This window comes from Pseudidiomarina sediminum DSM 21906, from assembly GCF_000423165.1.
Classification (GTDB): domain Bacteria; phylum Pseudomonadota; class Gammaproteobacteria; order Enterobacterales; family Alteromonadaceae; genus Pseudidiomarina; species Pseudidiomarina sediminum.
Genome location: NZ_AUHL01000006.1, coordinates 1 through 56,996 on the forward strand (window position 1 = coordinate 1; position 56,996 = coordinate 56,996).

General features: G+C 51.2%; 55 protein-coding genes, 1 rRNA gene and 1 riboswitch (1 of these 57 running past the window's edge). Of the genes, 23 read left to right on the top strand and 33 right to left on the bottom strand.

Annotated features, from left to right (window positions below):
- The first annotated feature begins 8 nt into the window (after nt 1-8).
- From rrf to G535_RS0101720, 3 genes are all read left to right on the top strand, one after another.
- Nucleotides 9-123, top strand: a 5S ribosomal RNA gene (gene rrf / locus G535_RS0101705).
- 392 nt (nt 124-515) lie between these two features.
- On the top strand, nt 516-1,082 hold the full coding sequence (locus G535_RS0101715) for a cytochrome b (RefSeq protein ID WP_026860483.1): 567 nt from the start codon (nt 516-518) through the stop codon (nt 1,080-1,082).
- Nucleotides 1,079-1,657, top strand: a complete 579-nt coding sequence (locus G535_RS0101720) for a YceI family protein (protein WP_026860484.1) — start codon at nt 1,079-1,081, stop codon at nt 1,655-1,657. Before G535_RS0101715 ends, G535_RS0101720 begins: the two co-directional genes overlap by 4 nt.
- Nucleotides 1,658-1,666: 9 nt before the next feature.
- Here G535_RS0101720 and G535_RS0101725 read toward each other — a convergent pair whose 3' ends face one another.
- The 5 genes from G535_RS0101725 to cyaY are packed head-to-tail and all read right to left on the bottom strand — an operon-like array spanning nt 1,667 to nt 5,998.
- Nucleotides 1,667-2,818 (bottom strand): heme biosynthesis HemY N-terminal domain-containing protein, encoded by a 1,152-nt coding sequence (locus tag G535_RS0101725; RefSeq protein ID WP_026860485.1) that lies wholly within the window; start codon nt 2,816-2,818, stop codon nt 1,667-1,669.
- Nucleotides 2,815-3,954, bottom strand: a complete 1,140-nt coding sequence (locus tag G535_RS0101730; protein WP_026860486.1) for a uroporphyrinogen-III C-methyltransferase — start codon at nt 3,952-3,954, stop codon at nt 2,815-2,817. The genes G535_RS0101725 and G535_RS0101730 overlap by 4 nt, the downstream gene beginning before the upstream one ends.
- A gap of 3 nt (nt 3,955-3,957) precedes the next feature.
- On the bottom strand, nt 3,958-4,737 hold the full coding sequence (locus G535_RS12640; RefSeq protein ID WP_051206893.1) for a uroporphyrinogen-III synthase: 780 nt from the start codon (nt 4,735-4,737) through the stop codon (nt 3,958-3,960).
- The gene (hemC, locus tag G535_RS0101740) at nt 4,734-5,675 is read right to left on the bottom strand and encodes a hydroxymethylbilane synthase (RefSeq protein WP_026860487.1); all 942 of its coding nucleotides are present in this window, start codon (nt 5,673-5,675) and stop codon (nt 4,734-4,736) included. The genes G535_RS12640 and hemC overlap by 4 nt, the downstream gene beginning before the upstream one ends.
- Before the next feature lie 2 nt (nt 5,676-5,677).
- Nucleotides 5,678-5,998 carry an iron donor protein CyaY gene (cyaY, locus tag G535_RS0101745; protein ID WP_026860488.1) on the bottom strand — a complete coding sequence of 107 codons (321 nt, stop codon included), beginning with the start codon at nt 5,996-5,998 and terminating at the stop codon, nt 5,678-5,680.
- A gap of 86 nt (nt 5,999-6,084) precedes the next feature.
- Here cyaY and lptM point away from each other — a divergent pair, with 86 nt between their 5' ends.
- The 7 genes from lptM to uvrD all read left to right on the top strand — a co-directional run bounded on the left by lptM (nt 6,085) and on the right by uvrD (nt 12,908).
- Nucleotides 6,085-6,249 carry an LPS translocon maturation chaperone LptM gene (lptM, locus tag G535_RS14000; protein WP_084616751.1) on the top strand — a complete coding sequence of 55 codons (165 nt, stop codon included), beginning with the start codon at nt 6,085-6,087 and terminating at the stop codon, nt 6,247-6,249.
- Nucleotides 6,246-7,499 (top strand): diaminopimelate decarboxylase, encoded by a 1,254-nt coding sequence (gene lysA, locus G535_RS0101755; RefSeq protein ID WP_026860489.1) that lies wholly within the window; start codon nt 6,246-6,248, stop codon nt 7,497-7,499. Before lptM ends, lysA begins: the two co-directional genes overlap by 4 nt.
- A complete protein-coding gene (dapF, locus tag G535_RS0101760) occupies nt 7,463-8,317 on the top strand; it encodes a diaminopimelate epimerase (protein ID WP_034727333.1) in 855 nt (284 codons plus the stop codon). The genes lysA and dapF overlap by 37 nt, the downstream gene beginning before the upstream one ends.
- Entirely contained in the window at nt 8,314-9,012 is a 699-nt protein-coding gene (locus G535_RS0101765; RefSeq protein WP_026860491.1) for a DUF484 family protein, read from the top strand. The genes dapF and G535_RS0101765 overlap by 4 nt, the downstream gene beginning before the upstream one ends.
- Nucleotides 8,999-9,898, top strand: a complete 900-nt coding sequence (locus G535_RS0101770) for a tyrosine recombinase XerC (RefSeq protein ID WP_026860492.1) — start codon at nt 8,999-9,001, stop codon at nt 9,896-9,898. The genes G535_RS0101765 and G535_RS0101770 overlap by 14 nt, the downstream gene beginning before the upstream one ends.
- 18 nt (nt 9,899-9,916) lie before the next feature.
- Nucleotides 9,917-10,633 carry an HAD-IA family hydrolase gene (locus G535_RS0101775; protein ID WP_026860493.1) on the top strand — a complete coding sequence of 239 codons (717 nt, stop codon included), beginning with the start codon at nt 9,917-9,919 and terminating at the stop codon, nt 10,631-10,633.
- 82 nt (nt 10,634-10,715) lie between these two features.
- On the top strand, nt 10,716-12,908 hold the full coding sequence (uvrD, locus tag G535_RS0101780; protein WP_026860494.1) for a DNA helicase II: 2,193 nt from the start codon (nt 10,716-10,718) through the stop codon (nt 12,906-12,908).
- Here uvrD and rarD read toward each other — a convergent pair.
- On the bottom strand, nt 12,884-13,783 hold the full coding sequence (gene rarD / locus G535_RS0101785; RefSeq protein ID WP_026860495.1) for an EamA family transporter RarD: 900 nt from the start codon (nt 13,781-13,783) through the stop codon (nt 12,884-12,886). The genes uvrD and rarD overlap by 25 nt on opposite strands.
- Nucleotides 13,784-13,940: 157 nt before the next feature.
- On the opposite strand from rarD, the gene recQ reads away from it, so the two are divergent.
- Nucleotides 13,941-15,758, top strand: coding sequence for a DNA helicase RecQ (gene recQ, locus G535_RS0101790; protein ID WP_026860496.1), 1,818 nt, complete (start codon nt 13,941-13,943; stop codon nt 15,756-15,758).
- Here recQ and G535_RS0101795 read toward each other — a convergent pair.
- The gene (locus G535_RS0101795; protein ID WP_026860497.1) at nt 15,755-16,378 is read right to left on the bottom strand and encodes a LysE family translocator; all 624 of its coding nucleotides are present in this window, start codon (nt 16,376-16,378) and stop codon (nt 15,755-15,757) included. The genes recQ and G535_RS0101795 overlap by 4 nt on opposite strands.
- A 77-nt stretch (nt 16,379-16,455) precedes the next feature.
- Between G535_RS0101795 and G535_RS0101800 the strand changes: the two genes are divergently transcribed.
- Nucleotides 16,456-17,553, top strand: coding sequence for a transporter substrate-binding domain-containing protein (locus G535_RS0101800; RefSeq protein ID WP_026860498.1), 1,098 nt, complete (start codon nt 16,456-16,458; stop codon nt 17,551-17,553).
- A 6-nt stretch (nt 17,554-17,559) separates the two neighbouring features.
- Here G535_RS0101800 and G535_RS0101805 read toward each other — a convergent pair whose 3' ends face one another.
- The gene (locus tag G535_RS0101805) at nt 17,560-17,937 is read right to left on the bottom strand and encodes a diacylglycerol kinase (RefSeq protein WP_026860499.1); all 378 of its coding nucleotides are present in this window, start codon (nt 17,935-17,937) and stop codon (nt 17,560-17,562) included.
- 72 nt (nt 17,938-18,009) lie between these two features.
- Here G535_RS0101805 and G535_RS0101810 point away from each other — a divergent pair, with 72 nt between their 5' ends.
- Nucleotides 18,010-18,993, top strand: a complete 984-nt coding sequence (locus G535_RS0101810; RefSeq protein ID WP_026860500.1) for a hypothetical protein — start codon at nt 18,010-18,012, stop codon at nt 18,991-18,993.
- A 10-nt stretch (nt 18,994-19,003) separates the two neighbouring features.
- Nucleotides 19,004-19,822 carry a mechanosensitive ion channel family protein gene (locus tag G535_RS0101815; protein WP_026860501.1) on the top strand — a complete coding sequence of 273 codons (819 nt, stop codon included), beginning with the start codon at nt 19,004-19,006 and terminating at the stop codon, nt 19,820-19,822.
- Here the strand turns inward: G535_RS0101815 and G535_RS0101820 are convergent.
- The 3 genes from G535_RS0101820 to G535_RS0101830 are packed head-to-tail and all read right to left on the bottom strand — an operon-like array spanning nt 19,770 to nt 24,242.
- Nucleotides 19,770-20,828 carry a malonyl CoA-ACP transacylase gene (locus G535_RS0101820; RefSeq protein WP_026860502.1) on the bottom strand — a complete coding sequence of 353 codons (1,059 nt, stop codon included), beginning with the start codon at nt 20,826-20,828 and terminating at the stop codon, nt 19,770-19,772. The genes G535_RS0101815 and G535_RS0101820 overlap by 53 nt on opposite strands.
- Nucleotides 20,825-23,026, bottom strand: a complete 2,202-nt coding sequence (locus G535_RS0101825; RefSeq protein ID WP_026860503.1) for a thiamine pyrophosphate-dependent enzyme — start codon at nt 23,024-23,026, stop codon at nt 20,825-20,827. The genes G535_RS0101820 and G535_RS0101825 overlap by 4 nt, the downstream gene beginning before the upstream one ends.
- Before the next feature lie 37 nt (nt 23,027-23,063).
- Nucleotides 23,064-24,242: an acyl-CoA dehydrogenase gene (locus G535_RS0101830; RefSeq protein ID WP_026860504.1), complete on the bottom strand. Its 1,179-nt coding sequence runs from the start codon at nt 24,240-24,242 to the stop codon at nt 23,064-23,066.
- A 106-nt stretch (nt 24,243-24,348) separates the two neighbouring features.
- Here G535_RS0101830 and G535_RS0101835 point away from each other — a divergent pair, with 106 nt between their 5' ends.
- A complete protein-coding gene (locus G535_RS0101835; protein WP_026860505.1) occupies nt 24,349-25,200 on the top strand; it encodes a LysR family transcriptional regulator in 852 nt (283 codons plus the stop codon).
- Here G535_RS0101835 and G535_RS0101840 read toward each other — a convergent pair.
- Both G535_RS0101840 and trhP read right to left on the bottom strand, forming a co-directional pair.
- A complete protein-coding gene (locus tag G535_RS0101840) occupies nt 25,197-25,391 on the bottom strand; it encodes a YfhL family 4Fe-4S dicluster ferredoxin (protein WP_026860506.1) in 195 nt (64 codons plus the stop codon). The two genes, G535_RS0101835 and G535_RS0101840, sit on opposite strands and share 4 nt — an antisense overlap.
- Entirely contained in the window at nt 25,375-26,721 is a 1,347-nt protein-coding gene (gene trhP / locus G535_RS0101845; RefSeq protein ID WP_026860507.1) for a prephenate-dependent tRNA uridine(34) hydroxylase TrhP, read from the bottom strand. Before trhP ends, G535_RS0101840 begins: the two co-directional genes overlap by 17 nt.
- 118 nt (nt 26,722-26,839) lie before the next feature.
- Between trhP and G535_RS12645 the strand changes: the two genes are divergently transcribed.
- A complete protein-coding gene (locus tag G535_RS12645) occupies nt 26,840-27,481 on the top strand; it encodes a thiopurine S-methyltransferase (protein ID WP_034727336.1) in 642 nt (213 codons plus the stop codon).
- On the opposite strand, the gene hemN is transcribed toward G535_RS12645, so the two are convergent.
- On the bottom strand, nt 27,478-28,848 hold the full coding sequence (gene hemN / locus G535_RS0101855) for an oxygen-independent coproporphyrinogen III oxidase (protein ID WP_026860508.1): 1,371 nt from the start codon (nt 28,846-28,848) through the stop codon (nt 27,478-27,480). The genes G535_RS12645 and hemN overlap by 4 nt on opposite strands.
- Nucleotides 28,849-29,054: 206 nt before the next feature.
- On the opposite strand from hemN, the gene G535_RS0101860 reads away from it, so the two are divergent.
- Nucleotides 29,055-30,260, top strand: a complete 1,206-nt coding sequence (locus tag G535_RS0101860) for an NnrS family protein (RefSeq protein WP_198678995.1) — start codon at nt 29,055-29,057, stop codon at nt 30,258-30,260.
- Here the strand turns inward: G535_RS0101860 and G535_RS0101865 are convergent.
- On the bottom strand, nt 30,220-30,627 hold the full coding sequence (locus G535_RS0101865) for a YbaN family protein (RefSeq protein ID WP_026860510.1): 408 nt from the start codon (nt 30,625-30,627) through the stop codon (nt 30,220-30,222). The two genes, G535_RS0101860 and G535_RS0101865, sit on opposite strands and share 41 nt — an antisense overlap.
- 6 nt (nt 30,628-30,633) lie before the next feature.
- Nucleotides 30,634-31,329, bottom strand: coding sequence for a fumarate/nitrate reduction transcriptional regulator Fnr (fnr, locus tag G535_RS0101870; protein ID WP_051206894.1), 696 nt, complete (start codon nt 31,327-31,329; stop codon nt 30,634-30,636).
- Between the two features lie 118 nt (nt 31,330-31,447).
- Nucleotides 31,448-31,636: riboswitch (yybP-ykoY riboswitch) on the top strand.
- Nucleotides 31,637-31,641: 5 nt separating this feature from the next.
- Here fnr and G535_RS0101875 point away from each other — a divergent pair.
- On the top strand, nt 31,642-32,202 hold the full coding sequence (locus G535_RS0101875; protein ID WP_026860512.1) for a TMEM165/GDT1 family protein: 561 nt from the start codon (nt 31,642-31,644) through the stop codon (nt 32,200-32,202).
- Nucleotides 32,203-32,208: 6 nt separating this feature from the next.
- Nucleotides 32,209-32,904, top strand: a complete 696-nt coding sequence (gene yjjG, locus G535_RS0101880; protein ID WP_026860513.1) for a pyrimidine 5'-nucleotidase — start codon at nt 32,209-32,211, stop codon at nt 32,902-32,904.
- Here the strand turns inward: yjjG and G535_RS0101885 are convergent.
- Nucleotides 32,887-33,570, bottom strand: a complete 684-nt coding sequence (locus tag G535_RS0101885) for a gamma-glutamyl-gamma-aminobutyrate hydrolase family protein (protein WP_026860514.1) — start codon at nt 33,568-33,570, stop codon at nt 32,887-32,889. The two genes, yjjG and G535_RS0101885, sit on opposite strands and share 18 nt — an antisense overlap.
- Nucleotides 33,546-34,517: an amidoligase family protein gene (locus G535_RS0101890; protein WP_026860515.1), complete on the bottom strand. Its 972-nt coding sequence runs from the start codon at nt 34,515-34,517 to the stop codon at nt 33,546-33,548. Before G535_RS0101890 ends, G535_RS0101885 begins: the two co-directional genes overlap by 25 nt.
- Nucleotides 34,518-34,661: 144 nt before the next feature.
- On the opposite strand from G535_RS0101890, the gene G535_RS13765 reads away from it, so the two are divergent.
- Together G535_RS13765 and G535_RS0101900 are read left to right on the top strand one after the other, a co-directional pair.
- Nucleotides 34,662-35,162, top strand: a complete 501-nt coding sequence (locus G535_RS13765; RefSeq protein WP_051206895.1) for a hypothetical protein — start codon at nt 34,662-34,664, stop codon at nt 35,160-35,162.
- Between the two features lie 57 nt (nt 35,163-35,219).
- The gene (locus G535_RS0101900) at nt 35,220-36,110 is read left to right on the top strand and encodes a prenyltransferase (protein WP_051206896.1); all 891 of its coding nucleotides are present in this window, start codon (nt 35,220-35,222) and stop codon (nt 36,108-36,110) included.
- Nucleotides 36,111-36,148: 38 nt separating this feature from the next.
- Here the strand turns inward: G535_RS0101900 and G535_RS0101905 are convergent, their stop codons facing one another.
- From G535_RS0101905 to pilM, 13 genes are all read right to left on the bottom strand, one after another.
- Nucleotides 36,149-37,552: a CehA/McbA family metallohydrolase gene (locus tag G535_RS0101905; protein ID WP_026860517.1), complete on the bottom strand. Its 1,404-nt coding sequence runs from the start codon at nt 37,550-37,552 to the stop codon at nt 36,149-36,151.
- A 37-nt stretch (nt 37,553-37,589) separates the two neighbouring features.
- Nucleotides 37,590-40,073 carry a TonB-dependent receptor gene (locus tag G535_RS0101910; RefSeq protein ID WP_026860518.1) on the bottom strand — a complete coding sequence of 828 codons (2,484 nt, stop codon included), beginning with the start codon at nt 40,071-40,073 and terminating at the stop codon, nt 37,590-37,592.
- Nucleotides 40,074-41,435: 1,362 nt separating this feature from the next.
- Complete coding sequence (locus G535_RS0101925) at nt 41,436-42,626, bottom strand: BaiN/RdsA family NAD(P)/FAD-dependent oxidoreductase (protein ID WP_026860521.1); 1,191 nt, start codon at nt 42,624-42,626, stop codon at nt 41,436-41,438.
- Nucleotides 42,623-43,276 (bottom strand): class I SAM-dependent methyltransferase, encoded by a 654-nt coding sequence (locus G535_RS12655; RefSeq protein ID WP_034727340.1) that lies wholly within the window; start codon nt 43,274-43,276, stop codon nt 42,623-42,625. The genes G535_RS0101925 and G535_RS12655 overlap by 4 nt, the downstream gene beginning before the upstream one ends.
- Nucleotides 43,273-43,731 carry a GNAT family N-acetyltransferase gene (locus G535_RS0101935; protein WP_026860522.1) on the bottom strand — a complete coding sequence of 153 codons (459 nt, stop codon included), beginning with the start codon at nt 43,729-43,731 and terminating at the stop codon, nt 43,273-43,275. The genes G535_RS12655 and G535_RS0101935 overlap by 4 nt, the downstream gene beginning before the upstream one ends.
- Nucleotides 43,728-44,606 carry a Dam family site-specific DNA-(adenine-N6)-methyltransferase gene (locus tag G535_RS0101940; protein WP_026860523.1) on the bottom strand — a complete coding sequence of 293 codons (879 nt, stop codon included), beginning with the start codon at nt 44,604-44,606 and terminating at the stop codon, nt 43,728-43,730. The genes G535_RS0101935 and G535_RS0101940 overlap by 4 nt, the downstream gene beginning before the upstream one ends.
- A 13-nt stretch (nt 44,607-44,619) precedes the next feature.
- Nucleotides 44,620-45,726 carry a 3-dehydroquinate synthase gene (gene aroB, locus G535_RS0101945; RefSeq protein WP_026860524.1) on the bottom strand — a complete coding sequence of 369 codons (1,107 nt, stop codon included), beginning with the start codon at nt 45,724-45,726 and terminating at the stop codon, nt 44,620-44,622.
- 14 nt (nt 45,727-45,740) lie between these two features.
- On the bottom strand, nt 45,741-46,259 hold the full coding sequence (gene aroK / locus G535_RS0101950) for a shikimate kinase AroK (protein WP_026860525.1): 519 nt from the start codon (nt 46,257-46,259) through the stop codon (nt 45,741-45,743).
- 125 nt (nt 46,260-46,384) lie between these two features.
- Nucleotides 46,385-48,454 (bottom strand): type IV pilus secretin PilQ, encoded by a 2,070-nt coding sequence (locus G535_RS0101955; RefSeq protein ID WP_026860526.1) that lies wholly within the window; start codon nt 48,452-48,454, stop codon nt 46,385-46,387.
- Nucleotides 48,451-48,993, bottom strand: coding sequence for a pilus assembly protein PilP (locus G535_RS13770; RefSeq protein WP_051206897.1), 543 nt, complete (start codon nt 48,991-48,993; stop codon nt 48,451-48,453). Before G535_RS13770 ends, G535_RS0101955 begins: the two co-directional genes overlap by 4 nt.
- On the bottom strand, nt 48,990-49,583 hold the full coding sequence (locus G535_RS0101965) for a type IV pilus inner membrane component PilO (RefSeq protein ID WP_026860527.1): 594 nt from the start codon (nt 49,581-49,583) through the stop codon (nt 48,990-48,992). The genes G535_RS13770 and G535_RS0101965 overlap by 4 nt, the downstream gene beginning before the upstream one ends.
- Nucleotides 49,580-50,167, bottom strand: a complete 588-nt coding sequence (locus G535_RS12665) for a PilN domain-containing protein (protein ID WP_051206898.1) — start codon at nt 50,165-50,167, stop codon at nt 49,580-49,582. The genes G535_RS0101965 and G535_RS12665 overlap by 4 nt, the downstream gene beginning before the upstream one ends.
- Nucleotides 50,155-51,225 (bottom strand): type IV pilus biogenesis protein PilM, encoded by a 1,071-nt coding sequence (gene pilM / locus G535_RS0101975; protein ID WP_026860528.1) that lies wholly within the window; start codon nt 51,223-51,225, stop codon nt 50,155-50,157. The genes G535_RS12665 and pilM overlap by 13 nt, the downstream gene beginning before the upstream one ends.
- Nucleotides 51,226-51,453: 228 nt before the next feature.
- Here pilM and G535_RS0101980 point away from each other — a divergent pair, with 228 nt between their 5' ends.
- On the top strand, nt 51,454-53,913 hold the full coding sequence (locus G535_RS0101980; RefSeq protein WP_026860529.1) for a penicillin-binding protein 1A: 2,460 nt from the start codon (nt 51,454-51,456) through the stop codon (nt 53,911-53,913).
- A 3-nt stretch (nt 53,914-53,916) separates the two neighbouring features.
- Here the strand turns inward: G535_RS0101980 and metL are convergent, their stop codons facing one another.
- A complete protein-coding gene (gene metL, locus G535_RS0101985) occupies nt 53,917-56,370 on the bottom strand; it encodes a bifunctional aspartate kinase/homoserine dehydrogenase II (protein WP_051206899.1) in 2,454 nt (817 codons plus the stop codon).
- 188 nt (nt 56,371-56,558) lie between these two features.
- Here metL and metJ point away from each other — a divergent pair, with 188 nt between their 5' ends.
- On the top strand, nt 56,559-56,879 hold the full coding sequence (metJ, locus tag G535_RS0101990) for a met regulon transcriptional regulator MetJ (protein WP_026860531.1): 321 nt from the start codon (nt 56,559-56,561) through the stop codon (nt 56,877-56,879).
- On the opposite strand, the gene argH is transcribed toward metJ, so the two are convergent.
- Nucleotides 56,871-56,996, bottom strand: partial view of an argininosuccinate lyase gene (argH, locus tag G535_RS0101995; protein ID WP_026860532.1) — the final stretch only. 1,716 nt of this gene lie beyond the right edge of the window; only the last 126 of its 1,842 coding nucleotides appear in the window; its start codon lies beyond the right edge, outside the window; the stop codon is at nt 56,871-56,873. The two genes, metJ and argH, sit on opposite strands and share 9 nt — an antisense overlap.

A 56,996-nucleotide genomic window follows, 5' to 3' on the forward strand; every position in this document is an offset into this window, starting at 1 on the left:
AGTTTATGCCTGGCGGCAATAGCGAAGTGGAACCACCTGACCCATTCCGAACTCAGTAGTGAAACGCTTCAGCGCCGATGGTAGTGTGGGGCTTCCCCATGTGAGAGTAGGACACCGCCAGGCTTCAAATAAAAACATCCCTCGTACGAAAGTACGGGGGATTTTTTATTTTGGGTGTTGTGCTACACGAACATGGGCATGTGACAAAATTGCCGGGAGCAATTTTGACCGCTGCGTGCAGCGGCCCGAAGGGCGGAGGGCAGGAGGCCCGGAGTAATGTAGGACACCGCCAGGCTTCAAATAAGAAAAAGCCCTCAGCTAACGCTGGGGGCTTTTTTGTTTCTGGTTCTTCGCTGCTTGCTGCTTGATCAACGAATAACGACTAACGACTAACGACTAACGAATAACGAACAACGAATAACCATCCTATTAAATCGAACACTTCATGCTATTTTTCGCGCTATTCATCCTATAAATAAGAACTAAAATGGACCTCATTGAAACACGAGGTTCTTATGCTACGAAACACCACATCTAGCTATGGCTGGATCGCAATCCTTATTCATTGGCTCTCAGCATTTGCTGTTATTGGCTTGTTTGCGCTTGGCTACTGGATGTTGACCTTAACCTATTATGACCCTTGGTATCGGCTTGGTCCTTGGTGGCACAAGTCCATAGGCATGTTATTGCTGAGTCTAACGCTCGCCCGGCTGGTTTGGCGATTCGTACAGCCCCGACCACAGTTGTCAGGTCGTGCGATCGAACGCTTTGCTGCGCACGCCGGACATACCCTGCTCTATATCCTGCTGTTGGTGACGCTGATCAGTGGTTACTTGATCTCCACTGCTGAGGGGCGCGGTATCGCGGTGTTTGATTGGTTTGAGGTTCCTGCATTTATAACCTCAATACCGCAACAAGCGGATGTTGCCGGGGCGATCCATTGGTATGCAGCGTTAAGCCTCGTTCTACTTGCTACTGGCCATGCTCTTGCAGCTTTATGGCACCACTTTGCGCGTAAGCACAACACCTTGAAGCGAATGCTTGCGCCACAAGAAAACACTTCACTAGGAGATAAACGATGAAAACACTTATGTTAGCCGCTGTGATTGCAGCAACCTTAACCACAGGTATTAGCAACGCAAAAGCCGATGACTATGTGATTGACATTGAAGGCCAGCATGCCTTTATTCAATTCAAAATCAGCCACATGGGATATAGCTGGTTACTCGGCGAGTTCACCGACTTTGAAGGCTCATTTAGCTACGATGAAGCGAACCCAAGTGCTGCTAAGGTGTCGGTAACCATTGATACGAATAGTCTTGATAGTAACCACGCTGAGCGTGATAAGCACTTGCGTGGCGAAGATTTTCTCGATACTGCGAGCTATCCTGAGGCAACCTTTGTATCGACCAGTTATACCCCGAATGAAGATGGCACAGCGGCCTTGACTGGCGATCTTACCCTGCACGGCGTTACCAAGTCGATTACCATTGATGTGAGTGAAGTAGGTGCCGGGAATGATCCTTGGGGCGGCTTCCGTCGCGGTTTCGAGGGCTCAACCACGCTTACGCTAGCGGACTTTGGGATTGATTATGATCTTGGTCCTGCCGCACGGACCGTCGAAATGTACCTATCGATTGAAGGGGTGCGGCAGTAAGGAGCGAAATTAGCGCATGGCCTTTTCGTAGGCATTTAACGCAGCTTGCGAGTTTCCTTCCGCTGCGTAAACGTGCGCTAAATCGAGCCAGACACGTTGTGAAGGCACTAACTCAGAGGCGCGCCGTAGGGCGCGCTCTGCTAATGCCCACTCTTTGGCTTGCATCGCCATTTGTCCCATTGCTTGCAATAGCAGACCATCTTCCGGATGTTTTTTCAGTTGTGTTTGCAGATACTCTCGTAGCTCAACACCCGGCACCAGCAGTTGCTGATCCAGTAACTGTGCCAGTGTGATATCGCCCCGTTTAAGTCCCCGCGCTGCAACTTTGTCGGCAGCATCAAGTTGTTGAAACGTCTTCAGCGCACTGAGATAGGCGGCGCGTATTGGCGCATGACGGCGCTTTTCTCGAGCAAGGGAGCGCCAATGTTCTTCAAGTGCACTCGCGTTGCTACGACCAATGCTTAGGAAATGTTCCCGATAGGCCCGCGTCGTCAGCTGTTCAAGTTCAGTGGCCGTAAGTACCTCTAAGCGCTTGGCGTCCTCTAAACTTGCGATAAGGTCGTCCCAGCGATGTTGCTGCTCGTATACAGCTAGTGTTAAACGTAGCAGTTGTGGGTGCTGTGGATGCGCTTGGCGTAACTGCTTCAACTCGGCAAAGCGTTGCGCAGTGTGTTCAGGGTTTTGCTGAAAGCTAAATAAGACCTCTGCCAGCTGCAGTTGTTCTGGGTTTGGCGTATGGGTCAGCCAATCACGCGCTTGGGCGTAGTCCTGGTTTTGTGCAGCAGCATAGCCAGCAAATAGTGCGACAGTGCCGTCATGGCGTAACTGCCAGCTGCGATTAAAGGCACGCGAGGCATGCACTGAATCACCATTCACTAAAGCTGTAGCGCCTTCAGCAAAGGCTGCTTGCGCTTTGCTTGTGCGCCGTTGTCCGAACCATTTCATGCCCCAAGCCGTGCCTTGGATCAGGCGCATGATAAAGCGCCATAGCACGCGTAAAACGATCAAGGTCAGGGTTAACAGAATGACTGCGGCGACCAAGCTGGTTTGAATGGTGTAGTTGCCTACGGCAATGAGTACGTAACCGGTATTGCCGTCCCAAAGCGGACCAATGAAGAGTCCTGCTACCAAAAGGAGAATGATGATCCATGCATATCTCATGGGCGTGCTCCTGTGGTGACCGCTTGCGCGTGACGGTTCAGAATCGCCAAGCTACGTAGTTGTTCTGGCAGTTTGGGCTGTAACTGCTGATTGCGTAATCGGGTTAACTGTTCGGCTGTCCCGTCGAGCGGCAGTTCGGTTTGCCCGGCAAGCTCGCTAAGCAAGGCAAGCGCTTCAGTTAAGCTGGCTTGAAAGAGGCTGTCACTTTGGCTCAGTGCGGCTTGTTGGGCTAACTGCAGTTGCAGCAAGACACGTTGCTTACTGAGCTCGATAAAGGCTGCTGAAAGCTGCGGAGTAATGGGTTTGCTGCGATGTTGCACTTGGATCAATTGCTGAAATAGCTTGCCCATACTGGCTTTAAAGTGTTGGTACCAAGGCGCGTCTGCAGGGGTGGCAATCGCCTCGCTTACTAGGCTCGGTTGCACCATCTGCCAGTCTTGCTGCATTAAGTTGGCGCGTAAGCTGCTGAGGGTCATTGCGACCTGTAAATGTTGATCGACGGCGATGCTATTGAGTGCGACTTTGTCATCATTAATCGCTTGGCGTGCGGCTTGGTAGGCCGGATTATTGAGTGCCGCCAAATGGGTATCGGCCAGCGTTAGTAACTGTAGCGCTAACGGCGGTTTTTGGTCGATGTAGACTTTGTTGCTGGCCTGTTCAACCAATTGTCGAGCTTCGATCACACGCCATGCGGTCGCCTGTGACACATCTAGTCCTGCCAGCTCAGCTTGAACCGCTTGTACAGCGCGTTGCAAATCGCTTTGCTCTTGCGCTTGTTGACTGACGGCTCGGCGTAAGCCTTGTTCTGTGTGTTGTAGTTGTTGCTCGATCTGACTTGGTAATTGTTGTTGCTGACGCTTAAGCTGTGTGAGTTCATCGTTTAATGCACTCAACTGGGTCGCTTGGGATTGTGCCTGTTGTTGCAGTTGTTGATTGGTCGCGAGCAGATCTTGGTAAACATAGCGGTACCCGAGCCAGCCTGCGGCAACACTCGCAATGACGAACAAGCTAATAATGATCCAAGCGATAGGCAGGCCGCGCTTCTCACGCTGTGTAGCGTTGGTGCTGCTTTCTTGCGTGTCTTCAGCAACGGTCTCTTCTGCTGGCATTGTTAAGTCTTTGGATTCGTTCGACATGGATTAGACTTCCTTTGTTAATTGCAGGGTGCGCTGCCATGCTTCTACCATAGCAAAACTTGCCGCACTATCGGCAACACTTGCGTTGTGTTGCATCGCGGTGGGTAACAACTGCTTTAATCGTTCACTGGCGACAACCCATTGACAGCTCGTCAACCAAGGTAAAGCTTCACTAGGAACTTGCGCAAGGAAAGCACCAAGTTGTTCGGCACTACTGACCAAAATGGTATCCACGCGTTGTTGCCAGTGTTGTAATTGATCTGCTGGGAAGGTTTTCGTGATCCGCTGATACACCTCAAGGTATTCAATCTGAGCGCCGCGCGCGCGCATGGTATCGGCGAACAACTCTCGCCCACCATGGCCGCGAACGATCAGCCAGCGTTGATCTTTGACCTGTTGCAACTCGGGTAGTTTTAACAACGCGTCACTGTTGTGCTCACGCCATGGGCAGGTAACCGGTTGCTGCACAACGTTGGCAATCGCCGCCGCCGAAACTGGACCGACGGCATACCAACGACAGCGCGGAAGCGCGTAACCCGGTGCCCACGCTTGCGCTTGCTGCGCAAAGTATTGGGCGGCGTTGACACTCACCATTAATGCTCCGTCCCACGGCTGCGAGAGGATTTCGATCAAGCTATGCGCAGGATCGTCATAACCTTGGATCGCAAGCATACTGGCACTTTCGATAGTGACTGGTATGCGCCCTGCTGCGGCTTGTCGCTGCAACATCTGTTCCAGCTCATCGGCTTGCGCAGGGGGACGAAGGATTAACAGGTGTTTCATGAGTGCAGTTCATTCTCCGCATAAACTTCAGTGAGAATTTTGCCCGCCCCACGCGACAACAGATAATCAGCAAGCTCAATACCAAGCTGCTCAGCATCATCGCGATGACCGCGGATCTCACCTTCAATAATTTCACTGCCATCAGGTCGTCCAACGAGGCCGCGTAGATACACTTCGTCGCCTTCAAGTACGGCATAGGCGCCAATAGGTACCTGACAGCCACCTTGCAAGCGCCGGTTCATCGCACGTTCGGCTAACACACAGCTGCGGGTGGTTGGGCAAGTCAAAGGAGCCAACAAGGCTTTGGTTTGCGTATCGTCACTACGACACTCAATGCCGAGTACGCCCTGGCCATTTGCTGGTAAACAAATATCTTCGGGTAGACGTTGGCGAATACGTTCAGCTAAGTCCAAACGAATCAGTCCAGACGCGGCTAAAATAATGGCATCAAACTGACCATCGTCGAGTTTACCCAACCGAGTTTGTACATTACCGCGTAAGTCGTGTACCACTAAATGTGGGTACCGCGCCAAAATTTGACACTTGCGGCGCAAGCTACAGGTACCGACGATGGCGCCTTCAGGCAGCTCGTCTAACGAAAAATAGTGGTTCGAGACGAAAGCATCACGCGGATCTTCACGTTCGCAAATACCAAAAAGCTCAAGCCCTGGTGGAAACTCGACGGGCAGATCCTTCATTGAGTGCACCGCCAAATCGGCGCGCCCTTCAAGCATGGCGACTTCGAGCTCTTTTACGAATAAGCCCTTCCCACCGATTTTGGCTAATGGGGTATCCAGAATAATGTCGCCTTTGGTGCTCATCGGCAACAGCTCAACGGTTAACCCGTCATGCAGTGCTTCAAGGCGTGCTTTAATATGCTCTGCCTGCCACATAGCCAAGAGGCTTTTACGTGTGGCGATGCGTAATGTAGTGCTCATGCTTACTCCGCTGTTAGCGTGATCGACTGTTCTGCTTGCTTGCTGCCTGACTCGGTCAATAATTCCCACAGCTCGGCACCCGTGCGATTATCAATCCACTGGCCGTCACGGTATTCAAAGTGATGACCATTGAATTTGGTGGCAACCCACAGCTGTTGTAATGGTGGCTGTTTGTTAATTACCATCACGGTGCGGTTTGGGAAGGTAATTTCTAACAGGTCGCCGTCACACTCGCTATCGATATCGAGACCGGTGTTCTCAAAAGCCGCTTCAATGGCCCAAATAGTCGCTTCGGCGAGTTCATGATACTCGTTGTCGTGCATGTCAACTCCTGATAATGACATTTGTGCGCTTCAATGCGATGATAGACGCACAATAAAATTGCAATTTACAAGGGTACAGTTTACCGATGTTTAAGCTGAAAGTAATGCGTCCGATCATTGTAGCAGCTAGCTTGACCTTGGTCGCCTGTGGACAAAAAGGTCCATTGGAGATGCCGCCGCCGGCGGAGAAGAATCAGCCATCGACAGCTGCGGCCTCCCAACTACTACAGGATAGCGAAGTTACATCATGAGTTTTACCTATCAAGGCAACCAATTATTTGCTGAAGACTGCGCCATTGCCGACTTGGCCAAGCAGTACGGCACCCCTTTATTTGTTTACTCGAAAGCCGCAATTATCGAAAACTGGCAGCAGTTTGCGGCACATTGGCCAGCGCCTCATAAACTTTGCTACGCAGTCAAAGCAAATTCAAACATTGCCGTTTTGAATGTGCTGGCGCGATTAGGCGCAGGTTTTGACATTGTCTCAGGTGGTGAGCTTGCACGCGTTTTGGCGGCGGGTGGCAAGGCCAAAGATGTGGTGTTTTCTGGCGTCGGTAAAAGCCGTGAAGAAATTGCCTATGCGTTGGAGCAAGGTATCGGCTGCTTTAACGTCGAATCAGCAGCAGAGCTGGAGCGGATTCAAGCCGTGGCGGCCGAGCAAGGTTGTGTGGCACCTATTTCATTGCGGGTGAATCCTGATGTTGACGCGCAAACACATCCTTATATCGCGACGGGTTTAAAGGCCAACAAGTTTGGGATTGCGATGAGCGATGCCCGCGAGGTGTTCCGTCGCGGTGCCCAACTGCCAAACCTTGATATGCGAGGTGTGGATTGTCATATCGGCTCACAAATTCTTTCTGCACAGCCATTTATGGATGCTTCAGAGCGAATGTTCGCGTTGATCCGTGACTTGCGCGCCGAAGGTATTCAAATCACCCACCTCGATATGGGCGGTGGTTTTGGAATTCCATATCAGCATGAAGCCAAGCTAGATGTGAGTGGTTACTTACAATCATTACAAGAGCGCGCTAAAGAAATGGGTGATCTCACCCTGATGTTAGAGCCAGGCCGCTCGATTGTCGGCAATACCGGCGTGATGGTCACTAAGGTTGAGTACTATAAGCCGGGTAGCGAGAAAAACTTCCTCTTGGTTGATGCCGGGATGAACGATTTACTTCGGCCATCGCTCTATAACGCCTACCATGACATCGTTGCCGTGCAACGTCATGAGGGTCTTGATGAACCGCTCGTTGATGTGGTTGGCCCCGTATGTGAAACCGGCGATTTCTTCGGTCATGCCCGCCACTTAGCGGCTGAAGAAGGTGATTTACTGGCGGTAATGAATGCAGGCGCCTATGGTTTTACGATGGCCTCTAATTACAACACTCGGCCACGTGCTGCCGAAGTGATGGTGCACGGCGCGAGCGCAACACTCATTCGTGAGCGTGAGCCACTTGAAAGTTTATGGCAAGGGGAACATTTACTCGGAGAGGATGCGTGAACTTTAGCAAAATGCATGGGTTAGGTAATGATTTCATGGTCATTGATAACGTAACCCAAACGATTTATGTGAATCCTGAGCAGATCCGTCAGTGGGCGGATCGCCACCGTGGGATTGGCTTTGATCAATTGCTACTGGTCGAGCCGCCGTACGACCCTGATCTAGATTTTCATTATCGTATTTTTAATGCAGATGGCAGTGAAGTGGCGCAATGCGGTAATGGCGCGCGCTGTTTTGCCTTGTTTGTCCGGCATAAGGGCTTGAGTAACAAGCATCATTTGCGGGTCAGCACCAAAGCTGGGCAACTGGTATTGCACCATGAACGTGACGGACGTATCACCGTCGAAATGGGGATGCCGTTGTTTGCTCCCAGCGCGGTTCCGTTCAAAGCGAACAAAGAAGAACTGACCTATATTTTGCGGGTACAAGAGCAGACCGTGTTATGCGGTGTGATGGGGCTAGGAAACCCACATTGTGTAACCGAAGTGGAAGATATTTATCATGCGCCCGTTGCTGTGCTTGGGAAAGCGCTTGCCACCCATGAGCGTTTCCCTGAAGGGGTGAACGCTGGCTTTATGCAAATTATGAGCCGTGATCACATTAAGTTGCGCGTGTATGAGCGCGGCACGGGGGAAACTCAAGCCTGTGGTAGTGGTGCTTGCGCAGCGGCGGTCATTGGCATGCGCCAAGGCAAGCTGGATGATACTGTGCGTGTCGAGCTTCCTGGCGGTAGCTTAACCATCCGTTGGCAGCCTGGTCAGCCAGTACGTATGACAGGGCCGGCGGAGCATGTTTTTGATGGACATATGAAATTATGAGTACCGAAGCAAAAAAATGCGTGCCCGATGCTGTTGTAGATGACAGCCTCATCGCCGCTTATTTGGAAGAGAACCCTGACTTTTTTGATCGTCACCCACAGTTGCTACAGCACTTGTCGGTACGCCACCAAAGTAAAGGTGCGGTGTCTTTGGTCGAACGGCAACAGCAAGTGCTACGTCAGCGGGTACAGCAGCTCGAAGAGGAAATTACAGAGCTGATGGTGACCGCTCGGCGCAACGAAGAGTTGTTTCGCTATTTCAGTGAGCTCTATGTGAAGTTGTTACAGAGCCGCTCGATTGATGAGGTAATGGATAGCCTACAACTGACGTTTTCTGAGCAGTTGCAAATGCCCGCCTTAACCTTGAAGTTTTTTGACAGTCCACTTGATTTAGAAGCTCAGTTTACTTTCGCTGCAGACACTCACAAGCAGCTGTTAAGTAAACGTTTTCAAGAAGACAGTATTTACTTAGGGCGGTTAACGCGGGACGAGCAACGACTGCTGTTTCAGGATGAAAACATTGGCTCGGTGGTACTGTTGCTGTTAGGTGAGCAAGGCGAACTTGGCATGCTGGCGATTGGCAATCATGACGCGGGCCATTTTGAGCCAGCCATGGACACCTTATTGGTAAAACAGCTGCAAGTGCTGTTAAGCCTGATCCTGCCACCGCTGTTAAACCATCATGAAACTGCTTGATGTCCGGCAAAAATTCCTCAATCATCTTGCTGGCGAGCGCGGTTTAGCAGAACACACTCTCGCCAACTATGGTCGCGTCTTGCAGCACGACATCGAACAGTTGGAGCTACTAGGGGCGACCTCCCTCGCTGAGGTGACCCTACCTGTTTTTGAGCGCCTGTTTATGGACTGGCGCCGTGCAGGCTTAGGTGATGCTTCTCTGGCGCTGCACCTCTCAGCTTGGCGGACCTGTTTTGATTACTGTATTCGGCAAAGCTGGCGCTTTGATAACCCCGCGCGCCAAATCAAAGCCCCGAAAGCGGCGAAACGTCTGCCCAAAAATCTTGATGTGGATAGTATTAGTCAACTTTTGCAACTGCCTGAAGATGACGAGCTGGCGTTACGCGACGCGGCGATGATGGAGCTGTTGTATGGCAGTGGTCTACGCTTAGCGGAGTTAGTTGCCTTAGATATTGATGGGATTAATCCGCGTCACCAAGAGCTACGGGTGCTGGGTAAGGGCTCAAAAGTACGGATCGTGCCCTATGGTCGTTGCGCCGCTGCGGCGTTAAAAAAGTGGCTCCCCGTCCGTAGCCGTTGGTTGCAAGGCAACCTTACTGAGGTGGCCTTGTTTATCAGTCAACGCCAGCAACGCATTAGTCCTCGGACGGTGCAACAACGGTTGAATCATTGGGGGAAACTGCAAGGTCTCAAAGGTAATCTGCATCCGCATAAGCTGCGTCACTCCTTTGCCTCACATATGTTAGAATCGAGCGGTGATTTGCGCGCGGTGCAAGAACTGTTGGGCCACGCCAATTTGAGTACCACGCAAGTGTACACCCACTTAGACTTTCAGCATTTGGCGAAAGTGTACGATGCTGCGCACCCGCGAGCACGTAAGAAGTAACCGGAGTTTTCAGTTGTGATGCAGTTTTTCCGCCGCCTCAAGCCTGTTCAAGCTTTAAGTTTTGATCTTGACGATACCCTTTATGACAATGTTCCTGTAATGGAACGTGCAGAACGCGAAGCTTATCACGCATTATGTGAGTATTATCCACAGGCAGGCCAGTGGAGTCAGCAACAATGGGCTGATTTGCGTCATCGGCTGATGCAAACTGACCCCAATTTGGCGGCCGACATGACAGCTTTGCGGCTGGCGACACTGGAGCAAGGTTTGCTGCAGCTAGGCACTGAAGCGCAACAGGCTCGACAAGGAGCAGAGCAGATCTTTGCGACCTTTTTGCGCCATCGCAACAACGTTCAGGTTAGCGCTGAGACCCACCAGCTCTTGGCTGAGCTGGCACAGCGCTATCCATTGATTGCCTTGAGTAATGGTAATGTCGACACTGCGGCAATAGGTTTAGCGGAGTACTTTGCGCTGGTCGTGCAACCGGGGCAAGGCATCCGCGGTAAGCCTCATGGTGATATGTTTGCCGTGGCGACAGAAACTTTTCCACAGATCCCCGCCTCTGCGTGGTTACATGTTGGTGATAGTCCACATGCTGACGTGTTTGGTGGGCAGCGCTTTGGTTGGCAAACGGCTTGGTATCGGCAGGGCTTGTACCAAGCAGATACCTTATCGGTATTGCCGACCGTTGCATTCGATTCTTTGCAGCAATTGCGTGCGCTGCTGCTCGACTAACTGGTTGCATATACAGTAGTCGCCCTTTAAACTGACGTCTCAAACGGCAGTGATTTTTCGACTTTGACCTCATGGATTTGATATGACACAGCACCCTTTGCTTGAGCAACTGAACGACAAACAGCGCGCAGCAGTGAGTGCGCCAGAGCGCCATATGTTGGTGTTGGCGGGCGCCGGCAGTGGTAAAACGCGGGTGTTAGTGCATCGTATTGCGTGGCTCATGCAAGAGGTTCAGCTTTCGCCGTACAGCATTATGGCCGTTACCTTTACCAATAAGGCCGCAGCTGAAATGCGAGGGCGTGTTGAGGAACTGATGGGAAGCTCAACCCGAGCAATGTGGATTGGTACCTTTCACGGGCTCGCGCATCGCCTATTACGGGCGCATTATTTGGACGCTAAGTTACCGCAGAACTTCCAGATCTTAGATAGTGATGATCAACAGCGTATGATTAAGCGCATCATGCGCAGCCTGAACCTTGATGAAAAGCGTTGGTCGCCGAAGCAAGCTATGTGGTTTATCAATGCAAAGAAAGATGAAGGCTTGCGACCGCACCATATCGACGGTTATGACTTTAATGAACGCACTTACAAAGAAATCTATGACGCCTACCAAGTTGCCTGTGATCGTGCCGGCCTGGTAGATTTTGCCGAATTGCTGTTGCGCGCGCATGAGTTGCTGCGTGATAACAGTATTGTGCGCGAGCATTATCAACGTCGTTTCCGCCATATTTTGGTGGACGAGTTCCAAGATACCAACGCCATTCAATATGCTTGGGTCAAATTGCTGTCTGGTGGCGGAGAGAGTACCGATAACTTTGTCACCATCGTCGGTGATGATGATCAGTCTATTTATGGCTGGCGTGGCGCTAAAATAGAGAATATTCATCAGTTTACGCGTGACTTTCCGAACGTTGAAACCATTCGTTTGGAGCAAAACTATCGTTCTACCAACACTATTTTGAGTGCTGCCAATAGCGTCATCGCCAACAACAGTGATCGTCTCGGCAAAGAGTTGTGGACAGAGGGTGGCGATGGTGAGCCGATTGATCTCTATGCTGCCTACAACGAAATGGATGAAGCACGCTATATTGCCGGTCAGATTGAATCGTGGCACGAGCAAGGCAATGCCTTAACTGATGTGGCGCTGCTGTACCGTAGTAACGCGCAATCGCGGGTGCTCGAAGAAGCCTTATTGCATGCCCGTATTCCTTACCGTATCTATGGCGGATTGCGCTTCTTTGACCGTCAAGAAGTCAAGGATGCGCTGAGTTACTTACGTTTGTTGGTGAATCGCAATGATGATGCTGCCTTTGAGCGGGTCATCAATACCCCAACCCGCGGTATTGGCGCGCGCACCTTAGATATCGTTCGTGACGGGGCGCGGCAGCGCAGTATTCCGCTTTGGGATGCCGCGAAACAGTTAGCCAATGAAAAGGTGCTAACTGGGCGTGCGGCCAATGCGGTATTGGCATTTATCGACTTGATGGATACGCTTGAAGACGACACCGCAGACTTTAGCTTGGGTCGCCAAGTGGATACCGTGATTAAAAACAGTGGCTTGATGGCGATGTATCAGGCTGAAAAAGGCGAAAAAGCCGAAACTCGGGTTGAGAACTTAAAAGAGCTGGTTAACGCGTGCGATAACTTTGACCAGTTTGATAATGCTGTGAATGAAGAGCTCACCCCACTGAACGCGTTTTTGGCGCATGCTGCCCTCGAGTCGGGTGAAGAGCAAGCTGACGAACACCAAGATGCGGTGCAGTTGATGACGTTGCACAGCGCTAAGGGGCTAGAGTTCCCGTTGGTGTTCATGTGCGGTGTCGAAGAAGGTTTATTCCCTTCACAGCAGTCGCTAGATGAATCTGGCCGGCTCGCTGAAGAGCGCCGCTTGTGCTACGTCGGCATGACTCGCGCGATGCAAAAGCTGGTGATAACTTACGCCGAACAGCGACGTATTTATGGCAAAGAGATGCTGCATCGCGCCAGTCGTTTTATCGCAGAAATCCCCCCTGAAAATCTGCATCATGTACGCATGGTAAGCCGTTCACAGGCCGATACGACACCAGCGATGGGGCGCTTTCATAGTGGCGCTAGTCATGAGGCCTTTGCGGAAACCGGTTACCAGCTCGGGCAACGGGTGCGCCACACCAAATTTGGTGAGGGCACCGTGTTGAATTACGAAGGCAGTGGTGCACAAAGCCGTATTCAAATCAATTTTGACGATGTCGGCAGCAAGTGGTTGGTGGTGGCTTACGCGCGCTTAGACCGCTGTTGATGGACTAAGCTATCGATACTATAGAGTGCCAAAGCGAACCAAATAATGGCGAAAGTAATCAGCTTGTCTGCCGCTAAGGGTTCGCCGTACACCCATACTGCCAGCACAAACATGAGGCTCGGGCCGATATACTGGAAAAAGCCTAAGGTGGCATAACGAATACGCTGTGCTGCAGCGGTGAAACATAATAACGGCGCTGTCGTAACGACACCTGCAGCAATCAATAACAGGTTCAAGTTCCAGCTGTTTGCAGTCATATCGCTCGCCGGAGAGTCGGCGAAAAACAGTAAGTAAGCGAGTACCAACGGCGCCAAAATAGCAGTTTCAAGCCAAAGACCTGTCATGGAGTCCACCGGCAAACGTTTACGAATGGCGCCATAAATAGCAAAGCTACAGGCCAGAGCGAGTGCCACCCAAGGCACTGAGCCAAATGATACCACCTGAATCAACACCCCCGTGACCGCCAACAAGATGGCCACCAGTTGCACTTTACGCATACGTTCACCGAAGACCACCATACCAATGGCGACGTTTAACAACGGATTGATGTAATAACCTAAGCTGGCGTCGAGAATATGATCGTTATTGATGGCCCAGATGAACAAAAACCAATTGCCACCGAGCAAAAAGGTTGCGATGGTCAAACGGATCATTTGCGAGCGATTGGTGAGCACCGGCTTGATGCGGTGAAAACGACCAAGACCGACGATCAAAATGAGCACCAGCACAAACGACCAGAGAATTCGGTGGCTGAGGATCTCAAGTGCAGGCACCTGCTGCAGCCATTTGAAATAAATTGGCGCGATACCCCACATGGTATAGGCGGCAATAGCAAAAAATACCCCTTGGCGACTGCGCTTAGCGTCATCGGTCATGTGGCGAACTCTCTTTGGTTGAGCGGAACTAAAATTGTGCGAAAACTATACTGTTACCACGCAGAATTGTCGGAAATACCAGCTTGGCGGTGGTGCTGAATGCGTGGGATGCATACAATAGAGCTAATTTCATTCACGTGCAATCGGAGTCGTAGAAATGACCGCAGCCGCGCTGTCAAAAGTCCTTGCCGATGTTTTTGGTTATGCCGCATTTCGGCAAGGCCAAGAGCAAGTGATCGCAGCGGTCATGGAGGGTAAAGATGCGCTGGTGTTGATGCCCACTGGTGGTGGTAAATCGCTGTGTTATCAGTTGCCGGCAGTTATTGGTAAGGGCGTGACGCTGGTCATTTCGCCTCTGATATCACTGATGCAAGACCAAGTGCAAAGCCTTCAAACCATGGGGGTTGCCGCCGCAGCCTTGCATAACGGCCTCACTCAAGAACAGCAGCAACAGGTACAACAGCAAGCAGCCGCGGGGGCATTGCGGTTATTGTATGTAAGCCCTGAGCGTGCGTTGTTGCCCTTTTTTATGCGGCAATTACAGCAATGGCAGGTCGATTTAGTCGCCATAGACGAAGCACACTGTATTTCGCAGTGGGGGCATGACTTTCGTCCTGAATATGGGCAATTGGCACAGCTGCGTGAGGCCCTACCCCAAGTTCCTTTTATGGCATTAACCGCCACTGCTGACGCCGCGACCGAAGCTGATATCGTACAACGCCTGCACTTGCATGCGCCGGTGATTTACAAAAGCTCATTTGACCGCCCGAATATTCGCTATATCGTTGAAGAAAAATTCAAACCGCAAAAGCAGTTGCGTGATTATATTGCGCGACAAAAAGGTGCGTCAGGCATTGTGTATTGCGGTAGTCGCAAGCGCGTCGACGAGCTCGCCGAACGCCTGCGCCAAGACGGTATTCGCGCGGCGGGTTACCACGCGGGTATGGATCACGATGAGCGTGACTATGTGTTACGAGGCTTTGTGCGTGATGACATTGATGTCGTGGTCGCCACCGTTGCCTTTGGTATGGGAATTAACAAGCCTAACGTACGCTTTGTCGTGCATTTCGACGTGCCGCGTAGCATTGAAGCTTACTATCAAGAAACTGGCCGCGCTGGGCGTGACGGGTTACCTGCAGAAGCCCTGCTACTCTACGACCCGAGTGATGCTGGCTGGATCCGCAGCATGATTAACGAGCATCCGGACGAGCAACGTCGCCAAGTGGAACTGCATAAGTTTGGCGCAATGCAAGCGCTTGGTGAAGCGCAAACCTGCCGCCGCTTGGTGCTGTTGAACTACTTCAATGAGTTTCGTGATGAGAGCTGTGGCAACTGTGACATATGTCTTGATCCACCACGTCAATACGATGGCACGGTTGATGCTCAGAAGGTTTTAAGCTGTATCTATCGTGTCGGCCAGCGTTTTGGTGCGAACCATGTCATCGATGTATTGCGGGGAAGCCAATCGCAGCGGCTGACCGCGTTAGGCCATGAGCAACTGTCGACATTTGGTATTGGTGCTGACCAAAGCCAAGCCTATTGGTTGGGGATTATTCGCCAATTGATTCATCGTGGCTTGGTGATTCAGAATATTCAGCACTATGGTACCTTGCAGCTGACTGCAGCGGCGCGCCCAGTGCTGCGTGGTGAAGTACCGCTAAGTTTAGCGGAGCCGCGCTTGAACCTGGCGGTGAGTAAGCCTCGCGTTACAGACCGCGCGGACTATGACAAGTTGCTATTTCGTCGCTTACGCACGTTACGCAAGAGCATTGCCGATGCTGAAGAGAAACCACCTTTTGTGGTCTTTAACGACGCAACGCTGGTTGAAATGGCGGTGCACTACCCAACGGATGAACAAAGTATGTTGATGATTTCTGGGGTGGGGCAAACCAAGTTTGAACGCTATGGCGCCGCCTTTATCGACGCCATTACCGCGTACCTTGATGCGGAAGATGAGCCAGCCTTACAGTTTTAGAGGGCTGGCGCGAAGTAGTAGTGCCAAAGGTCGAGTAGAACTGGAATGATCGAGGCGACCAGCACGAGTCCCATTGCAATATTGAAGCTCCGCTGCAACAGCGGTTTGGTGAGCAGCCGCTTTAACAGTTTGCCAAATAGCAACCACGCGCCCACACAGGGAAAGGCCATCAGTAAGAAGGCTAAACTAATGAGTAGCACTTCCATCAGTTGATTGCCGGTGACGGTTGTATACGCGGCCACTGCTCCCGACGCCATCATCCATGCCTTGCCATTAACCCATTGAAAAAGCACCGCTTGCCAGAAGGTAAAGGCTTTCTTGTGTCCTGCTTGAATTGCTTTCGTTGCGGCGCTGGCAATATGCCACGCGAGCCAAATCAGATAGGCAACGCCGATTACTTTGATGAGTTGGTGCAAATTGGGGTAGCGTTCAAACACCACGCCGAAACCAAGTCCTACCAATAGCACCATGATGGGAAAGCCAATACAAATCCCCAAAAAGTGCGGCATGCTGGCACGGACACCGTAGTTCACGCCGGAGGACATGATCATAACGTTATTTGGACCTGGCGTGATGGTCGTTGAAAAGGCAAAAAACAGCACCGCGAGAAATAGTTCCATAATCCACCCATTTTAGCTGAGGGCTGTATACTCATAAGTAGTTTGCCCCTAGAACTTAAAAATAACAAGGAGAGAACATGTTTCATTGGGTTAGCAAAGCACTGGTTTGGGTGCTTGTTCTCAGTGTCAGTTTACCGAGCTTCGCGCAGTCGACACCATCAGCGGATGCCTCCGCAGAAACTCCGTTAAAAGTTGCGGTACGTATTAGTCCGCCATTTGTCACGCAAGATGCTGCCGGCAACTATGAAGGCTTAACGATAGCGTTGTGGGAGCACATTGCAGCCACCAATGGCTACAACTACACCTATGTTGATGTCGCTTTAGATGAGCTTATAAATGGCGTCGCCAGCAGAGACTACGATGTTGGTTTAGGCGCGGTCTCGGTGACCGCAGAGCGCGAACGCGCCATCGACTTTACTTTGCCGTTTTACAATGCAGGTCTTGGTATTGCCGTACCAGCCTCGCAGGAGGCCAGTTGGTGGACCTTGTTGAAAGCCTTTGTCAGCCTTGAGTTTCTGACGGTATTGCTGGCGCTGGTCAGTATCTTATTGTTGGCGGGTTGGTTAGTTTGGCTTGCGGAACGTCGTCGTAACCCTGAGGAATTCAGTCAGACCTCAATGCGTGGTATCGGTGCGGGTTTTTGGTGGGCTGCCGTCACCATGACGACGGTGGGCTATGGTGATAAGTCACCGCGCACGACCGCTGGACGCGTGGTGGGACTGGTCTGGATGTTTACCAGTGTGATTATTATTTCGAGCTTCACGGCCTCGATCACCTCGGCATTGACCGTCAACAAGCTGGCTTCAAAAGTACAAAATAAAGATGACCTTGCCAGTGTACGCGTGGCCAGTGTTCCTAGCTCTTACAGCGCGTACTGGCTGGACCGCGAGCATATTGGCTATCAGCAGTATCCGACGCTTAACGCTGCATTGACTGCCGTGAGTGAAGGGAAAGCCGACGCGGTCGTTTACGATGGGCCGCTGGTGAAGTACCAGCTGCGGAAATACTTTTCTGGTTTGTCGGTACTGCCAGAGAACTTCGCGCCGCAAGATTATGCGTTGGTGTTGCCGGAACGCGCGGAGCGCCGGGAAGCGATCAACCGTGCGTTATTGCAGTACGTGCGCAGCGCTGAGTGGCGGCAGATGGTCAATAGCTACCTTGGTGATAACCTCTAAAGGTTCTCACCAAAGGCTGACCAGTTGCGGCCAGAGAATAATGACCCAGGTGATTATGATCAGCAGCAGGGTAAACATCACTGCTGCTGATGCAATATCTTTGGCTTTGCCACTTAACTCGTGTAACTCGGGGCTGATACGGTCAACCGTGGCTTCAATCGCAGAGTTGAGCAACTCGACGATCAGTAACAGCATGACCGGCAGAATTAACAGTGCTTTTTCCACCGGCGTGGCACCGCAATAAAGAGCTAATGGAATAAGCACGATGGCAAGCAGGGAGTCTTGTCGCACAGCTGCTTCAGACTGCAACGCCAGCCGCATACCGCGCAAGGAATTGACCGTTGCACGGACAATACGCATCATGCCTTTTTGTGGTGGTTTCATGTGGTTACTTTTCGTTTCAGTGAGATGGTGTACAGTGTAATACATCATAAGACTTAAGAGTGACTTAACTTTATGGCACAAAGTAATCATTGGCAACTGATCCCATTTGAGAACTTTGAGCGCCCATCAGCGCCGGCAAGCACCGTCATACAACAAGCATGGTCGCATGTTCGGACGTTATTTGGCCGTACCGACAGCGACGAAACAGAGGATGTCGCGCAAGACTTTCCGCACTATCGTGAGTTTGCATTGCCGCCCGCTGTAGCTGCCATCGATGCCGCTTGGCAAGAAGCGACGGACGCGCCGCGTGTACGTTTTGTGATTAGTGCGCCGTTTAGTGGCACTGGCGCGGTCTTGCGCGCGTGGGCCGAACAGCACCACTACCGGACGATTACGCCACCTTCTATCGCGCAACTCAGTAGTGCCGATACCGAGCTGTGGTGGCAGCAACAGCAGGTAGGTGATAGGCCATGGTTAATGGATGAGTTCTCTTCCTTTTGGCTACGCACCACCGAGCATTTAGCCTTTGTGCGGGCCTTGTTACCGCGCCTGTTACGTGGTGAGCTGGGGCAAGGCGTGGTGGTGATAGATAGTTGGACCTATGCTTTTTTGCAGCGTGCTTGGCCGCTAGCGCTGCCCCATTGTTATTGTTTCGCCGCAGCGACACCAGAGTTGTTGCAACAAGTCGGTATCACTGCCAGTGATAAACAGCTCCGGAAGTTGACGGCGCAGGCGCGAGGCAATCTTGGCGTCGCGTTAGCCTTGTGGGCGGTGGCTCAAAGCAGTGACAAGCGCGCGCCGAGTTTACCGAGTGAGGCCGACGATAGCACCGCGTTTATTTTATATAGTTTGCTGTTGCATCATGGTTTGCAAGGTGAGCATTTGCAGTGGGTTCTGCCCATGCTGGCGGCGGACCAATTGGACGTACAACTGTTACGGCTGCAACAGCATGGCGTGGTGGAATACGACGATCAGGTTTGGCGTGTGACCGCCTATGCCTACCGTGAGGTCCGTGATTTTCTGAGCGGGCGCGGCTATTGGCTGGATGCATTCTAGGAGCAGGGCAATGAACGCAGAAAAGATTTTAGGTTTGTTCAAAGAGATCACCAGTGGTGTCTTGATTGAAATTGCCGTGGTGATTGTTGTCGCATTACTGGTGATCTGGCTTAGTCAGCGCTTGCTACCTTGGGTCGCGGAGCATTTGCATGGCAAGCAACGCTTGTTGGCCTTAGCGATGATTCCGACCATTCGCGTCATCGTGTTTATTGTCGCTTTTATTTGGATTGTTCCCTTGGTGATTGAACCAAGCATGCAGAATATGGTGGCTATTTTAGGTGCTGCCGGGTTAGCGATCGGTTTTGCCTTGAAAGACTATGTCAGTAGCCTCATCGCCGGGATCGTTGCCGTATACGAGTTACCTTATCGTCCCGGCGATTGGATAGAGGTGGAAGGTACGTACGGAGAAGTGAAGCATATTGGCATGCGTGCGGTCGAAATCGTGACCCCGGACGATACCGTGGTATTCATACCGCACTTGAAGTTGTGGTCAAACTTAATTCATAACGCCAACAATGGCGGGCCAAGCTTAATGGTGGTCGTGAATTTTTACCTGGAGCCCGAGCACGATGCGAATCGCGTCAAACACTTGTTGGAAGATGTCGCCTTGACCAGCCCTTATGTGCAACTGGCCAAGCCGATCGTCGTGATTGCGTTTGAAGAGCCGTGGGGCACTCACTACAAGCTGAAGGCCTACCCCATCGATCCGCGCCAACAATTCCAGTTTATGACCGATTTAACGGCCCGCGGCAAACAAGGGCTGCGGGCATTACCGGTTAAGTTTGCGCAGCTGTCACCAGAGCACGTTGTTCAGGCAACCCCATGCTAAGCACATAGGGCATGGCTTCACTTTGCCCTTGCACGAAGCTGGTTTTGTCGGTGATGCCCTGCCAGCCGATCGCAATCAGCGCTTGTGCAACGGCGCCACCCAAACCGCTACCAGGGCCTAGCAAGATAATATGATCGGGGGCAAACTCTTTGACAGCCACTTGGATGGCTTTGCTGAAGTCATAGGTTTCAGTGACTTGGTGACCCAGTGTGTACTGCTGCAGCGCGCGCGCATCAACACTCGGCGTTAGCCATTGGTAGCCACGTCCATCGATAAGCGGTGTTTGCGGCATTTGAAAGGCGGCGATCGGCCAGGTTTCTTGGGCAGCTTGTGCTGCTTCAGCCATGAGCGAGGTGTGAAATGCCGCATGGCCGGGCAACACCATGGGAAAGCGCTCGTCTACTTTCGGTAAGTCACGCACGGCGGCACTGCAGGCTTCTTCTGTGCCAGCTAAGACCGCATAACCACCATAGTTAATCGAGCGCATCAGGGTGTTTGGATAGGCCGCTAGCTGCCCCTCAACGGCTGCTTCGCGCTGAGCATCGGGGCGCCACTGGTCATCGACCGTTGGGTAGATGAACTGCGCTCCAGCACCGCCTGCCGTTAATTGCGCCATGCTTGTGACCAACCGAGTGGCGGTACTAATTGACCAGGCTTCGGCGCAAGCCATGGCGGTGTACCAGCCCATTGAGTTCCCGGTAATGGCAACGACCTCAAACTGCTCGCGGTCAATACTTAAAAAATCAAGGTAACCAGCAGCGTAGATCAATGCTGCGGCATGTTCTGCTTTTTGATGCAGCGACGATTTAAACCCTTTGGCTTGGTCTAGCTCGGTGACGGTGGCAAGTCCGAGTGCGGCGCGTTCGGCATCAATGCGCGCGAGGGTAGATTTTAAATCTTCTTTTATTTTCGGCGAAGATGAGGCGATGTTCGCGTAGATCGACCCAAGTTCTGGTTTGTTGTAGGTGCCGCGTCCAGGGCACACGACTAATGCTGTTTTTTTCATGCCGGATCTCCCTGCAACATTGCCTTGGCGGTGGTGACGATGCCGTCTGCGGATGGTAAGACCGTGTAAGCGGCTTTGCCAAGCGGAATAAAGCTGTCTTCAGCAGTGATGCGCTGCACGCTAAAGCGTTGCGGGTAGTGTTCATACAGTGCAGTCATCAATTCTTCGCTGAGTGAGCCGCGCCGACGACACTCATCGACAATTAAGATGCGCTTGCTATTACCAAGCGCAGCGACAATTTTGTCGACATGTAATGGCACTAAACAGCGGATGTCGAGCACGCGCACGCGATGTCCTGCCGCGGTAAGCTTGGCATGCGCTTGGCGGCTCAGGTAATAGCCGTTGCCGTAGGAAATAATGGCCAAATCTTCACCGTCATCATGTACCGCCGGCACACCCAACTCTGGGACGGGTGTGGTTGGCTCTGGATAGGTATTGAGCCAGCCACCGTCGCCTTCTTGGTGAAGGTCGCGTGTCATATACAACGCAATAGGTTCAAGCATGATCACCACGCGTTGCTCGATAGCGGCCAATTGCACTGCTTGGCGCATCAATAATGCACCATCGTGACCGTTCGATGGACACAACACGATAACCCCGGGAATATCGCGGAACACGGCGAAGGAGTTGTCGTTGTGGAAGTGACCCCCAAAGCCTTTTTGATAGGCCAGGCCAGCGATGCGGATCACCATAGGGTTGGTGTATTGACCGTCCGAGAAAAAGGACAAGGTTGCCGCTTCGCCACGAATCTGGTCTTCAGCATTGTGCACGTAGGCGAGGAACTGAATCTCGGGCATCGCAATAAAGCCTTGCTGTGCCATGCCGATGGCCAAACCAAGAATACTTTGCTCATCAAGCACGGTGTTGAGCACTCGGTTGGGGCCAAACGCTTCCATAAGGTGCTGGGTCACATGGTAAACCCCGCCCTTCTTGGCAATGTCTTCACCGCACATAACAATGTTGCCGTATTGCGCCATCAGATCATGCAAGGACCAATTCAGCAGCTTGGCCAAGTGTTGCGGTTTGGCAAGGTTATGTTTATCGAAATTGAACAGTTGCTGGCGCTGCGCTTCACTGGGCAACGCTGGCTGCACGGCCTCGTTGCGTGGTGGCACGATAGAGCGCATCACTTGTGCTGCGTCCGTAAGTTTGGGTTGCTGCGCAGCGTGGTTCGCAATGCGGGCAATACGCTGCTGTTGCCGACGAATATGTGCAACCAGCGTGGTGGTGGTAAACAAATCTCGACTGATTAGCGCGGCACAGCTGTACAGCAGCGGATCGCGCTCGGCATCGCGGGCAATTTCTTGCTTGCTACGATACGCCACTTCAGCATCGGCGCCGGCGTGTCCAAACAAACGAATGGTGCGTAGGTGCAATACCGCAGGTTTGCGTTTGTGACGGACATAATCAGCGGCTTGCTGGGCGACCAAGTAGGTTTCTGCAAGATTGCTACCGTCGGCAAAAAAGTATTTGAGCGCCGGTCGCTGGCTAAGTTGTTGCTGAATCCAGCCCTGCGGCGTATGCGTAGAGATACCGAGTCCGTTGTCTTCGCACACCAACAACAGCGGCATAGGTATTTGCTGGTAGGCGGCCCAACTGGCCGAGTTAATGGCACCTAGTGCGGTCGAGTGGTTTGCCGAGGCATCGCCAAAGCTACAAACGGCAATGGCATCGTGCGGCCAAGTGCCTTGGTGCTGCAAACGTTTCGATAAGCCCAGTGCAAAGGCTGTCCCCATTGCCTTAGGTACGTGCGAGGCAATGGTGCTGGTTTGCGGTGGCACGTGTAAGTCGAGACTACCCAGAACTTTGTGGCGGCCCCCAGAAATCGGATCGGCGCTTGAGGCTGCGAAGCTAAGCAACATATCGTATAGCGGTGTGGTACCTGCTTTTTGCTTGGCACGCTGGACAAAAAAAGCGCCGCTGCGATAGTGCAAAAACGCTGGGTCATTCACCCTTAGTGCTTTGGCGACAGCTGCGTTGGCCTCATGACCGGAGCTACCAATGGTGTAGAAACTTTGTCCGGCCGCTTGCATTAAACGGGATTGTAAGTCCAACAAGCGACTGGCTAATTGCGAGTCAAACAGCTCAACTAACTCGGCATCATTGAGAATACCACCCGCGGCTTGCGCGCGTGGCAATTGGTGTTGTTCGATACGCTGGATAAAGTCCACCAGCCATGGGTGCATAGCAGCAGCCATAAACGCCTCCGTTCCGTAGTTCGCGTTGCGCGGTGACTTAGCCGCTAAAAGCTTGGAGCCCAGTTTGCGCACGGCCTAAAATCAAGGCATGCACATCGTGTGTTCCTTCGTAGGTATTCACCGCTTCGAGATTCATAACATGACGAATCACGTGATACTCATCGGCAATACCGTTCCCGCCATGCATGTCACGGGCGATGCGCGCAATATCGAGGGCCTTGCCGCACGAATTTCGCTTGATCAAGGAGATGGTTTCAGGAGGCAGTTGGCCGGCATCCATCAGACGTCCGGCTTGTAAACAACTGAGCAAGCCAATGCTGATTTCAGTTTGCATATCGGCCAGTTTCTTTTGGATCAACTGGGTCGCGGCTAATGGACGATCAAATTGTTTGCGGTCAAGTGTGTATTGGCGCGCCGCATGCCAGCAGAATTCAGCAGCACCGAGCGAGCCCCAAGCAATGCCGTAACGGGCTTTGTTAAGGCAGCCAAAGGGACCTTTTAAGCCGCTGACATTGGGCAAGATTGCAGACTCTGGCACTTCCACGTTATCCATGACAATTTCGCCGGTGATCGATGCACGTAGCGAGAATTTACCGTCAATTTTAGGTGCAGAAAGGCCTTTCATGCCCTTTTCTAAGACAAAGCCACGGATGTCGCCATCGAGTTTGGCCCAAACCACGAAAACATCGGCGATAGGAGAGTTGGTGATCCACATTTTACTGCCTTTGAGCACGTAGCCGCCGTCAATTTTCTTCGCCGTAGTGCGCATGCCAGCAGGATCTGAGCCCGCGTCCGGTTCGGTGAGACCAAAACAGCCCACCCATTCGCCACTGGCGAGTTTCGGGAGGTACTTTTGGCGTTGCTCTTCACTGCCATAGGCATAAATGGGGTGCATGACAAGGGATGACTGTACACTCATCGCACTACGGTAGCCGCTATCGACACGCTCGACTTCACGAGCAACGAGACCGTAGCAAACATAATTCACATTGGAGCAGCCATATTCCTCTGGCAAGGTTGCTCCAAGCAAGCCTAACTCGCCGAGTTCATTCATAATTTCGCGGTCAAAGCGCTCTTCACGGTTGGCAGTCAGTACCCGCGGCATTAGCCGCTCTTGGCAATACTGGTGTGCGGTATCGCGGATCATCCGCTCTTCTTCAGTGAGCATTGCGCTAAATTGAAACGGGTCTTGCCAATCAAAAGGAAAACGAGCCATTGCATACCTCAAATCAGATCAATTGTTGTTGTTTGTTTTGCCACTGTACGATGAAATAACGTAAAGTTAAACGATATAAAAATTAGAGAAGGCATAGTTTAAAGCTATGGATATTCGTCAGCTTCAATACTTCGTAGCGGTGTACGACGAAGGCAGCATTAGTGCTGCCGCGCGCGCCTGCAATGTGGCACAACCGAGTCTTTCAAAAGCGTTACAACAACTTGAGGATGAACTGCGCGTGCAGCTGTTTGTGCGGCAGTCACGCGGTGTGACTCCAACCGAAGACGGCGAACGCCTTTACGGTCATGCTGGGCGCATGCTGAGTCAAATGCAGTCGCTGCGGGCGTCATTTCGCCATAGTGTGACGCGCGTGCAATTTCGGCTTGGCTTAATTCGTGCGTTAGGGGTTGAACGGATGAGTCAGTTGCTTCGCGAGTTCACGACCGGTGTGGATGGGTTGGAGCTGCATTTGGTGGAACCTGATGATGAAGCGGACGCGCGGATCATCACGCCACGCATGCTCAAAGCTGGGGAACAGTTCCTGCCTATTTGGCATGACCGTTTTGTGGTTGCTCTACCTGCCGGGCATCCGCTGGCCTTGCAAGAAGAAATTGCGTTGGCGCAAATGCAACACTTAGCGGTGATCAAGCGCACGCCATGTGAAGCTTGGTCAATGCTGTACCCGGAGCTTGTCCGACAAGGCATTCAACCTGACATTCGTGCTGACATCCATACCATCGAGTATGCGCTGGGACTGGTGTCAGCCGGTGTTGGATGTGCCTTAGCCCCTGATCTTGACTCGCTCCGCGAACGGCAGGACATCGTCTTGCGACCGCTGGCGGATATTGCCTTAGAGCGCACCATTGGGTTAGCTTACCCGCGCAACCATAGCGACGCTGGGCCGCTTGGTTGGCTGCAGCATGTGTGTCGGCAGACCGCTTTACAGCAGTCGAATTAATCAGCGACCAAGGTCATGCAGTCGACAGGACACACCGGAATGCAGGCAGGTTCATCATAGTAACCTTCACATTCGGTACACTTGTCTTTGTTCACCACGTAGTGCGCAGAGCCCATTTCAATGGCTTCATTAGGACACTCGGGTACGCACATATCACAGTTAATACAATCACTATCAATGACAACTGGCATCAGTGATCTCCTTTATTGCGATGGTTTCAACCGGTTGAGGTTTCGGTAGTTCTTTGATCAGCATGGCAACGGCCCGCTCTTCCGCAGCTAAGGTCACCGGCAGACGTAAACAGACCTGATGGCCTGAACCTGGGGCACGGGTAATGACTTCGCCGTCTTTGCTGTGCAGGTCATTTAAGGTAAACCGCACGTTGCCAGAGGGCTTCATCAGAATCAGGGTGTCGCCGCAGCTGAAAGCGTTTTTTACATCAACCAGCACGCTTTGTTGGTTGGTCGCCGCAATGGCACCAACGAGCAGCTGTTCACCATGACTGTGGCTGGTTTGATAGTTTTGCAGCTCACTGGGCACATGGCGGCGTAAGAAACCTTCGGTAAAGCCGCGGTTTGCCATGCCTTCTAAATCGGCCAACAGTTGCGGGTTAAATGGGCGTCCTGCCACTGCATCATCAATGGCTTGGCGATACACTTGCGCGGTGCGGGCAACGTAATAGGTTGATTTGGTGCGCCCTTCAATTTTCAAACTATGAATGCCCATCTCGGTGAGCGCTTGTACGTGCTGCACGCCGCGTAGGTCTTTGGAGTTCATGATGTAAGTGCCATGAATGTCCTCATCCATGAGCATCAGCTCACCGGGACGTTGTGGCTCTTCGAGCAAGACCGGGCGGTCGATAGGACCAAACTGACCGACCTCATCTTCGACCGCATCATGCACTTTGTAGGGCCAGCGACAGGCGTTGGTGCAGGCACCTTGGTTCGGATCGCGTTTATTGATATACCCAGAAAGTAAGCAACGGCCGGAATAGGCCATGCACAGAGCGCCATGGACAAAGACTTCAAGCTCCATTTCTGGGCACTTTCGTCGAATTTCAGCGATCTCTTTGACATCCAACTCACGAGAAAGAATGACCCGGGTGACACCAAGCTGATGCCAAAATTTTACCGCGGCCCAGTTCACTGTGTTGGCTTGCACGGATAAATGCAGCGCTTGTTGTGGGTAGTGCTCGCGCAGCAAATAGATGATGCCGGGGTCAGAAACGATCAGCGCATCTGGCTGCATCGCAACGACTGGCGCCATGTCTTCAACGAAGGTTTTTAGTTTGGCGTTGTGGGGCGCGAGGTTGACCACCACATAGAATTTTTTCCCTTGCGCATGGGCTTCGTCGATCCCCACTTTTAAGGTGGCGAGATCAAAGCTGTTGTTGCGCACGCGCAGGCTATAGCGCGGCTGACCGGCATAGACTGCATCGGCACCATAGGCAAACGCCATCCGCATGGCGTCTAAACTACCGGCTGGACTAAGGAGTTCTGGGGCTTGAAAAGGTTCTGTCATAAGATTGATTACGCGACGTTGCTCTATTACTTTTGGACGGATTATTTTAGAATCTCCTGAAGTCACGAATATTGATCGTGATCAAAGATCACAGGATCGCTAGGTAAAGGAGCTTTTCATGGACCACGCATTTTGGCATCAACGTTGGCAGCAACAGCAAATTGGTTTTCATCGCGATGCCTTTCATGACCTGTTGATCAGTTATTTTCCCAAAGTGTGTCGTAGCGGTCGTGTGTTTGTGCCTTTGTGTGGCAAGTCGAACGATATGCTGTGGCTTTTGGATCAAGGCTACCGGGTGTTTGGGGTCGAGTTGAACCCACTCGCCGTCGAGGCGTTTTTCGCTGAGAATCAACTCAAGCCGAGTATTCAAAAGCGCGGTAAATTTACCGAGTATCGCGTCGATGAGTTGGTGATTTGGTTAGGGGATGTTTTCGCGTTAACTGCTGCGGATCTCGCCGATGTCGATGCTTGGTACGACCGAGCTTCATTGGTGGCCTTGCCCGAGGCCATGCGCAAGGACTACATTGAACTGTTAAATCACACCTTACCCGCGGGATGCACCGGCCTGCTGGTGACCGTAGAGTACCCTGCAGGGTATTGGAAAGGACCACCGTTTTCGATCGCTGAAACTGAAGTGCGTGATGCCTTTGCGCATAGCTTCAAGGTAGAGCGCATGGCCCGAGTGGAGGGCTTCATGCGCAATAATGAATTACTGGAAGACAGTCCTGTCACTGAGCAAGCCTATTTGCTCTATCGTTAGACCACCTTGGAGTAGCGCGGCGCGCTGCTCTGCTGCGTCAAATAAGCGTCAAAACAAGCACAAATGCTACGTACCCAAAGGCGTCCGAGATCGGATACGCGCACATGGGTTGGCGTAAGTGTGACTAAACCATCTTCAATAAACGGCTGTAGCTTGTCTTTTGCAATGGCAAAGTACTGCCAAAAGTCAGCAAGCTGCCAGTGCTCGGCAAAGCGCTCAATAGAAAGCTCAAAGTGGCAAATTAATTCGCTGATGAGCGCTGCCCGCAGGCGATCATCGGCGCTGGACTGAAAACCTTTCACCACAGGTAAACGCTGTTGTTGCTCAAGCAGGTGGTAATAATCAGGCACGTCCTTGGCATTTTGCCAGAGCACGCCGTTGACCTGACTGATCGACGATGCGCCGATACCAATGGTGCAGTCTTGCCCCGCAGTGGTATAGCCTTGGAAGTTACGTTGCAGACGTCCTTCACGCTGGGCAACCGCGAGCGCGTCATCAACTTTCGCAAAGTGGTCCATACCAATAAATTGATACCCTGCCGCGGTAAACTTTTCGATACCCAATTGCAGCAGCTCGAGCTTAAGCGGCGCAGTTGGCAGGCTTTCATCTTTAATCTTACGTTGCCCAGCAAAGCGGCTTGGTAAGTGTGCGTAACTGAACAGCGATACCCGATCAGGATTCATGGCAATGACCTGATCGATGGAGCTGGCGAACGAGCGTGGGTTTTGGTACGGCAAACCGTAAATCAGGTCCAAGTTGATGGAGCTAAAGCCTAACTCGCGGCACAGGGCGACTTGGTGCTTGATCAGCGCGGTATCTTGGACGCGATTAATTGCGATTTGCACTTTTTCGTCAAAGTCTTGTACGCCAAAACTGACGCGGTTGAATCCCAAACGACGCAGATGGCGAAGCTTGTCGTCACTACAACTGCGCGGATCAATTTCAATGCTTAGCTCTGGCGCTTCCGTAAGACTAAAATGCGTACGAATCAGGTTGTGCAAACGGGTCAGCTGCGCTTCGGTTAAGAACGTCGGCGTGCCGCCACCGAGGTGTACTTGATGCAAGCGTCGTGCGCCAATGAGCTGGGCATACATGGCCATTTCTAAGGCCAAATGGTCGAGGTAGCGGTCGGCTTTATGCTGATGCCGCGTCACGACTTTATTGCAACCACAGTAGTAGCAGAGCTTGTGGCAAAACGGAATGTGAATGTACAAGCTTAATTGTTCAGGTGCTTGCTCTAGTGCTTGGACGAGTTGGGTTTGATCCCAGTTCTCTGCGAGCGACAGGGCTGTTGGATACGAGGTGTAACGGGGGCCGTTGATATTGTATTTGTCGATTAACGCCTGATCCCAAGTAATGGTCGTCATATAATTCTCCAACAGTCTGCTTGCAGGGCAAAAGTGAGGGGCTATTTTAGCGCTGTCGATGGGCAAAGCGGTGGTCAAATTACCAGCGATAATTGATCCAGATCAATGAAGACGGTGGTTGTCACCTTTACAAAGGGAGTCTGTTTTCATTAGTGCGATCCACTATACTGCGTGCAGCTACATGACTTACCAAGGCAAAACCAAGCATGATTCAAATTACCGATTTAACTGTTGAGCAGCGGATGTGGCCGTTATTACGGCAAGCGTTTCGTCCATTTTTCTTGCTTGGCGCGAGCTTTAGCGTCATTGCGATGGTGCTGTGGCTGTTGGGTTTGGAGCGGCAGGTCGAGCTGCCTTGGTACGGTCATCTGTTGTTTTGGCACAGTCATGAAATGCTGTTTGGTTTTGTCAGTGCCATTGTGGTCGGATTCTTGCTGACGGCGGTACAGAACTGGACCGGCCTGCGTGCGACTCATGGTAAAACACTGTTGGTACTGGTGCTGTTATGGCTGTTGGGGCGACTTAGCTTCGCGGTTGGTCAAGCGTTACCCGCTTGGGTAACTGTTGCGCTGGATATGAGTTTTTTACCCAGCGCAGCGCTTTTGCTGGCGCTGCCTTTAGTTAAAATTGGCCAGTCCCGCAATTTGTTTTTTGTCCCCGTATTACTCCTACTCACTCTATGCAATGGTTTGATGCACTATGGACACCTTGCTGCGCGTTACGATGTTCAGCGTGCAGGGATCACCGGCGCGATTCTACTGATCACCTTATTGATTGCGATTATTGGTGGTCGGGTTATTCCGATGTTCACTGCCAACGGTACACAAACGCCACGGGTGAATGCCCTACCTTGGCTTGACCGCCTTGCTCTGGCGCCGTTGTGGGCGATCGTTGTGCTACACCTGACCATGCTCAGTGGTGCGTTGCCAGCAGTAGCCTTGGCTGCCTTATATGCCATTGCAGGTGTGGCCCTGCTTGTGCGTTGCTTGCGCTGGCGCTTTGATCGCACATTAAAAGTGCCATTAGTGTGGTCGTTGCACTTGGCGTATTTGTTTATTCCGCTGGGGTTACTGTCGCTTGCTTGGCACTATTTTAGCGGCGATTTCATGCTCAGTCGCTTGCATCATTGGTTACTGGTCGGTGCGATGGGCAGTATGATTCTGAGCATGATGGCACGAGTTTCCCTTGGCCATAGTGGCCGACCGCTTACCCTGCATGGTTGGATGCCCATGGCCTTTGCTCTCTTGATTGGCGCAGCAGTGGTGCGGGTACTCGGATTTTGGCTATACCCAGAAAATATTATGTTGAGCTATTGGGTGGCAGGCGTGGCGTGGATTATCGCCTACCTTTCTTATGTGGTGATTTACTGGCCTATTTTGACGCGTCCGAGGGCGGATGGTCGGCCGGGGTAACGTGTTCTGGACGCAACCATAGCCACACCGCAACGGTAAACATAATGCCGATAACAGTGAGCTTCAGGTAAAGTGGAACTGGGCTGAAGGAGAGCATGGTGGCACTGCCGCCCATCATCACCGAGGCAATTACTTTGGGGCGGCGCTTCACCACGCCATGTTGCCGCCAAGCAATGATTTGTGGGCCATATTTGGGGTGTGCAAGTAGCTTCGCTTCTAATACCGGCCAACCCTTCCCACCGGCCCATGCGGCCACCAATAAAAAGGGCACGGTCGGCATAATTGGTAACAATAAACCAATCACTCCAAGCAGCACGGCAACTATGGCGAGAATCCGCCATAGTAAGATGCGAAGAAGTACCGTCATAGCAGGTTAGGCCGCAATCGTGCGTAGCTTCTCCAAGGATTCAATGGTCACCAATTTGTTGGTGACTCGAATCACTTCTTCTTGCTGTAGATTCGTCAAAATACGACTGATCGTCTCGACCGATAAGCCTAAATAGTTAGCGATGTCTGCGCGGGTCATCGACAGACGAAATTCGCGGTTTGATAAGCCACGTTGCTGGAAACGACTCGATAGCGTCACCAAAAAGTGCGCTAAACGTTGCTGTGCGGTATGGTGATTCAGGGTGCCCAACAAGGTTTTGCTGGCATACAACTCGCCGCTCATTAACCTTAGCAGTTGCTTGCGCAAACCTGGCAGTTCGGCTGAAAGCGTGTCGAGTGACTGCATCGGAATTTCGCACAGCATGGTGGTTTCAAGTGCTTGGGTAAAACTCCGGTGTTCACCGTCAATCAAGCCGTCAAAACCAATCAAATCGCCGGGCAAATGGAAATCAATAATTTGCTCATCACCTTGGCTATCAATAGTGTAGGACTTGAGTGAACCAGAGCGCACCGCATAGAGGTATTTCAGTGGCTCACCACTGTGGATCAACACATCTTTTTTCTGCATCGGACGATGGCGCTGAATGATGGTATCCAGCTTTTCAGTTTGCTCAGGGCTCAACTGATACGGTAAGCAAAGTGTTGCCATGCTGCAATTTTGGCAGTGGATATAGGACGTCATTGCCCCTCCCGTACGGTTCAAAAAAATGATGTCTATCAACAAAGGTTCAAGTATACGCTAGTTCGTAATACGTTGACCAGTCAGACGGTTGCGGTCAACGGCAACTGCGGGTAGAATGACCGCCGTCTTAGGGGAGTAGTCGATCCGCGTGCTTTGTGCCGGCGGGAGAATGCGTCAACATAATTGAACCCTCATTGGTTCATGGTGTATTCGTTTCGGGCCACCGAAACTGGCAAGACCTGAGGTAAAGAGCAACCGCTAGATGGCGGGGGTTGCTGTTTGCCTTATGTTCAGGTCCCGCCGGAGTACATTATGGAAGCTTTTCTTACCTCAACAGTTACCGTTGCACTCGCTGAAATTGGCGATAAAACGCAGCTTTTAAGCCTGTTATTGGTCGCAAAATACCGCAAAAAAACAGCTATTATCGTTGGCATTCTTGCTGCGACGCTCATCAATCATTTTATCTCTGCATGGTTCGGCCAATGGGCTGTTGCTTGGCTACCTGAAGCCTACGCAAGCTTAGTGGTTGCGGTGAGTTTTATCGTCATCGGACTCTGGGTGTTGATTCCTGATAAGCTCGATGATGACGAAGCCAATTGCGGTGGCTACGGTGCTTTTGTCGCTACGTTTATCCTGTTTTTCTTAGCGGAAATTGGCGACAAAACGCAAGTCGCGACGGTGGTGCTTGGTGCACAATACGCCAGCGTGTTTTGGGTTACTTTGGGAACGACCGTTGGAATGTTACTTGCCAATGTACCTGTGGTGATGTTGGGTGATAAGATCATGCGTCATGTGCCGCTTCATATTGTGCGCTATTGCGCTGCAGCGGTATTTATTGTTCTGGGCCTGATTGGCGTGTGGTGGAGCTTTTAAGTCGCAATGACAAAATTACAGCAATACGATTGGTTTTTGTTCGACGCTGATGAAACTTTGTTTTCATTCGATGCCTTTGTCGGGCTGCAACAGATGTTTGCGCCCTATGGGGTCAGCTTTGACGCTGCCGATTACGCTGACTATCAAGCCCTGAACCAACCACTGTGGGAGGCTTATCAGGCTGGCCAAATTGATGCTGAAGCGTTGCAAAAACAACGCTTTGCCGATTGGGCGGCACGTTTAGAGGTGGCACCGCTAGAGCTGAATGCCGCCTTTATCGACACTATGGCGCAGGTGTGTCAGCCGCTTGAGGGCGCGCGCGCGTTGCTCGAGCGGGTTGCCCAACAAGGTAAAGTGGGAATCGTAACCAATGGTTTTACTGCGTTGCAACACACACGACTGGAGCAAACTGGGTTTACCGACTTAATTGATTTGATTGTGATCTCTGAGCAAGTTGGTGTGGCTAAGCCTGATCCTAAGATTTTTGCCCATGCCCTCGCAGAAATGCAGCATCCAGCACCAGAGCGGGTACTGATGACGGGGGATAATCCGCATTCCGATGTGCTCGGCGCACAACGTAGCGGTATTCATGCCTGCTGGTTGAATCAACACGCGTTGCCGTGTCCGTTGCCGACCCCGCCGCATTATACGGTGAACTCCTTACCTGAGCTTGAGCAGTTATTGTTAACGCCGCATGAATAGCCGCGCTTGCGTGACTAACCAGCGAAATAAGCGCAGCTGACTGGGTACGTAAAATAAGTATTCAGGATGCCATTGCACGCCAACAATGGGGTGTTTGCCCGTGCTTTCAATGGCCTGTGGCAGCAAATCTAAATCGTGCGCAACAATTTTGAGTCCTTGTCCAACCTCATGAACAGCCTGATGATGCAAGCTATTGACGCGGAGTTTAGGCTTTTTGACGATACCACCAAGTTGTGAACGTTCATCGACATAAACCTGCTTGGTTGGCAGCAAGCCAGGGCGGTTGTAAGTATGGTGACGGAGGTCGCGGATATCGTCGTAGAGGTTCCCTTTGTGTACCACGTTAAGGAGTTGCGCCCCACGACAAATTCCGAGTATGGGTAAGCCGTCACGTAAGGCTTTGGCGATCCAACGCATTTCTAAGTCATCACGCTCATGATCGTGCTTTACCTTGCCGCTTAAGGTGCCGCCATAATGCTCGGGTGAAATATCGCTGCCGCCACCAATGATAATGCCGTGCAGCGGAAGCCCTGACGGCCTGTGATGCACACTAATACGTTCTACTTCAGCACCACATAAGGTCAGTGCCAAACGGGTTGACCACCAGCTTGGTGACCACTTCTTTCCAGCGCCGGTAACGCCTATGCGAGGTTTTCGTTGCGCCATAGGTCTACGTGCTCCACCCAAGCCGGTCGAGAGACGCCAAGGACAGGCCGGTCTGCGGCTCGGAAGTCATTAGCGAGTTCCGCCAGCGCCTTGGGTCGGTTGGCAAGTCGCTCGAGGGTGCAGTAATGTTGCCATTCTTGGGCCAAGGACCAGTTGGGGTCGTCAATTTGGCAATTGGGAAGACGATAGTGCAAGGTCGGCCGAGGATTGATTTTTTCATCGCCCATTTCTGCCCGAACACGCTTTTCGTCTAAATAAGCAAACAGCGGCAGTAAATCTAAGGCGCGATTGCGACTGTGATTGGCGTGCAAATAGTCGTCGATGAGCTGTTCTTGCGACGGGGTGTTGTAAGTGAGCACCTTATGCAGGTAACTCTCGGAATAAAGATCAATATAGGGGCTTAGTTTACGTGTGGTATTGATATGATGCTGTTCGACCAGCCACCATTGCAGTAGGGCGAAGGCTTTGAGATAGCGCACTATGGTCGCACTATCGAGCGCTGGCAATTCTGGATTAATGTGGGTGCCGTATGCAGCAATGGGCGACTCTTCAGTTCCTTTCGCGCCGGCGCGACGCAGTGCGTTGGTGAGGTCATTTAACGGCGCTAGGTTGTTCATCGCCAGCGGTGGGCAAATCACTTCAACAGGGACAACCAAACTGGCAGCTTGGCTGAGCGATTCCAACAAGTGGTCAGCGCGCTTACTTTGCGGGTTATTGCCCGCAAGTTTGTGTAAAAAACGCCAGTCGAGCTCAATCTTGAAGGTGCCTAATGGACTGTCCACGCGCCAACTGGCGGGACTTTTGGCGTAGGGAGAACCACCAACAGCAGCCGCAGTCGCCTCGGCGCTGCTAGCGACATCAAGCCCAGAAAATTCGAGCTCGAAGCCAGCCCGGCGCACCTCGCCTTCTGCATTGATCAGTGCCGGCGGAAGTAAAAAAGCTGTCATAACCACCACATGTTGTTTGGTTAACCTGCATATTTAACGTTCAGTGTAGCAGAACAAATTGCGGAATAATCTTTACAAATTGTAAACGTACCAACTATCATGTTTTTGATATTTTTAACACTTTTATACTAAGGACCCTTTCACATGAAAGCTTTTGCAGCAGCACTTGTACTCGCTAGTTCATTTTTAACTCCTTCGGCCGTTGTCGCACAAGTCGGTGATGATTCGCCTGATTACGATGCACGCGTGGAAGAGGCGCTGGAAGGCAGTCGTTATGATTGGGAAATTGATAGTGATGGCGACTTTCGCATGATCCTTGAGTTTGATGACAATCGCTCACACGTGTTGTTTGTTAATAGCGCTACCAATCACTTGGGTGGCATGGAAGTACGTGAAGTATGGGCGGTTGGCGCGACCTCAGATGAAGGCTTTAGCGCGACCGTGATGGAAGCTTTATTGCGTGAAAGTGCTAATGTGAAATTAGGTGGTTGGTCGATTCAAGATATGGGCAGCAGCGAGTTAGCCATTTTCCGCGCGCAAGTTTCTGCAAACGCATCAGCAAGTTCATTGAGCACCATTATTATGGCGGTCGCGACAACGGCTGATGAGTTTGAAAAAGAATTGCTGGGTAGCGATGAACTGTAATTGTTCTCGCGCGACGAAGAAAGGCTACGCGCTCATCCAAGCGGGTAGCTTTTTTTTATGATGCTCGCCACATTAGTGCAAACCACTCGTCCGGCGTTTCTGTTGCTGGCTTTATCAGTGACCGCATTGGCTGTTGCGCTGGCGTTCTCTGCTGGCGCCTCGATGACGTGGTGGTTGGTGGCTTTAGTCGCGCTCGGTGCAGTGATTGCGCATGCGTGCGTGAATGTGCTTAATGAAGTAGACGATGCGCGTTCAGGTTTAGATGCACTGACGGAACGTACGCCTTTTAGTGGCGGCAGTGGGGCCTTACAAGCACAACCTAGAGCGCTAAACGCTGCGGCAGCATTAGGATTAGGTTTGCTGGCGCTTGTGATCGCCATTGGCCTCTATTTTATCTATTTACGCGGCTGGGGACTCTTCCCTCTAGGTTTGCTGGGGGTTGTGTTAGTGGTTGCTTACACACCTATGCTGACCCGACTTCCTTGGTTATGCTTGATCGCACCTGGTCTTGGATTCGGACCATTAATGGTGTTGGGAAGTTATTATGTGTTGACTGGGAGCTACAGTGGTGTGGCATTCGCGACCTCGTTTATCCCTTTCTTTTTGGTGAATAACTTGCTCTTGTTAAACCAATTTCCCGATGCCAAAGCCGACGTGCAAGTGGGGCGTAGACATTTGATCATTGCCACCAGCCCTGCGGTAGCACTGCGGGTGTTTCAAGCATTTTTAGTGGCGCCTTATGTCCTGTTGGTTGCTTTGGTCGGTGTTGGTGTCTTGCCGCTTTGGGCACTGCTTGGTTTGGTGAGTTTAGTCGTTGCCATCCCGCTCTATCGCGGTGTTAGCACACTCCAAAGCCCATCGAACATACCGCACGCCTTGCTCGGTCAAAACGTGGTCGTCAACCTCAGCATGCCAGCATTGATTGCCGTTGGTTTGTTATTGGCGTAACGCGCCCTCACACCGCCATGCAGTATGAGGGTGGAGCTTTAAAGAGAGTGCAAGTAAATGGGGCTTGAAACGAGTAACGGCTCAGCAGCTTCGCTGTAGAGCTCGACACGTAGCCATGCGCTATCGATACCTGCTGGCAATTGATGTGGGATGTCGGTATACGGGATCTCGTAGGTGGCGTTGCTGGTAATCACTTTCCAGTAACTGCCTTCGATATCTGTTGCCAACATTAGGGTGAGCGGCTGTTGTGGGTGATATTCGAGTACTCCCCCCATGGCGACCTGTTGTTCGCCCTGCGTTGCGTTAAAGTTCAAGTAACTTGCACCTTGATTTTGCAGATCGATGAACGCGCGACCATCGCGAATGCCACGATAAAGCGCTTCTGCAGAGAGGTTATCGGCCTCAATCACAGTAATGGCTTCCCATTTTTGGAATAACTCATGCGGATTGTGGTTATCGCTGCCTGCAGTCGCACTCAGCCGATACCCTTGATCAAGTAATTGATGCCAGAGTGTGGTTGCAAGCCCTTTCCCGCCGGCTTTTGCCAGCGTAGAGCTATTAGCGACTTCAATGGCTTGGACGGCATTGTAGTTCGCATCAGCTTGCCAACCGCAGCCCATACATTGTTCACCCGAGGGTAAGTTTGGATGATTAATGATGGTAATCGCTTGGTTATTGATCTGCTTTTGAATGGCGGTAAAGTCATTGTCGGTCATCCGAAAGTCAATAAACCCTGACTCACCCAAGACATTCGCGTGACCATAAAATGTGGTGATTTCTCGGCCTGGGAGCATGAGCAAATTATCGTAGAAGGGTTGCAGGCGCGCGACATCAGCAAAGCCAGCACGCGAATTGTGCTCGGTAAAGGCGATAAAGTCGAGCTGCAGACGTTCGGCTCGACTGAGCCCTTGCTCCGTCGGACAGGCAACTTTCTGCGCGCGTTTGGATTGACACCAACCATCACTTTGCCCGCTGTGAGCATGGAGATCGCCACGGTACCAACCACGCTTATCAGCGATGACCTGTTGTGTATCGGGAATCGTTGAGTGGAGTGTAATGGTGGCGTGATAGCTACTTTCGCTGGTACTACGAATATTAGGAACACCAAGAATAAGCTTCCACTCACCGGCGATAATAGGGCCAGCAAGATAAGAAGGCGTTGCAGCAAGTTCGGAAAGACTGAATTGCTTTTTACTGCCGCCGCTCCAGCCACGAAATCGCTGTGGGTCTTCTAAGCCGAGATCAATAACGGTGCGATGACTGTTGTCGTAGTCAAAGCTGACTTCGATATGTTGTGTCCCAGCAGGCACGTCAAAGGGTACTGCAACATAGGATTGGTGTTGAGCGCCGCTAATTTTACCTTTCAGTTCAATGTGTTGTGGCTCTGCAACGGCTTGGGTACTTGCCAGTAGTAGTGCTGACAAAAAAGTCGATGTGTACATGGTGGAATACCCCCAAGTTACCTTGGGGGCCCGTCAGTTAGAATTGATAGCGTAAAGAGGCTCGAATGGTTCGGCCAAGAATGGGGCGCGCCAAGAAGTAACCGTCAGCTTGTTGACCTTCACCAATGAACTGGCCTGCACGAGGGTTGCCCTCGGTGAGCCCGATTTCGTTGGTCAAGTTTTGTGCGTTCAATTGGAAGGTTAAATTAGGCGTCAGGTAGTACATCACACTCGCATTGAGCGATTGATATTCTGGTAACACCACCTGATTCGCGACGTCGCCATAGCGATCTCCATAGTGTTCGACCACTAACTCCGTCCGTAAATCGCCATCGAGTAAGTTAAACCCTGCGGTAATCCGCGCTGAGTCTTCTGGTACACGAATGAGCTGGTTACCACCGAAGTCAATCGCTTCGCCCGCGCTGTTGGTAAACGAGAAGGTTTTATACTCAGGCGACTGTAGTGTCGCGGTAGCTCCTAAATCGAACCAATCGGTAAGGGTCCAGAGCGCTTCTAGTTCAATACCAAAGGTTTCGGTATCACCATAGGCCGTTTGCTGCGTGTACGTATTGGTGTCATTGTCAAAGGCGTAGTCGGTGAAGCGCATGTTGTCGAAATAGGTGTAAAACGCTGTGGCATAGACATTCAAATTATCTTGAACGTATTTCAAGCCGACTTCAGCCATACTGATCGGCTCAACACGCAAGTCATCTCGCTCAGGATTGCCGTTGAAGTCAGACGCATTCGGGGTGCGGAAGCTGTCGGTATAGCGGCCAAAGAAGCCAAACTTTTTATTGATTTGATAGTTAGCGCCAATGGTCCAAGCGAGTTCATTGTAGCTCTCATCGATAGGCGTAAAAATGCCATTGCCCGTAATGAATTGGTCATCCGCAAGACTTGCGGATTGCTCTAAATCAATGACCGTTGTTCCTTCGACTTGGCCACCTAACTCAATCCACTCGTAACGTGCACCAAGGTCGATACGCAGTTGATCATTGATTTGCCACTCATCGGCGACATAAGCCGCTAAGGTTTGTCCTTCACCATCGACACGATTATAGAGCGAGCCATAACGAAGAATGCCGTTTTCTGAAATCGCAAGAATGTCTTCACCGTTGTGGGTCACGACGGCATCAAGCAACCGTGGCTGATCACGTACTTCAAACATCGCGGTGGCCATATAGCGATTGAATTCGTAGTCGTAGTCGGCGTAATACACACCAAAACTCACGTCATGGCTCTGTTCGCCAAAATTAAACTGACGACTTATGCGTAGGTCGTTAATAATTTCATCAAGGGGTACGTCGACAGAGAGTAAATTCCCATTCAGTACCATACCGTTGCCGGCATTATTGTTGGGGTCGAAGGTGAGCCCTGGATGGTTGGCAAAGCGTAACTCGACATTCGCATCACCTGGAATCATGCCGGCAAGGGCATTTTCATAGCTTGCGATGCGATCGTTTGCGGACTCAAGTCCTCCGGTTGGGAACAGACCATTGCGCAAGGTGTCACTCAAGCGGTAGCGGAAGCTATTCTTGATGGTCCACTCAGAAACGTTAAAGTCTGCTGACATCGAATATTGGTGCAAGGTGGTGTGCGTACCATCGCCCAGGTCAAAGTCATAGCCATTGCCACTAGGGTCCCGGTAACGGTTATGTTCAACTTCAGGACTCATAAATGAGCCGTAATTTGCATCAAAGCCCGGCATGCTTGTGATGTCACCATTGCTATCTTGAGCTAGCGGAACGGGTAAAAGGAATGCCGTTCTGTCATTTAAATAACGGTAATCAAAAAGCAATTCGCCACTGTCGAAACGCTTCCCTAGAGTAAAGCGGATCTGCCCGCCTTTATTGGCATCGAAGCCCGGATCCCGAACGCCATCGTTGGTGCGATAAAAGCCACCGACGGAAACGAACATATCCTCACCGATCGGGGTGCCATAGTAGCCATCAATGCGGCCGTGACTGTAGTCGCCCAGCTCTGTTTTGAAAACGATGCGCTCGCCATCGTAGGCCTTACGCGTAATAAAGTTGACCACGCCGCCAGGCGCATTCGAGGCGAAGACAGACGATGGTCCACCGCGAACGACCTCTACGCGCTCAATGGTCTCATCTAAGCGGAACGATTGATCGGAGTTGAGGTAACCCAAGCCACCATCATGCTGAATGGCGAGTCCATTCTCTTGCAGTGAAATCGAGGAGTAACCGTCACGTGGGATACCACGTACCCGAATATTATTCGAAGCTTCGCCACCTGATGACTCCACCCAAAATCCGGGAACTGACTTCATCACATCGGCGACGCTCATTGGTGCATCCATCATCAGATCTTGTTCACTGATGGTGGAGACCGCGTAGCTCGCTTCTGATTTACGTAAGGTTTTACTGCCTGCACGAGCCGTCACAACGATGGTTTCAACGTCGTTGTCTTGCGCTGTGCTGGTTGATGAGGATTCAGCAAATGCTGCAGGCGTGCTTAAAGCCAAGGCGATGGCGCAGAAAACTTTACTTTTTGAATACATATGTAGTGGGTCCTGATTACTGCATTAGGAATGGAAGCCCACTAATCTATAGTTACCCTATGACTGTGTTATGACAGCTGTATTGCATATTTATTTCTTATTTGTGAATAAATGATGGTTGGTTGACGGTCTTTGTGGATCTTTTTTCTTGGGGGGCAGTTAAGCCCGTCAAACTCATTGCGATGCACAATTCTGATACGCAAAATAGCTACAATTAACTACTATAATTTACAGTTGGTTTTAGCAAGCTAGTATCAATTGCTAACCAAGCCAATAAGGCCTACTAAAAATAAGCACGAAAAGTATCAGCAGTGGATGAGCAAAGACTTTTGGCCCGTCGTATTTCTTTTTATCTTGCTGAAACTCAGAAAATCGCTTAGAGCCATATAATAAATTTATAGGTATGAGAGATGCTGCTCCGATAAATGCGAACTCTATTTGATCTGTAAAGCCAAGTATAACAAACAAGCCACATACAACAATTATACTTAAAGTTATTAACTTCATCGATTTATCCTAATTAATGCAGCCTGCAAAATCACAGGCGACTAAGTCCTAAATATTAGGTTTTATTGTGCACCTTGAGCAGCGCCGCCAATAGCACCTATTGCAGACCTGCTTGTATATGATTGGCAAATTACATTTGACAGGGTAGCACCCTTGATACTGCGACTAATTGCGAGATATCTAAAGGTGTTTTATATTTAATAAATTCAGCTATTAAATATAAAAATACTAATTAATCCCACTGTTATAAAAAATAAAATAAGAAGATATACTAATTAGTATAGCAAGGCCTAACCAAGCAATAACCCTTAACCCTTCCAGTTTAATAACTTCACTTACGTAGCCAAATGCAAATGGACTCAAAATAAACAATATAATGAAGTTTGTTGTGTTAAAAGCAGTCCCATCTCCATAAATTAGAGATATAAGAAATTGTATAAATAAGAATGAATAGCAAAACGAGAGAACTGAAGCTCCGAATACAGTTTTCATAAAAATATTCCGTTATAAAAATAAAGGATGTATACCTCCGAGTATACATCATAGTTATACAATACTAATTATTACCCTTGATTATCACGTTTATTATCATGTACGGCTCGATCTTTATCAACGGTATAGCCACCAGCGATTAAATTTGTAACGATTCTACTCATTGGGGAACTTATCTTGGAATGACTGATATTCTATGCGCCAATCACGTTGTGTTGACGGTCAGATCTTAGCTATTGAAACAAGACGAGAACGTTGCGCTTCCTCTTTTCTTGGCTAGCTGAGGAAGAGGGATATATAAATATCATTGGGTACACACTTTGTTGCTCTTGATGAAATTAGTGTACAAATTTTATCGTCAACTTATCTGAATAAAGAACTTGCGCAGGCGTGCGCGCTGGCCCATGCCCATTGGAAGTTGTAGCCGCCAAGCCAACCGGTGACATCAACGACTTCACCGATAAAGTAGAGGCCGGGCTGGTGTTTGCTGGCCATGGTTTTTGAGCTGAGTTGGTCGGTATCGACGCCACCCAAAGTGACCTCTGCGGTGCGATAACCTTCAGTGCCGTTGGGTTTTACCGGCCAAGCATGCAAGGTATCAGCAACTTGGGTGAGCAAAGCGTTGCTGCAGTCGGCGAGATTTTTGTCCGGCCATTGTTGTTGCTCGGCAAAGGTGAGCGCGAAGCGTTTCGGGAACCATTGCTGAAGAACACTGCGCAAGCCGAGTTTCGGCCGTGATTGTTTCAGTTGCTGCAGTTCGGTATGAGCGTCGTGGCCCGGCAAGAGATCAATCTGTACGGTTTCACCTGGCTGCCAATAAGAAGAGATCTGCAAGATTGCTGGACCACTTAAACCACGGTGGGTAAACAGCATGGCTTCTTTGAAGCTGGTTGCGTCAGTGCTGGCCGTGACATCAAGCGCGAGGCCGGAGAGCTCGCTGTAGGCTTGTTTTTCAGCGTCGTGAAGGGTGAAAGGCACAAGGCCTGCGCGCACCGGTAGAATACGGTGGCCAAACTGTTCCGCTAACTGATACCCAAATGGCGTGGCACCGAGTTTAGGCATCGATAGGCCACCACAGGCGACCACTAATTGCGGCGCCTGGAACACGCCCTGTGATGTTACGCACTGGTAGCGTTCGTCTTGCCAGCTGACTTGCTCGATGTCGGTACGTAGTTGTACTTTGGCGCCATGTTGATCACATTCATCCAGTAGCATGCGCACAATGGCTTTGGCAGAGTCATCACAGAATAGTTGGCCCAGCGTCTTTTCGTGATAGGCAATGCCGTGTTTCTCGACCAGTGCAATGAAGTCCCACTGGGTATAGCGGCTCAGTGCTGACTTACAAAAGTGTGGGTTTTGCGAGAGGTAATTTTCAGGGCTGGCGTACATATTGGTGAAGTTACAGCGTCCGCCGCCGGAGATCAGGATCTTCTTGCCCGCTTGTTTGGCATGGTCGAGCACCACGACCTTAAGGCCTCGTGCAGCCGCTTGCCATGCACAGTGCAAGCCAGCAGCGCCGGCACCAATAATGATTACGTCGAAGTGTTGTTTCATGAGACCACGGGCTTTAAGTAAATATCAAAGCGATGTTTTTTACTGATCACTTGGCTAGAGGGCTTTTGCTGCGCTAAAAAATCAGCATGCTGCGGGCGTTTTACCACCACGCGTTTGCGCGCAATCCGTAGCGCTGGTGCAAGCAAAGCATCAGCATCTTCATCGGCACCGACCAAGTGCTGGAACATTTGCATGTCTTTTTTAACCGCCGCCTTTTGCTTGCGGTCACCTTTGGGATACATAGGGTCGAGATACACGACGTCGAAGCTATCAGCGGCTACTTGAGCGAGCGCATCGCTGGCAAGTAGCTGTATACGATTTTGCCAGCTGGTGTCATCCCGATAGAGACGTTCGAGTGCATCGGCTAAGAGTGCGCGCACCATAGGTTGGCGTTCGTTTAAGGTAACCTGTGCACCCAGTTGGACTAAAACCCACGCATCACGAGCCAGTCCAGCGGTGCCGTCGAGCACGCTGGTCGCCTCGCCGAGCAAGCAGGCGCGTGCGATGGCTTCGTCTTTGCGGTTGGCTTGTTGGCCGCGATAGGCTTGTTTACCGCTGAGAAAATCGATCACGAGCGGCTTCATTTCAGGATGCTCATGCCAGCGTAAGCCTAAGCCTTGTGGCGTTTCGACCAGCTCAAACGCACTCATGCTGGGCGCTCCATATCGACATGCGGAATACCATCCTCGAGGTATTCTTCACTGATCTCGACAAAACCAAAGCTTTGGTAGAACGCCCGTAAATAGGTTTGTGCGCCGAGACGAATGGGCGCTGTAGGTGCCTGGCTTTGACACCAGTCAATGGCGCGACGCATCAGTTCACGCCCAAGCCCTTGACGGCGAACACTGCCGGCGCTGATCACACGGCCAATCCGGCTGTAAGGCGCTGCGCTAGCGGGGGCGAATAAGCGTGCATAGGCCACTAAACTGCCATCGTCGCTGCGTGCGAAGAGGTGCCACGCCCGCTCATCACTACCGTCGGCGTCTTGGTAGGGGCAGTTTTGCTCCACCACAAACACGGCTTGCCGTAACGCTAAGATGGCGTAGAGGTCGGTCGTAGTCAGGTCAGAAAAGCGTTGCACTTGCCAAGTGAACGAGGCACTCATAACGCCACCTTGCGTTTCATTTGTGCGAGCGAAATAACATTGGCACCGCTAACGTTTGGTGCATAAAGGGCTAGTAACTCTGCGACTTTGGTACGACCGTCGGCTTTGGGGCTAATAAAGCGTGCGACTTGCAAACTTTGTAAGTCGGCATCGGCATATAGCAGCCGAGTTAAGTCGGTGTCGTGATTGCTAATAAGCACGGGAATACCACGTTTATGTGCGGCATGGGCGGCTCGGCGCGCCAATTCATGTTGCTGATCAAGGCTGAAACCGGCGGTCGCATAACTGGTAAAGTTCGCGGTCGCTGTAAGCGGCGCGTAGGGTGGATCGCAATACACCACATCGCCCTTACGAGCACGACGAAAAACTTTTTCAAAACTCATGCAGGTAAAGGTCGCGCGTTGTGCTTTCTCAGCAAAGACTTCAATTTCAGCTTGTGGGAAGTAGGGTTTGCCATATTGTCCAAAAGGCACATTAAAACGGCCCGAACGATTGTAGCGGCAAAGGCCGTTGTAACCGTGGCGATTCAAATACAGAAACAGAAGCGCGCGCTGATAAGAGTCGTCGCTTTGGTTAAACACTTCGCGTAAGTGATAGTACGCATCGCTACTGTTGTTGCGCGGATGAAACAGCTTGCGCGCATCATTGATAAAGGTTTGCGGACGGCGCTTGATGATTTTGAACAGGGCGATCAAGTCTGGATTCACGTCGTTCAGTACATACTGATCGTAATCGGTATTCAAAAACACCGAACCAGCTCCAACGAAAGGCTCAATAAGCTTATTGCCCTCAGGCAGTAGGGCGGTAATTGGCTCGACCAGATTGTATTTGCCGCCTGCCCACTTAAGAAAGGCGCGATGTTTCTTATTCACCAGTGTCGGTCCAAACTTATTGAGAGGTTTCGCTTAAGGCTGCAATGGCTGCCCAAACGGCAGGCCAATCACTCACTTTGCGCAATTCGGCATGACCAATACGCGTGGGGAGTACCAAGCGTAGTTGGCCTGCTTGTACTTTTTTATCACGTTGCATGCGCTGTTGCCACCGGCTTTCGGCGAGTAAAGGTGCGCGCACTGGTAGCTCAAACGCTTGCAATAACTGCTCGATGCGCTGGTAATCTGCGCCGCTAAGTTCATTGGCTTGCTGCATAAAATGCGCTGCGATAACCGTTCCTGCTGCCACGGCTTCACCGTGGCGCCAGTCTTCATAGCATTCAGCTTCAATGGCATGCCCAAAGGTATGGCCAAGATTCAGCAAGGCGCGGACACCCTGTTCACGCTCGTCGGCTGCGACCATTTCGGCTTTGATTTCGCAGGCACGCGAGATGGCATGCACTAAGGCTGCAGGAGCACGGGCTGCGAGCGAGGCTTGGTTTTGCTCAAGCCACGCGAAGAAGGCCGCATCGTGAATAATGCCGTATTTGATCACCTCGGCTACCCCGCAAGCGAAGTCGCGCGGGGTTAGGGTATTCAAGCAATCAATGCTGATGACAACCGCTTTCGGTTGATAAAAGGCACCAATCAGGTTTTTACCGCCCGGGTGGTTGATGGCCGTTTTGCCGCCAACCGAAGAGTCCACTTGCGCCAGTAAGGTGGTGGGAATTTGATAAAAATCGACACCACGTTGGTAGGTTGCAGCGACAAAGCCAGCTAAATCGCCGACCACACCGCCACCGAGTGCAAGAATAGCGCAATCGCGGTTAAAGCTTGCATCGATCAGGGCGTCCATCACCGCCCCGTAACTGGTTAATGATTTGGCATGCTCACCGTCTTCAAGATAATGCACAATCACGGTGCACTCTGCTGGCAATGCAGCTTGCACTGTAGCGAGATAATGCTCGGCTACCGTGGCGTTGGTGATGATACAAATTTGCTGTGGCAAGCTCGGTAGCAACGCCGCCAGTTGCGGTAATAATTGCTGACCGATATAGATAGGATAGCTACGCTCTGCAAGCCCAACTTGAATGTGCTTTGTGCTGGCTTGGTTGTCGGCTTGCATAGCGTTCCTTGAAATTAAAGCCCCACTTTTTCGATGATTTGGTCAACCACGAACTTTGCACTTTGTTCGTCAGTACGGACCACGATATCAGCGATTTCTTCGTACAGTGGGTTACGTTGCTCAGCGAGGTCCTCAAGAACTTCGCGTGGGTTTTCTGCATCAGCAATTAATGGGCGACGCTTATCGCGCTGGGTGCGTGCCAATTGCTTTTCAATAGGTGTTTCGAGGTAAACCACGATACCACGGGCAGATAAGCGGTTGCGACTTTCTTTACTCAAGATCGAACCACCACCAGTGGCGAGCACAATGCCGGTGCTTTCGGTAAGTTCTTCAATAACTTTTTCTTCGCGCGCGCGGAAGCCGTCTTCACCTTCAAGCTCAAAGACCCAGGCAATATCTGCACCGGTGCGGCGCTCGATCTCTGAATCAGAGTCAAAGAATTCGAGATGAAGTTGCCGAGCGAGTTGTCGGCCTATTGTGCTTTTACCAGCCCCCATAGGGCCTACCAAGAAAATGTTACGTTTTTCAGCCATATCTTTGCTTTACATCACTCGTTAATAACAGCTGTGACTCACGGAATCCGGAGTGTCGTTTGACCTTCCTTTACCCAACCAAAAAGAGGCGGGATTATCGCAAGTCACAGCCATTTAGGCAAGGATTACGGCGTTGTCATTATAATTCGAGGTGTAACGAAAATGAGCAACTCTCGTTTTTCACTGATCTGACTATCGTTTCTGAACAGTACGCCGACGTAGGGAATATCGCCCAGTACAGGTACTTTGTTGATGTCATTTAAGATCTGTTGCTGATAGATACCACCAAGTACGATGGTTTCACCATTTTCGACTAACACTTGGGTGCCAATCTCTTGTGTATCAATGGATACCGCTGGACCGGTAGGGGTTGAAACGGTTTCACCTCGGGTGTTCTGAGTAATCACTAAGTCCATGATCACGCGGTTATCTGGGGTGATTTGTGGCGTTACTTCTAGCCCTAACACAGCTTTCTTAAATTGCACCGAAGTTGCGCCAGAGGCCGCACTTTCAACGTACGGAATTTCAGTACCCTGAGAGATATAGGCTTTTTTCTGGTTCGCCGTGGTAATGCGTGGACTGGCGATAATTTCACCTTTATTCTCACGCTCAATCGCCGAAAGCTCGAGATCGAGAATACGGCCGTCAGCAAGCTTAGCGATCTGCAAACCGATAGTGGCTGCTGGATTTGAAACCGGCAAGTTGATGTTGAAGTCACCTGAGGTTTCGGTACCTGAGCCCCAAATATCAGGGCCGCCAGCGGTATCGTTACTGATACCCCAGTCGATGCCGAGTTCGTCACTGATATTGTCACGTACGGTAACCATACGTGCTTCGATAACCACTTGTTTAACGGCTACATCAAGCGTACGCACCATATTCTCGACTTCTTCAATTTGGCGTGCAGTGTCACGTACCAATAAGGTGTTCGTCCGCTCATCTACAGTCACGGCCCCACGCTCAGAGAGCAAATCCGAACTTTCGGTACGCAAAATCGCGGCGATATCGATCGCTTTGGCGTAGTTAATTTGAATGTAGGTACTCTCTAGCGGTGCCAACTGTGACAAGCGTTGTTTGGCTTCCAGTTCCTGCGCTTCGTTTTCGGCCAATTCATCTGCTGGCGCTACAATCAGGATATTGCCATCCATGCGACTTGAAAGACCTTTCACACGCAAAATCGTGTTCAAGGCACGTTCCCAAGGCACATTTTGTAAGCGTAAGGTGATGTTCCCGGTCACAGATTCGCTGGCCACTAAGTTCAAGTTGTTTTCGTTGGCAAGAATTTGCAGCAACTGACGTACCGGAACGTTTTGGAAGTTCAACGACACCGGACGACGTGAACCGTCATTAGCGACCACTTGCACTGGCTCTTCAAATTTTAGGTTGAGCGACCCATCAATTTGTTCTAATTGATGGCGGAACGCCGTTTTACCTGTTACCACGATGACCGCGTCGTTCCCTTCACGGAAGGTTTCGACATGCGCGATAGGCGTCGCAAACTGACTGACATCCAACACGTAGAGAAGGTCATCGGCAATCTCCGTATCGTATAAGGTCACTTCCAAACGGTTGCCACGCATGCGTGCTTGGTGCTCGATGGTAGGATCGCTAAGTTGCACGCGCAGCAGGGCTTTATCGTTCGGTAAACGGGTGAAATCAATGTCCGTGAGGCTTGACTCATCAGAGCGCTGCGCTGTGGTTGTGGTCACTTGCGCAGGCGCAACAGCAGGGGCTTCATCAACCTGAGATGGTTGTGAGGTTGCTGGTGTTGGGCGTGGCTGTGGTTGAGCGGTGGCTGCGGTGGCGCGTTTAGGTGCATTATCATTAGCGACAAACACCAACACCATCACCCCTTCATAGCGACTCATCATGTGCTCAAGCGGCTGGGTCGTAGTGACACGCAGCAAGGTGTCTTCCCGTTGTTGTTCGACACTTACGTTCTGCAACAGAGGATGATCAGCAAGCTGCTGAATACCATCGTTGAGCTCATTGGCCGTACCTAACAGCAGGAACTCATGCACTAATGGATCGTCACTGCGGCGCACAACAGGCTCCTTCACCGCTTCAGTAAAGTGCACTTCAAGGTTAAAACGATCTTTAGCGAGCGGAATTTGCTCGACACGGAGTAGCTCATTGGCATTTACGGCCAAAGGCAACAGCAAGGTAAGCATTAGCAGGCGGATGACGGACTTCATTGACGGTTACTCCCTTGTGTTCCTGGTAGGCGCAAAGCGGTTTCACGTTGCTGCCAACAGCCGTCGCCGGCTGGAACCCATTCTTCGATCATTATAAATTCTTGGGTAATTTGGGTTACTTCACCTAAGTTTAGGCCAAGGTAATCACCCTCTGCAACGCGGTAGAGGCGCCCTTGGTTGGTGCTCACCAAGGCAACTTGGCCTTGGTGTTGGTTGGTTTGCATGGTGCCGACCAAGGTAAACTGATCCAGCCCAAGTGATTCCAACTCTTCACGTTTACGGTCTAAGTTCGGCTGCGGACAACCTGGCGCATTTGTTCCTGGCCCTGGCGCACTCAGAGGCGCAGGCTCATAAGGATTACGAAACGCACTGCCGGTGTAGCTCATTTGCGCCAATTCTGGCATCGCCGGTAACGGCGATACGCTTGGTATTGCGGCGGCTTTCACTTCCTCGGTGTAGGCAACCAGATCTTGTTGCGACCCCTGACTACAAGCGCCAAGGAGGGCCGCTGCGCTTAGCAAAGCAAGTTTCTTCATCATTGCTCAGCCCTCAAGGTTTGTTGACGATAGGTCTCTGCAGTAATATCGAGCGCCAATTCGTCATTCAAATCATTGCTACTTAACGAGAAGTCTTTCACGTTGATGATGCGGTGTAGACCTGCAATTTGACCAATGAATTCACCGAGTTGGTGATAACTACCGGTCAGCTCCACACGAATAGGGAGCGCCGTGTAAAACTCACGAGGTTGCGCTGGTAGCCATTCGATGCGATTAAACTCAAGGCCACTGCGGGTCCCTACAAGGGTAATGTCATCAAGTAAACGCGCGGTCTCGTCATCGGTGGGCAACATATCGAGCAAGGTTTCGAGATTGCGGTTGAGTTGCACCAATTGCTCGCGGTAAATCGGTAGATTCACCGCTGTTTGATACTTGAGTTTGTAGTCGATCTTCAGTTGTTGCTCTTTGGCCACATCGCGCTTGTAGGCTTTCCATTGATCGGCAAGCAAAAATTGATAGCCAAGCCCTAAACCCGCAATGATTAAAATGACCAAGGCAGCAAATCGAAAGGCAGGCGGCCACGACGGCAAGTTGTTTAAGGTAAGTTCACTGAGTTTCATTGACTTACTCATTGCGCGCCTCCTTCTGCTAAGAATTGAGGTGCCTCAGGCATTTTGATTGACACACTTAAGGTAAAGGCGTTGTAGCGTGTCGGTCCTTCGCTCGCGTCATAATCAGAGGCGATTTCCCGCAAAACGGGTTGGGTAAAGGTATCAGATTCACTCATCGCGCGGATGAACTCCGACACCCGATTGTTCGAGACGGCACGTCCTCGCATGTTGAGCTGATTGCCGCGTTTCTCAATTTGGAGAATGTGCACCCCATCAGGCACTTTGGCTGAGAGCTCGTTGACCACTCGAATCGCGGTATTACGATCTTGGTGCAACGACTGAATAAGCCTCATGCGCGTCACAATGCCTTCTTTTTTAGCATTGATTTCATCAATTTCTTTAATTTGTTCGTCGAGCACCTGAATTTGTGAACTCAGAAACTGATTCCGTGCTTTTTGCTGTTGTTGGTAGTCTTTAATGACGGTATAGCCCGCAAAAACGAGTCCAGCAGCTATCGCGATGGCAATAAAAACATGCACACCAAAGTTTTGTTTGGCACGTTGTCGCGCGAGTTCACGCCAAGGGAGTAGGTTTACGTGTGCCATGGCGTAAAGCTCCTTAATGCTAAGCCCAAGGCTTCAACAAAACGCGGGCCGTGAGCGTATAAATGCTCAAACTTATCAGGCAAGGTAAAGTGGTTGAATGGGTTAAGGCTGACCACGGAGTAATCGGCTTGCTCACTCACCATTTCCACAATCAGTGGCAACATTGCACCGCTATTGATCAGGACAATCCCTGAAAAATCTTTCTTGGTCGCATTACTGCGATAAATTTGAATCCCGCGACTGATTTGTGACCACAAGTTGCCAAGGAAGTCTTGAATGACCAGCGGCGAGAAGTCTTCGATTTCGTTGGCGCGCAGTTTGGCAAGGAGTTCGCCTTGATCGTGCTCGCTGTCAGGGTTCAACGCGTTGAGTAAATTGTTCAAGCCGCCGCTTTGGTAGCGGGTGAACATGACTTCACCGGCACTTAGCACAATGGTTTGCACTGCCGCGTGACTGATATCAAGCACCAACAATGGCAAGTGGTCGTCATAGAGTTCAGGATGAAGGTGCGGGATCACGTGATCACAGGCCCGCAAAATAGCTTGGTTATCAACGTCCATGATGCGCACTTTAAAACCGACCGCTTCGAGTGCCTGCACACGCGTATCGACACTCAAGGTACGGGTGGCGGTAACTAAGACGCGTTGTTGTCCTGGCATGGTTGGATGTTCGCCAAGACTTTCAAAATCGTAACGCACTTCAGCCAGAGGATACGGAATCAGCGCCTCTGCTTCGGTTTCAATTTTCTCAGCAATGGCATCATCATCAAGATCGATACTCATCGCCACCTGTTTAGAAATAGCTTGGCTGCCGGAAACGGAGCTCACCACATCTAAAGAGCGTTTGCCGAGTGATTTTCGCGTTTGTTTGAGTGCCCGTGACAGTTTTTCAATATCGGTAATCTCATCATCAGTGATGAGGTTACGAGGTAACTGCGTTTCTGCAATACCAATGATGTCGTAGGTGTCCCCTGCCGGGAGTAGCTCAATAGCTTTGACTGCATCCGTGCCGATATCGATGCCTAAACCTGGCTTTTTACCTAGACCAAACAGTCCCATAAATTTCTCCCGATGGGAATGACAAATGGTTTATAATTCGTTGTTGTTCTTGCCAGCTGTGACGTTGATGTACAGATTGGTAAGGTTAGTGTAAAGAAGCATAGCAGTTTTTGCGTAAACGTAGGAATCTTTACTGTAATTTCTATAATAGGCGACACTAATTCGCAATCAATGCAATCCTATTGTTTTGGTTAAAGATAGCACGACATCCGCAAAAGGATATACTCCGTGAAGCTTGTTAAGTGGTTATTTTATAGCTTAATTATTGCAATCGTACTAGGTTCAATCACCGTTGGTGGTATGTACCTGTACTACAAAGATGAGTTGCCGAGTGTCGCTGAATTACGCGACGTGAGTTGGCAAACACCGATGCAGGTGTATTCGGTTGATGGCGAGATGATCGCTCAATTCGGTGAAATCCGCCGTATTCCTGTGGCGCTAGAAGATGTCCCACAACCCCTTATCGATGCTTTTCTTGCAACCGAAGACCAACGTTTTTACCAGCATTTTGGGATTGACCCGATCGGGGTTTCGCGTGCGCTTTTTCAAATGGTGACGACCGGCGAAATCCAAGGTGGTGGTAGTACCATCACGCAACAGTTAGCCCGTAATTTCTACCTTACTTTTGAGCAAACGCTCACACGTAAAGCCAAAGAAGCCTTCATTGCCTTACGCCTTGAGCAACAACTCGAGAAAGACGAAATTCTTGAACTCTATTTGAACAAAATTGCCTTTGGCCATCGCGCTCATGGTATTGGTGCTGCAGCGCAGGTGTATTACGGCAAGTCGCTCGACGAATTAACGCTGGGGCAGATGGCGATGATCGCTGGTCTGCCGAAAGCTCCTTCGACCATGAACCCTATTTCGCGTCCTGAGCGCGCAAAAGCGCGACGCGCGGTTGTGCTCGGCCGTATGCTCGCAGAAGATAAAATTACTGAGGCACAATACCAAGCGGCGCTTGCTGAGCCGATTGAGACCAAGCTCCATGGCGCTGAAGTGACCATGGACGCGCCGTATCTTGCGGAAATGGTACGTGCTGAAATGGTTGCCCGTTATGGTGAAGATGTCGCCTACAACAGCGGCATGAAAGTTTATACCACCACGAGCGCCAAGCAGCAGCAAGCCGCTCAGCGCGCGGTACAGTTGAACCTGCATGGCTACGATGAGCGCCATGGCTATCGCGGTGTCGAAGCGCGCTTGTGGGAACGCGAAAGCGAGCGGCCGACCGATTTGGACTTGGTGGCTGAAGTTGCGCGCTTTGAAGCCATAGGCATGACGGTTCCGGCGCTGGTGACGGCGATTACCGAAACCGATGCGACGTTATTATTCGCTAATGGCACCCAAGAAGTCATGAATTGGCGTGGCATGGCGTGGGCACGTCCGTATATGCATGCTGAGCGACAAGGCGAGCCGCCGGAAAAAGTCAGTGATATTTTTTCTCCAGGTGCCATTATTCGAGTGCGTGCGACCGAGCAAGGTTGGCGTTTAGCGCAAGTGCCAGAGCCAAGTGCAGCACTGGTCGCATTACGACCGCAAGACGGTGCCGTTGCAGCGGCGGTGGGCGGCTATAGTTTCGCAGTCAGTCAGTTTAACCGAGCCATTCAAGCCAAACGTCAATCAGGCTCGAACATTAAACCCTTTGTGTATTCTGCGGCGCTCGATAACGGCTTTACCTTGGCGACCTTGGTCAATGATGCACCGATCAACCAATGGAACCCTGGTAGTGGGATTGCGTGGCGTCCACGTAACTCGCCAGATGTCTACGAGGGTCCGATTCGTGTGCGTGAAGCCTTAGCGAAATCGAAGAACGTTGTCTCAGTACGGTTGCTCCGGGCCATGGGGGTCGATACTGTGGTTGAGCACATGACCAAGTTTGGGTTCGACTACAACGAACTACCCCGCAATGAATCCCTGTCGTTAGGTTCAGCGTCGATGACACCGCTTGAGGTCGCGCGCGGTTACGCCGTATTTGCGAATGGCGGCTACTTGGTTGAGCCGTACTTTATTTCTCGTATCGTAGATAATGAAGGGAATGAGCTGTATCGCGCACGCCCGACCGTGGCTTGTGCTGAGTGTTATCCGGCTGACGCTGATGTTGTGCAAGCACCACAGGTGATCAGTGAGCAAAATGCGTTCTTGGTCACTCAGGCGATGAACTCTGCGGTATGGGGTGGTGGCAGCTGGGCCCATAAAACCGGTTGGAACGGCACCGCTTGGCGGGTACAGCGCTCAAAACCGATCACTCAAGCGGTGGGACGTAACATTGTTGGTAAAACCGGTACCACCAACGACAGTAAAGATACTTGGTTCTCAGGCTTTGTCAGCGGCTTAGTTGCGACGGGCTGGGTCGGTTTTGACAACCTTGAACGAGCACTAGGTCGCACCACGATGCACCCGAAGTTGAGTCGTGAAGAGCAGCCGATTTCAGGTGCTGAAGCGGGTGCTAAAACGGCATTACCGATGTGGATCGAGTTTATGGAAGTGGCAGTGCAAGAGGTGGAAGCGGCACCGTTTCAAGTACCTCCAGGCCTTGTCTCTGCCCGCATTGACTTGGAAACCGGTAAGCTCAGTCGCGCCAGTGATTACACCACGCGCTTTGAGTACTTTATCCCAGGTACTGCGCCGACCGAGTATGTGGATACCAAGTCGTCACCAACCATCTTTGGTGATGACGACTCGATCTTCTAGTGATTAACTACGCTTATTCAGGCGGCTCAGTAACTGATTCAGGTCAGACTGAACGCCGCCTGCAGTCACTTCTTTACCTGCCCCAGGGCCACTGATCACCAACGGCATTTCTTGATACCAGTCGGTATAGATCACAAAGATGTTTTCGCCTGGGATCAGGTTGGCTAGCATATCGCCTTCTGGAATGTACTCAATGCCGACGCGAGCACGAACCGTGTCATCGTCTTGCACTGCAAAACTAGCCAGCAAACGCGGTACATTGCCGTTTTTCTGGGCGTCTTGATACAGGTCTTGCATGCCATCATCGAGCTCTGGTAAACGCTGCATAAACTCATCCAGAGGAATGTCCGCAAGATGCTCAGGCAATAAGCTATCGACATCGATGTCTTTCCAGTCGAGACGTAAGCCAATTTCACGCGCCAAGATCAGCAGCTTGCGGATAATATCTTGGCAAGACAAGTCTTCACGTGGGTCCGGTTCACTCAAGCCACGCGCTTTCGCTTCGCGTACTAAATCGCTGAATTTCACTTGGCTATTAAAGTTCTCGAACAACCACGACATGGTGCCCGAAAAAATGCCTGAGATACTACGAATGGTATCGCCAGAGTTGCGTAAATCATTGAGCGCATAATTTAACGGCAAGCCAGCACCCACGGTGGTGTTGTAGTACCACTCACGTTGATACTCTTGCTGGATGGTGCGGATCTCGTTGTACTGGCTCTCGTTCGACGCACCCGCGCGCTTATTGGCACTGATAATGTGCAAGCCGTTGGCGAAGAAGCTTGGATACAACTGCGCTACTGGCATCGCATCGGTTAAGTCGAGCATGACTAACTCATCATAAGGCGCGTTGGGCAGTTCTGGAATCAGCTGACTCATCTCATATGGGCGCGCCAAGCGCTCAAACTGCTCTTGCCAATCGTTGAGTTCGAGGCCGTTGTAATCAAGCCACATATCAGTGGAGTTCAAGATGCCGATAATGCGCACGTCCATTTGTTCGTTGATGCGCTCACGCAAGCGGCGGTAGAGAGCAAGCCAAGCGCTACCAATGTTGCCACGACCGACCACCAAGACACCCAAACTGCGGCGATGGTTGAACAGCTGACTGTGAATACGGTTCAGCAGGCGGTTATCGAGTTTTTGTTCAAGAATTGCGACCACCGCACTGTTGTCAGGGACTAAGGCTAGGCGACGCAGGGCTTGCTCACCAACTTCTTGCTTGAACACGCTATACTGTTCGGATTCTTGAATACGATTGCCAACCAAGGCCAACATCGAATAGCCCGGCAGTTGCACGGCGCTGTGCTTGCTATCACGCTCACTCAGCCAACGGGTCATGAATTCCGCATGGTTTTGGTGATAGGCATAATAGGCATGGTGGTGTTCGACTTCGTTCCAGCTGATGAGTGGCGTTAGCTCAAGCTCTTCAAAGGCATCGATCAACTTGGCGTCACGCAAGTCCACGCGGAACAACACCACTTCGGTCAGCGCGGTAAGCACTTTGCCGCTTGGTTCAACGTCCTCGTATTGACCAATGCGGGTTTGCTGATTTTCGACTTTTAAGCTGGAACGCACGGCAATGACCATGCGTTCACGGTCCACCGGTTGGAAGGTGCGCGGGTGCAGCACAGGACTCCCAAGTCGCGCCAGTTCTTCAGCTTCATGCCAATCGAGAATAGGTAAGCTGACCACGCGCTCAACTTTGCGCGGGTCGGCAGAGTACACCCCTGCTACGTCTTTCCAGATGGTGACTTGCTTGGCGTCAATTAAACTACCGACTAGGGTGGCGGAGTAGTCACTACCGTTGCGGCCGAGAATCAATGAGCGGCCATCAGGGTCACTACAGATAAAGCCAGTGACGATAAAGCGGGTGCCAGCATGCGGCGCAATACGATTGAGCAGACCGATACGCGAAATGTCGGTGCGAATGAGCGGCTCTGGCGCATCGTCGGCGATTAAAAAGCTACGTGCGTCAATAAAGTCCGCTTGCATGCCTTGCTGCAGGAGCAAGGTTGCCAATAGGCGTGCTGACCAAAGCTCACCGTACGACAACAGTTCCGGTCGATTGTCGATCACTTCATTGCCGGCAAGCCAGTCCCACCAACGACAAAAATCAGCGTCGGAAAGTGCGAGCAGGCGTTGCTGATGGTCACCGCTTAACAGCTCAGTGATCAGGCCTTTTTGATACTTCTCAAGTTGCTTCAGCAGTACTTCGGCCATGCCAAAGTCGCCGGTCTGCTCACCTTCGTGTTTGGCATCAATAATGGCAAGAATACGGTTGGTGGTGTCGCCTGCAGCAGAGACCACGACCAGATCGCTGGCACCGGCATATTCAGTAACAATGCGGGCGACGCGGCGGTAACAATAGGCATCAGCAAGGCTGCTACCACCAAATTTGTGAACTTGGACTTGCTCGGCGACTGCCTCGATTTGTGCGTCCGAAACGGCTAATTTCATAAGGCGCTGGCACTCTTATTACGGGGTTAAAGGTTCGATTATACGGCTGCTTATCCGCGTGATAAAGCACACTTACAACAGGTTAGCGGAAAAGGCCGTATAGACAGCTAAGCGTATAAAGTTGACTGTAGCGTAGTCCGAGGTACAATTCATCACATTAGGCAGGGTTTTTACGAAAAAGGTGCACTATGGAGTGGGACGGTAAGTACATTTATCCTTATGTTGAACATGGACAGAAAAGCGAAAAAGTGAAAAAAATCACTGTTTCTATTCCGACCCGTGTGCTTAAAGTGCTCACCGACGAGCGTACCCGTCGGCAAGTGAAAAATTTACGTCATGCCACTAACAGTGAACTGTTATGTGAGGCGTTCTTGCACGCCTTCACCGGTCAACCGTTACCGACCGATGATGACCTGCGCAAAGACAACCCCAACAAAATCCCTGCAGATGTGCGCGCCGAACTGAAACGACGCGGCTTACCTATCCCGGCAGATGACGAGCTAGAGTAAATACTCTAGCGCCGTCTCGTCGCAATTGTCCTTACGCGGACAAATATCACAGTCTTTGATCACTTTCTCTGGCAGTTTTTCTTTCACTGTCAGACGGAAGTTGAGCTTGCCAAAAAA

Coding starts and splice junctions, on each gene's coding strand:
- hemC (WP_026860487.1), bottom strand. CDS start 5,675: ATGAGCACTACATTACGCATCGCCACACGTAAAAGCCTCTTGGCTATG.
- G535_RS13765 (WP_051206895.1), top strand. CDS start 34,662: ATGAAAGCTTTTGCAGCAGCACTTGTACTCGCTAGTTCATTTTTAACT.
- G535_RS0101820 (WP_026860502.1), bottom strand. CDS start 20,828: ATGAAAAAAACAGCATTAGTCGTGTGCCCTGGACGCGGCACCTACAAC.
- G535_RS0101830 (WP_026860504.1), bottom strand. CDS start 24,242: ATGGCTCGTTTTCCTTTTGATTGGCAAGACCCGTTTCAATTTAGCGCA.
- uvrD (WP_026860494.1), top strand. CDS start 10,716: ATGACACAGCACCCTTTGCTTGAGCAACTGAACGACAAACAGCGCGCA.
- G535_RS0101720 (WP_026860484.1), top strand. CDS start 1,079: ATGAAAACACTTATGTTAGCCGCTGTGATTGCAGCAACCTTAACCACA.
- fnr (WP_051206894.1), bottom strand. CDS start 31,329: ATGACGTCCTATATCCACTGCCAAAATTGCAGCATGGCAACACTTTGC.
- recQ (WP_026860496.1), top strand. CDS start 13,941: ATGACCGCAGCCGCGCTGTCAAAAGTCCTTGCCGATGTTTTTGGTTAT.
- G535_RS0101935 (WP_026860522.1), bottom strand. CDS start 43,731: ATGAGTGCCTCGTTCACTTGGCAAGTGCAACGCTTTTCTGACCTGACT.
- dapF (WP_034727333.1), top strand. CDS start 7,463: ATGGCAAGGGGAACATTTACTCGGAGAGGATGCGTGAACTTTAGCAAA.
- G535_RS0101800 (WP_026860498.1), top strand. CDS start 16,456: ATGTTTCATTGGGTTAGCAAAGCACTGGTTTGGGTGCTTGTTCTCAGT.
- cyaY (WP_026860488.1), bottom strand. CDS start 5,998: ATGCACGACAACGAGTATCATGAACTCGCCGAAGCGACTATTTGGGCC.
- G535_RS0101805 (WP_026860499.1), bottom strand. CDS start 17,937: ATGAAACCACCACAAAAAGGCATGATGCGTATTGTCCGTGCAACGGTC.
- metJ (WP_026860531.1), top strand. CDS start 56,559: ATGGAGTGGGACGGTAAGTACATTTATCCTTATGTTGAACATGGACAG.
- G535_RS0101765 (WP_026860491.1), top strand. CDS start 8,314: ATGAGTACCGAAGCAAAAAAATGCGTGCCCGATGCTGTTGTAGATGAC.
- rarD (WP_026860495.1), bottom strand. CDS start 13,783: ATGACCGATGACGCTAAGCGCAGTCGCCAAGGGGTATTTTTTGCTATT.
- G535_RS12665 (WP_051206898.1), bottom strand. CDS start 50,167: ATGGCACACGTAAACCTACTCCCTTGGCGTGAACTCGCGCGACAACGT.
- G535_RS0101925 (WP_026860521.1), bottom strand. CDS start 42,626: ATGAAACAACACTTCGACGTAATCATTATTGGTGCCGGCGCTGCTGGC.
- trhP (WP_026860507.1), bottom strand. CDS start 26,721: ATGACAGAACCTTTTCAAGCCCCAGAACTCCTTAGTCCAGCCGGTAGT.
- G535_RS0101730 (WP_026860486.1), bottom strand. CDS start 3,954: ATGTCGAACGAATCCAAAGACTTAACAATGCCAGCAGAAGAGACCGTT.
- G535_RS0101795 (WP_026860497.1), bottom strand. CDS start 16,378: ATGGAACTATTTCTCGCGGTGCTGTTTTTTGCCTTTTCAACGACCATC.
- yjjG (WP_026860513.1), top strand. CDS start 32,209: ATGACAAAATTACAGCAATACGATTGGTTTTTGTTCGACGCTGATGAA.
- G535_RS0101770 (WP_026860492.1), top strand. CDS start 8,999: ATGAAACTGCTTGATGTCCGGCAAAAATTCCTCAATCATCTTGCTGGC.
- aroK (WP_026860525.1), bottom strand. CDS start 46,259: ATGGCTGAAAAACGTAACATTTTCTTGGTAGGCCCTATGGGGGCTGGT.
- G535_RS0101860 (WP_198678995.1), top strand. CDS start 29,055: ATGATTCAAATTACCGATTTAACTGTTGAGCAGCGGATGTGGCCGTTA.
- pilM (WP_026860528.1), bottom strand. CDS start 51,225: ATGGGACTGTTTGGTCTAGGTAAAAAGCCAGGTTTAGGCATCGATATC.
- G535_RS0101885 (WP_026860514.1), bottom strand. CDS start 33,570: ATGGCGCAACGAAAACCTCGCATAGGCGTTACCGGCGCTGGAAAGAAG.
- G535_RS12655 (WP_034727340.1), bottom strand. CDS start 43,276: ATGAGTGCGTTTGAGCTGGTCGAAACGCCACAAGGCTTAGGCTTACGC.
- G535_RS13770 (WP_051206897.1), bottom strand. CDS start 48,993: ATGATGAAGAAACTTGCTTTGCTAAGCGCAGCGGCCCTCCTTGGCGCT.
- aroB (WP_026860524.1), bottom strand. CDS start 45,726: ATGCAAGCCGACAACCAAGCCAGCACAAAGCACATTCAAGTTGGGCTT.
- G535_RS0101910 (WP_026860518.1), bottom strand. CDS start 40,073: ATGTATTCAAAAAGTAAAGTTTTCTGCGCCATCGCCTTGGCTTTAAGC.
- G535_RS12640 (WP_051206893.1), bottom strand. CDS start 4,737: ATGAAACACCTGTTAATCCTTCGTCCCCCTGCGCAAGCCGATGAGCTG.
- lptM (WP_084616751.1), top strand. CDS start 6,085: ATGTTTAAGCTGAAAGTAATGCGTCCGATCATTGTAGCAGCTAGCTTG.
- metL (WP_051206899.1), bottom strand. CDS start 56,370: ATGAAATTAGCCGTTTCGGACGCACAAATCGAGGCAGTCGCCGAGCAA.
- G535_RS0101875 (WP_026860512.1), top strand. CDS start 31,642: ATGGAAGCTTTTCTTACCTCAACAGTTACCGTTGCACTCGCTGAAATT.
- G535_RS0101965 (WP_026860527.1), bottom strand. CDS start 49,583: ATGAGTAAGTCAATGAAACTCAGTGAACTTACCTTAAACAACTTGCCG.
- lysA (WP_026860489.1), top strand. CDS start 6,246: ATGAGTTTTACCTATCAAGGCAACCAATTATTTGCTGAAGACTGCGCC.
- G535_RS0101825 (WP_026860503.1), bottom strand. CDS start 23,026: ATGGCTGCTGCTATGCACCCATGGCTGGTGGACTTTATCCAGCGTATC.
- G535_RS0101840 (WP_026860506.1), bottom strand. CDS start 25,391: ATGCCAGTTGTCATTGATAGTGATTGTATTAACTGTGATATGTGCGTA.
- G535_RS0101835 (WP_026860505.1), top strand. CDS start 24,349: ATGGATATTCGTCAGCTTCAATACTTCGTAGCGGTGTACGACGAAGGC.
- G535_RS0101725 (WP_026860485.1), bottom strand. CDS start 2,818: ATGAGATATGCATGGATCATCATTCTCCTTTTGGTAGCAGGACTCTTC.
- G535_RS0101810 (WP_026860500.1), top strand. CDS start 18,010: ATGGCACAAAGTAATCATTGGCAACTGATCCCATTTGAGAACTTTGAG.
- G535_RS12645 (WP_034727336.1), top strand. CDS start 26,840: ATGGACCACGCATTTTGGCATCAACGTTGGCAGCAACAGCAAATTGGT.
- G535_RS0101815 (WP_026860501.1), top strand. CDS start 19,004: ATGAACGCAGAAAAGATTTTAGGTTTGTTCAAAGAGATCACCAGTGGT.
- G535_RS0101905 (WP_026860517.1), bottom strand. CDS start 37,552: ATGTACACATCGACTTTTTTGTCAGCACTACTACTGGCAAGTACCCAA.
- G535_RS0101715 (WP_026860483.1), top strand. CDS start 516: ATGCTACGAAACACCACATCTAGCTATGGCTGGATCGCAATCCTTATT.
- G535_RS0101900 (WP_051206896.1), top strand. CDS start 35,220: ATGATGCTCGCCACATTAGTGCAAACCACTCGTCCGGCGTTTCTGTTG.
- G535_RS0101890 (WP_026860515.1), bottom strand. CDS start 34,517: ATGACAGCTTTTTTACTTCCGCCGGCACTGATCAATGCAGAAGGCGAG.
- hemN (WP_026860508.1), bottom strand. CDS start 28,848: ATGACGACCATTACTTGGGATCAGGCGTTAATCGACAAATACAATATC.
- G535_RS0101865 (WP_026860510.1), bottom strand. CDS start 30,627: ATGACGGTACTTCTTCGCATCTTACTATGGCGGATTCTCGCCATAGTT.
- G535_RS0101775 (WP_026860493.1), top strand. CDS start 9,917: ATGCAGTTTTTCCGCCGCCTCAAGCCTGTTCAAGCTTTAAGTTTTGAT.
- G535_RS0101955 (WP_026860526.1), bottom strand. CDS start 48,454: ATGAAGTCCGTCATCCGCCTGCTAATGCTTACCTTGCTGTTGCCTTTG.